The following is a 49,227-nucleotide window of genomic DNA, read 5'->3' as shown; positions in this document are numbered from 1 at the left end:
GGGTGGGTCAGGTTGCGGGGGACGCCGTAAACCCGTCCTTGGGGGCTTGGCCGCGGCATCCATGCCGCGGACACCCCCGCAACCGGACCCACCCCGCCTTCGACAGATTCCTGTGATCTGTCGGAATGGCATGGCTGTTGCCTGATGGGTGTCGACCTTGGTCGACACGGTAGATCCACGCCATGCGTGGATGAACGAAGGAGTGATCGGGATGATCTTCTGTAGCCGAGCCATGCTCGGCTCAGAGGCTTCGCGTATGGCAGCCGAGCATGCGCTCGGCGCTACAACGAGAGCCTGCCTTTGCTTTTGATCTTTTGATTCTCTTCCGTGGCTGGCACACGCGGGAAACTGTCAGGGGCCGGGCGGGGGGGGGGGCCGGGGGGGGGGGGGTCCGGGGCTGGGAGGCCGGGCCAAACCCCCCTGGTGTGGGTACAGGGCGTCCCCCGCGCCGCCCACCCGCACGGGCCAGCCCGGGATCTGCGATTTGCGCCCGGCCACGAGGGGCCCCGCCGTTGGCTGGAACCCATCATTCCACCGTGGAATTGGCGCGCCGGCCCCGCTGGGCCTACCATCGGCGCTCCCCACCCCCATCGCCCCTTCCATGTCCGCTCCCGCTTCCGCCGCACCGCGTCGCTGGTTCGTCGCCGGTGACTTCAATGGCTTCTTCGGCCTGGTCGTCGACAACCTCTCCATCCTCGGCTTCATCGCCATGGCGTTGGTCGGCATCTTCCAGTTTCCCGCCGACGTGGTGTTCGGCCGCATGTTTCCCGGTACCGCCTTCGGCGTGCTGATCGGCAATCTGCTGTACACGTTGATGGCGCGCCGGTTGGCGGCACGCACAGGGCGTGATGACGTCACGGCGATGCCGCTGGGGCTGGATGCACCCACCAGCATCGGCATGGCGTTGCTGGTACTCGGTCCGGCGTTCGTCGCGTTCAAGCAGCAGGGCATGGACCCGCATGCCGCCGGCATTGCGACCTGGCAGCTGGGCATGGCGGCGCTGGTCATCATGGGCGCGCTCAAGCTGGTGCTCTCCTTCTTCGGGGAAGCCGTCACCCGCGCGCTGCCGCGTGCAGCGTTGCTCGGCTCCATCGCCGGCATCGCACTGGTACTGATGGGCCTGCTGCCGTTGCTGGAAACCCTGCGTTCGCCACTGGTCGGCTTCACCACGTTGGGTTTGCTGCTGTATGTGCTGATCGCCAAGGGCCGGCTGCCGGTGCGTGGCCCCGGTGTGCTGCTGGCGTTCGTGTTCGGCACCGTCCTGTACTACGGCCTCGGTCTGGCGGGACTGGGGGCCCCCGGCTTCCACGTGCCGGCGTGGACGCCGCCGCAGGTGGTGCTGCCGCTGCCGACGCTGGGCTTCCTGGACGGCCTGCCCACGGCAATGACCTACCTGCCGCTGCTGTTGCCGTTCGGCCTGCTGATGGTGGTCGGTGGCATCAACGTGTCCGAGAGCGCGCGCGCGGCCGGAGATGATTACCGCACCCGCGATATCCTGCTGGTGGAAGCGGTGGCCACGCTGGTGGCCGGTGTCTGCGGCGGTGTCGCGCAGACCACCCCCTACATCGGCCAGCCTGCATACAAGCACATGGGCGCACGCAGCGGGTACACGCTGCTGACGGGCCTGTTCGTCGGCATCGGCGGCATGCTGGGCATCATTTCCGGGCTGGTGCAGTGGCTGCCGCTGGCGGTGCTGGCGCCGATCATCGTGTACGTCGCCATCGACATCACCACCCAGGCCTTCCAGGCCACACCGCGACAGCACGCCGGAGCGATGGTGTTCGGCTTCCTGCCTTCGGTGGCCTACCTGCTGGCGATCAAAGCGCCGGGCTGGATCGCACCGGACCAGCTGCCGCAGCTGCTGACCAAGCTCGATGGACACGGCCTGCCGGAACTGGCCGTGATCTTCACTCTGGGCAACGGCTTCATCATCACCTCGATGCTGTGGATTTCCGCCGTGGCCGCGATGGTTGACGGCCGTCTGCGCCGTGCCTGCGGCTTCCTGCTGGTGGCGACTGTGCTGACCCTGTTCGGCCTGATCCACTCGGTGGATCCGCGCGGCGGCATCTACCTGCCGTGGGACCTTGAAGGCCTGGCGCGTACCATCAGCTGGCAGTTTGCAGGGGCTTACGTGGCGCTGGCACTGCTGCTGGGGCTGTTGTCGCTGCAGAAGCAGGCGGTGAAGCCGCTGGGTGATCGCGCCGATCATTGACCGGGAACGCCGGGCATGGCCCGGCGCTACCGCTCTCCGTCCAGCTCGGGGTAGTGGCGGAAGATGCCGTTGGTGTTGAACGCCAATCGCCGCTCCGACGCGAGATAGGCAGCGATGTTCGGTCGCTTCGCCACCCGCTCCTGCAGTGCCCGCAGCAGGGGCAGGCGCGGCGTGAGTGCCTGCATCCGGCGCGGGAACATGTAGTCCAGCCCGCTCATCAGCTGGAACAGCGACAGATCCACGTAGGAGTGCTCGCGCAGTGCATGGCGGCCACCGTTGGCCGCCAGCACCTGCTCGAAATAGCCGAGGAACTTCGGCAGCCGCTCGCTGCGCAATGACGCCGCACGTGCGTTGGCTTCGGTCTTCTGTTCCTCGTAGTACTTCGACGCGGCAATCGGATGGTGGGTGTCGTGTACTTCAGCCACCAGGTCGGCAATGGTCAGCTGCAACTGCAGCGCCTGCATGCGCCGCGCCGCGGCCTGCGGCACCAGATCCAGGGTCGGGCCGAGAAAATCCAGGATCGCTGCGACCTGCGCGATGACCTGTCGCCCCGCCTTGAGGAACGGGGGGGCGAACGGTTGCGCGCCCTCACTGTGGCCATCGAGAAAGGGCTGCATCACGGCGTCGCCATGTATCCGCGCCATGTCGATGTAGTCGGCGCCAGCGTCTTCCAAGGCCAATCGTACGAATTCGCCACGTCCCTGGATGCCGGTCCAGTAGTACAATGCGTAGTGCATGACACGGTCTCTCCACGACAAGATGCACAGCCTCGCGCAGCGCGCGCAAAGCAGGCGTGAGCGTGCCCTGCGTGCGGCGCCAACCCCAACGGCAGCGGAACACGCGGGGAACCCTCGGGAATCGAGAGGGTCACACCTTGTCCATGCAGATGGAAAACGAGGGACTGCATCATGCAGAGTGGAAAGGCGGTATGGCCCTGGGTGCTGGGTGTGGTGGTGATCGGTGGCGCGGGCGGTTGGCTGTTCCGCGATCAGCTCAAGAGCCTGGCGGACGGTGTCCCGGTGCCGGTGCAGTCGCCCCCCGCCAGTGCTGGCGCACCGCCACAACCGAAGGCGGCCGCAGAAACCGCACCGGCGCCGCCCGCCATCCAGCATCCGCTGGACACCGAAGCCGCGGCCGATCCCGCGCTGCCGAAACTGGCCGACAGCGATATCGCGGCCTGGAGCGCATTGAGCCAGCTGTTCCAGGGGGAGGGGCCGCTCACCCTGCTGCTGCGCGATCACCTGATCCAGCGCCTGGTGACCCAGGTCGACAATCTGGACAAGCCCAGTGTTCCGCCGACCGCATTGGCCGCGCGGCCTCTGCCGGGGAGCCTGCAGGTCGAGCCGGGCGAGGGCGGGGAACGCATCGCCGCCAGCAACGCCGCGCGCTATGCGCCCTATGTGCAGGCATTCACCGCGCTGGACCCGGCGGCAACGGCTACGGCGTACAAGCGCTTCTACCCGTTGATCCAGCAGGCCTATGTCGATCTTGGGCGGCCAGAGGGCTACTTCAATGATCGCCTGGTGGCGGTGATCGACCATCTGCTGGAGACCCCGGAGCCGCAGCAGGCGCCCCTCGTTCAACGCGATGAACGGGGCCGCTACCGCTTCGTGGATCCGGATCTGCAGGCGCGCTCGATTGGCCAGAAGGCCCTGCTGCGCATGGATGTGGCGCAATCGCGGGCGGTCAAGCAGCAGCTCCGGGCGATCCGCAGCGCGATCACGCGCTGAGCGATCGTGGGCGCGGCCTGCCATGCGTAACTGATCCGGATCAACGCGCCGACCACACCCGCTCCGGCATGCTGGCCCCAGGCTGACTGGCCCCGGGGTGCAGTCGCAGCCACCCTTGAAACCGGGTGGTGCAACCGCATCTTTCCAGCATCGCCGGCACGGGCCGGCACTGACGACCGATGAGGATTCGCAATGCGGATGGACAAGCTCACTTCGCGTTTCCAGCAGGCGCTGGCGGACGCGCAGTCGTTGGCCGTGGGCCGCGACAACAGCATGATCGAACCGGTCCACGTGTTCAGCGCACTGCTGGACCAGCAGGGCGGCAGCACGCGCCCGCTGCTGGCGCAGGCCGGTGTCAATGTACCGGTGCTGCGCGAGCGCCTGGACGAGGCGCTGGACGCGCTGCCGAAGGTGTCCGGGCAGGCCGGCAACCTGTCGATCGGCAATGATCTCAACCGCCTGCTCAACCACACCGACAAGCTGGCCCAGCAGCACGGCGATGCCTTCATCGCCAGCGAGTGGTTCGTGCTGGCGGCGCTGGAGGATGGCGGCACGCTCGGCATGGCGCTGCGCGCCGCCGGTGCCGACAAGGCGCGTCTGCAGTCGGCGATCGACAAGCTGCGCGGCGGCGAGAACGTGCAGTCGGAGAACGCCGAAGAGCAGCGCCAGGCGCTGGAGAAGTACACCATCGACCTGACCGCGCGCGCCGAGAGCGGCAAGCTGGACCCGGTGATCGGCCGTGACGAGGAAATCCGCCGCACCATCCAGGTACTGCAGCGCCGGACCAAGAACAACCCCGTGCTGATCGGCGAACCCGGCGTGGGCAAGACCGCGATCGTGGAAGGGCTGGCCCAGCGCATCATCAACGACGAAGTGCCCGAGGGCCTGCGCGGCAAGCGCGTGCTGTCACTGGACATGGGCGCGTTGATCGCCGGCGCCAAGTTCCGCGGTGAATTCGAGGAGCGACTGAAGGGCGTATTGAACGACCTGGCCAAGAACGAAGGGCAGATCATCCTGTTCATCGATGAGCTGCACACCATGGTCGGGGCCGGCAAGGCCGACGGTGCGATGGACGCCGGCAACATGCTGAAGCCGGCGCTGGCGCGCGGCGAGCTGCACTGCATCGGTGCCACCACGCTGGACGAGTACCGCAAGTACATCGAGAAGGATGCCGCACTGGAACGCCGCTTCCAGAAGGTATTCGTGGGCGAGCCTTCGGTGGAGGACACCATTGCCATCCTGCGTGGGCTGAAGGAGAAGTACGCCCTGCACCACGGCGTTGAGATCACCGACCCGGCGATCGTTGCTGCGGCCACGCTGTCCAACCGCTACATCACCGACCGCCAGCTGCCGGACAAGGCCATCGATCTGATGGACGAAGCCGCCTCGCGCCTGCGCATGGAGATCGACTCCAAGCCCGAGGAACTGGATCGGCTGGAGCGGCGCGTGATCCAGCTTAAGATCCAGCGCGAAATGCTGAAGAAGGAGAAGGACGACGCCTCGCGGCAGCGCCTTGCCGATCTGGAGAATGACATCGAGGTGCTGGAGCGCGAATTCTCCGACCTCAATGAAATCTGGAAGTCGGAGAAGGCCGCGCTGCAGGGCGCAACGAAGATCAAGGAGCAGGTGGAGCAGGCCAAGCTGGAGCTGGAAGCCGCGCAGCGCCGGCAGGATTTCGCCAGGATGAGCGAGATCCAGTATGGGCTGCTGCCCCAACTGGAAAAGCAGCTGGCGGCTGCCCAGGAAGCCGAGCACAAGGACTTCAAGCTGGTGCAGGACCGGGTGACCGATGAGGAGATCGCCGAGGTCGTGTCGCGCTGGACCGGCATCCCGGTGAACAAGATGCTCGAAGGCGAGCGCGACAAGCTGTTGCGGATGGAAGAGGTGCTGCACAACCGCGTGGTCGGCCAGGAAGAGGCGATCAAGGTGGTGTCCGACGCGGTGCGTCGCTCACGCGCGGGCCTGTCCGACCCGAACCGGCCTGCCGGCTCGTTCCTGTTCCTGGGCCCGACCGGCGTCGGCAAGACCGAACTGTGCAAGTCCCTGGCCGAATTCCTGTTCGACAGCGCCGACGCGATGATCCGCATCGACATGAGCGAGTTCATGGAGAAGCACAGCGTCGCCCGCCTGATCGGTGCACCTCCGGGCTACGTCGGCTATGAGGAAGGGGGCTACCTGACCGAAGCCGTGCGTCGCCGTCCGTACTCGCTGATCCTGCTCGACGAGGTCGAGAAGGCGCATCCGGACGTGTTCAACATCCTGCTGCAGGTGCTGGACGATGGCCGCCTGACCGATGGCCAGGGCCGCACGGTGGACTTCCGCAATACCGTCATCGTGATGACCTCGAACCTGGGCTCGCACCAGATCCAGGACATGAGCGGTGACGACAGCCCGGAGGCCTACATGCAGATGAAGGCCGCAGTGATGGGGGTGGTGCAGGCGCACTTCCGTCCGGAGTTCATCAACCGCCTCGACGATATCGTGGTGTTTCACCCGCTGGACAAGCAGCAGATCAAGCAGATCGCGCGCATCCAGATGCGCGGGCTGGAGAAGCGGCTGGCCGAGCGCGGCCTGAAGCTGGTGGTGTCCGATGCCGCGTTCGACCTGCTGGGCAATGTGGGCTTCGATCCGGTATACGGCGCACGCCCGCTGAAGCGCGCGATCCAGTCGCAGCTGGAGAATCCGCTGGCACAGAAGATCCTGTCGGGCGCCTTCGCCAACGGTGACACCATCGAGGTCGGCAACGACGGCGGTCACCTGGTGTTCGCCAAGGCCTGATGTCGGCCGGGTTCCCGCCCATGGGGGCGGGAACCTGCGGGCTGCCGGGCAGGTCCTGATAACCACAGGTTACGGGCTCATCGCCAGCGGCTCTCAGCGTGCGCGGTGGGGTCGCCTATCGTGCAGGTTTCCCCGGATGGAACCTGACGCGATGAGTGATCCGCAGTGGCAACTGGAAACCCTGGCCGTGCACGGCGGCTACCGGCCCGACCCGACCACGCGCGCAGTGGCGGTGCCCATCTACCAGACCGTGGCCTACGCCTTCGATGACACCCAGCACGGCGCCGATCTGTTCGATCTGAAGGTGCAGGGCAACATCTATACCCGCATCATGAATCCCACCACCGACGTGCTGGAGCAACGTCTGGCCGCGCTGGAAGGCGGGATCGGTGCGCTGGCGCTGGCATCCGGGCAGGCTGCGATCACCTATGCGATCCAGACCATCGCCGAAGCAGGCGACAACATCGTCGCCGCCAGTGCGCTGTATGGCGGCAGCCTCAATCTGCTGGCGCATACGCTGCCGCAGTACGGCATCCAGGCGCGGTTCGCCGACCCGGCCGATCCGTCAGCCTTTGCTCCCCTCATCGACAGCCGTACCAAGGCGGTGTTCGTGGAGTCGATCGGCAATCCACGCGGGAATGTCACCGACATCGCCGCGATTGCCGAAGTCGCCCATGCCGCCGGCGTGCCCTTGATTGTCGACAACACGGTTGCCACGCCTTTCCTGCTGCGCCCGTTCGAGCATGGCGCGGATATCGTGGTGCACTCGCTGACCAAGTACCTCGGCGGCCATGGCAACAGTCTGGGGGGAGCGATCATCGATTCGGGCCGCTTCGACTGGACGGCGCAGCCACAGCGTTTCGCCCGTCTCAACCAGCCGGACCCGAGCTATCACGGTGTGGTCTACACCGACGCCCTCGGCCCGGCCGCCTACATCGGCCGTGCGCGGGTGGTACCGCTGCGCAATACCGGCGCGGCACTGTCGCCGTTCAATGCGTTTCTCATCCTCCAGGGCATCGAGACCCTGGCCCTGCGCATGGAACGGATCAACGCCAACGCGCTGGCCGTGGCGCAGTATCTGAAGCAGCATCCCAAGGTGGCGTGGGTGCGCTATGCCGGCCTGCCGGATGACCCTGAGCATGCGGGCGCACAGCGTTACCTGCGTGGGCAGGGCTCAGGCGTGCTGACCTTTGGCCTTCCTGGCGGACGTGAGGCCGGTGCCCGCTTCCTGGACGCACTGAAGCTGTTCACGCGGCTGGTCAACCTGGGTGACGCCAAGTCGCTGGCCACCCATCCGGCATCCACCACCCATCGCCAGCTGGATGCCGATGAACTGGCCCGTGCCGGGGTCAGCGAAGACACGGTGCGGCTGTCGATCGGCATCGAGCACATCGGCGACCTGCAGGCCGACCTGCAGCAGGCGCTGGCCGGCGCCTGATAGCCAGGCGCTTGGTCGTAATCGCCAGTGGCGATCACCACCGCCGCCGCGATGCGCTACGGTGGAGCTGCCTCTCCAAGGCGTGGCACTGGTGTTACCTATCCCCGGTCGATGCGGGTCGACCGGGGATTTTTCATGGCAGCCGCCGGGCGTGGCCCGGCGCTACGCCGTCCGCCCTGCCTCACACCACCGGAATGCTGTGCTGGCCGAGATTCCGGTAGGGCGGGGTGGACATGATCATCTCCGCCAGCGAATAGGCCAGCTCGCGCTCGGCCATCACCGTGCCATCGGCGCCATGTTCCAGCAGGTGCTTCACTTCAGCATCGCTGTGTGCCCGTGCCAGCAGGGTCAGCTCGGGATTGATCGCGCGCAGTTTGGCCAGCGCTTCGCCGGCTTCCAATGGCTGCGGAATGGCCAGGACGGCGATCTTGGCGCGCTCCGGGTGGGCCTCGGCCAGCACCCGGTCGGCCGCGGCGCTGCCACGGATCGCCGCGAGGCCACTGGCATGTGCACGCTCGACATGGTCCTTGTTGTCATCGATCACCAGCACCGGTACGCCGCGGTCGCGCAGCACCTGCGCCAGCTCGCTGCCAACCCGGCCGTAGCCGATCACGATGGCGTGGTCATGCAGGTCGCGCGAGGGCCCGGTGGCTTCTTCCGGCTCCGGCGCCTGCGGCAGCTGCTCCTGCTTCGCCTGCCAGCGGTCGAGCAGGCCGAACACCAGCGGATTGAGCATGATCGACACCAGTGCACCGGCCAGCACCAGCGACTGTCCTTCCTTCGGCAGGATCTGCAGCGAGACACCGAGGCCGGCGATGATGAAGGCGAACTCACCGATCTGCGCCAGGCTGGCCGAGATGGTCAGCGCGGTGCTGCTCGGGTGGCCGAACGCACGCACGATGAAGAAGGCGGCGGCGGACTTGCCGAACATGATGATCAGCACCGTGGCCAGTACCTGCCACGGATGCTGCACGACGATGTTGGGGTCGAACAGCATGCCCACCGAAACGAAGAACAGCACCGCGAACGCATCGCGCAGCGGCAGCGAATCATGCGCCGCCTTGTGGCTCAGTTCCGATTCGTTGAGCAGCATCCCGGCGAAGAACGCGCCCAGCGCGAAGGACACGCCGAACAGCATGGCCGAACCGAATGCCACGCCCAGTGCGATCGCCAGCACTGACAGGGTGAACAGCTCGCGCGAGCCGGTGCCGGCGATGCGTTCGAGGATCCAGGGAATGACCCGCCGACCGACCACCAGCATCACGGCCACGAACAGGCCAAGCTGCACGAACGTCCAGCCCAGATCGGCCAGCACGCTGCCGACGGTGTGGGTTTCCTTGGCCGCATCGGGGCCGAACACGCCGGCGAGCACCGGCATCATCACCAGTGCCAGTACGCAGGCCAGATCCTCCACGATCAGCCAGCCCACTGCGATCTTGCCGCGCATGGTCTCCAGCAGGCGGCGCTCTTCCATCGCCCGCAGCAGGACCACGGTACTGGCGGTGGCCAGCGAGAAGCCGAAGATCACCCCATGCAGCGTCGGCCAGCCCATCAACCACGCCACGCCCCAGCCGAGCAGGGTGGCCACTGCGATCTGGCCGATGGCACCCGGGATGGCGATGGCCTTGACCGCCATCAGGTCCTTCAGCGAGAAGTGCAGGCCGACGCCGAACATCAGCAGCATCACGCCCAGTTCGGCCAGCTGGTTGGCCAGCGCCTGGTCGGCGACGAACCCCGGGGTGAATGGCCCCACGCAGATGCCAGCAACCAGATACCCGACCAGGGGAGACAAGCGCAGCTTGTTGGCCAGCGCGCCGAAGATGAAGGCGAGCCCGAGGCCAACGGCGACGATGTTGATCAGGTCGGTGTCATGGTGCATCGGCACTCGCAGGGTTCGGGGAGGGGGATGTCCCGATTTTCACCCAAGCGGCCAGATGCAGCAAACCCGGCAGGTGGAACGGATGGTTTGAGCAGTACAGGGCCGATCCCTTCTGCCGGAACAGAAGGGATGCAGGTTCCACCGCGCCGCCGGGCGCGGCCCGGCGTTACCGGTGCCGCTTACCAGGTGTACCGGATACGCCCGTACACATACGCGCCGTTGAAGCCGAACGGCGAGTAGTTGCTGTACGGCAGCATGCCGAAGGTCGAGTTCTGCAGGTCCGCCGTCCGGTCCGGATACTTGTCCAGCAGATTGTCCGCGCCGACGGTCAGGGTCCAGTTGCTGCTCGGCTTGTAGCTGGCCGAGGCATCCACTACCCAGGCATCACCGTAGGTCTGGTCACGCAGCGCGGTGGCCGAATTGCGCACGGTGAACTTGCCGTAGCGTGTGGTTGCCAGGCCCAGCTCCCAATGATCCGAGCGCCAGGTGCCGCTGAGGATCGCCTTGTCGCGCGGATAGCTGTCCTCGATGCGGCCGATCTCATCGCGGCCGATCAGCGACTGCGAGATACCCAGCGTCGGGAACACCGACGGCGACCCGTTCACCCGCTTCACTTCGGTTTCGTTGTAGCTGTAGGCCGCCGTCAGCTCCAGGCTGCTGGCACTGAAGGGCACGGTATAGCTGGAGACGAAGTCCACGCCGCGCGTGCGCGTGTCCAGTGCGTTGGTGAAGTACGAGAAGGCCGTCACCTGCGGCAGGCCCAGCCCGCCCAGCAGCGCGGCGGCAGCCGGCGTGGTGGTGATGTTGGAGGACAGCGCGATGCGATCGTCAATGTCGATCTGGTATGCATCGACGGTCACGTACAGGCGGTCCACCGGCTGCAGCACCAGGCCCAGGCTGTAGCTGGTGGAGGTCTCGGCCTTCAGTGGCGAGGCGCCCAGCGCTTGTGCGGCCGGGCTGGTGGTGGGGAAAGTGCCGCGTTCGAAGAAGTCACCGTTGATGATGGTGCTGGTCACCGCCTGGTAGCCCTGCTGGCCCAGCGATGGCGCGCGGAAGCCACTGGACGCGGTGGCCCGCAGCGCGACCTTGTCGGTGAACGCGTAGCGTGCCGATAGCTTGCCGGAGAAGCGGTCACCGAAGTCCGAATAGTCTTCGTAGCGCCCGGTGAGGCCGGCGGAGAACTTCTCGGTCAGGTCCGCTTCCAGGCCGGCGTAGACCGCATAGTTGTGGCGGTCGGTATGCACTTCATTGGTCGGGGTGAAGCCGGCGAAGCCCTGTGCGCCGCTGCCGGTGTACGAATTCAGCTCGCCCGGGTTCTGGTCCCACTTCTCCTTGCGGTACTCACCACCGAAGGACAGCGTCACCGGATAGGCCAGGCCCCAGTCCAGCGACTTGGTCAGGTCGGCATTGAAGATGTCCTGCTGGTACTTCAACGTGCCGTCGTAGAACGAGCTCGGGCTGTCCGTGCCCAGACTGTAGTTGATGGTGTTGCGGGTGTGGAAATCCAGGGTGTTCTCGCCGTGGTTCAGGCTCAGGTCCCAGGTCCAGCCGCTGTCGGTGCTGCCCTTGACGCCGGCCACCAGCGAGCGGTCCTTGGAGTACTGGTTGATCTGCGGCACGAAGCCGTCGGGGTAGACCTGGGCCAGCAGGGCGCCCTGCCCACTGTGGTTGCGCGAGCGGTAGAACGCGAACGAGGTGATGTCGCGGTTGCTGAGCAACGCGCTGGCGTAGCCGGTAACGCGGTCGCTGAAGTCGAAGCTGGCGTTGGCCGAGGCGGCGGTCGCATCCACGCGCGGATCGCCGACCACGAAGGTCGTCTCGCCGATGCCAGGGAAATTGCCGGTGTTCGGTGTGCTGCCCTGGTAAGGACCGGCGCGGTTGCTTTCATCCTGCTGGCTGATCTGCCCGGCCACGTGCAGGCGGCCACGGCCGCTGCCGAACTCCACGCCGGTATCGCCGGAGAGCTGGTACTTGTTGCCATCGCCGGCCGAATACTGGCCGTAGTCGACGGCCAGGCTGCCGCCGCTGCCGCTGCCCTTGAGCACGATGTTGATGACGCCGGCGATGGCGTCCGAGCCGTACTGCGCCGAAGCGCCGTCGCGCAGCACTTCAACGCGCTCGATGGCGGCGATCGGAATCGCATTGATGTCCACCGCCGACGAGCCGCGGCCGATGCTGCCGTTGACGTTGATCATGGCGGAGGTGTGGCGGCGCTTGCCGTTGACCAGCACCAGCACCTGGTCCGGTGACAGGCCACGCAGCTGCGCCGGTCGCACGCCGCTGGTGCCGTCGGTCAGGGCCGGGCGCGGGAAGTTCAGCGAGGGCAGGGCACGCGACAGCGCGGTGGCCAGTTCGCTGGTGCCGGTGGACTGCAGAACCTCGGGGGTGATGATGTCGATCGGGGACTGCGATTCGGCGACCGTGCGGTCGGCCACGCGGGTACCGGTGACGATCACGGTGTCCAGTGTGTTGGCGGCAGTACCGCTCTGCTGGGCGGCGGCGAGGAACGGAGAGCCACCGAGTGCGACAGCGACGGCGGCGGCGATCAGGCTGGTCTTGCGGGTCATCGGGACGGAACTCCGGTTGGCGGGGACGGCACCGGTATCGACATCACGAGGTGAAGCGGACGACGGTTGTTGCGGTGCGCAAAATAGGAATTAACGGGATATTCAGTGCCTGTCAAATGCCGGCCATCGGAAAAAACGTTGCAGCAGCAACCATTTAGCCGCGATGGGCAGCATCATGAGAGGGCCCGGGACGCGTGCGGTGAGGACATGGGAGAGAGCAAACGCCAGCCGCTGCGCATCCCGGGGCGCGTCAAGTATTCGTTAACGCTAGAATTGCGTCGCAGGAACAGTGCTTACCAGCACATTCCATCCGGTTATATGGACCCCTCCCCCGATGATTTCGCTTCGTAATTTCGCCTTGCGCCGCGGCGAGCGGCTGCTGTTGTCCAACGTCGACCTGACCCTGCATGCCGGTTACCGGGTGGGCGTGGTCGGCCGCAACGGTGCCGGCAAGTCCAGCCTGTTCGCGGCGGTGAAGGGCGAACTGGAGGCCGACAAGGGCGACGTCGACCTGCCCGGCAAGGTCCGCATTGCCAGCGTGGCCCAGGAAACCCCGTCGCTGCCGGATCCGGCGTTGAGCTTCGTGCTCGGTGGCGATACGGAAGTGGCCGCCGTGCTGGCCGAAGAGGCCGATGCGACCGCCCGTGAAGACTGGGAGGCGGTGGCCAATGCCCATACCCGGATGGCCGAGATGGGCGCCTATGACGCCGAAGCACGTGCCGGCAAGCTGCTGCACGGCCTCGGATTCCCGGCCGAGACCCACCACCGCGCGGTGTCCTCCTTCTCCGGTGGCTGGCGCGTGCGCCTGAACCTGGCCCGCGCGCTGATGATGCCCAGCGACCTGCTGCTGCTCGACGAACCGACCAACCACCTCGATCTGGATGCGGTGTACTGGCTGGAACAGTGGCTGCTGAAGTACCCCGGCACGCTGCTGCTGATTTCGCATGACCGCGAGTTCCTCGACAACGTCGCCACCCACACCCTGCACCTGCATGGGGGCGGCGCCAAGCTGTACCCGGGCGGCTACACCGATTTCGAGCGCCAACGTGCCGAGCAGCTGCGCCAGCAGCAGATCGCGCACGAGAAGGAACAGGCCGAGCGGGCCCACCTGCAGAGCTTCATCGACCGCTTCAAGGCGCAGGCCAGCAAGGCCGCGCAGGCGCAGAGCCGCATGAAGCGTCTGGCCAAGCTGGCCGGTACCGAGGCCGTGCGAGCCGAGCGCGAGTTCCGTATCGAGTTCGCGCCGCCCGCCAAGCTGCCGTTCTCGCTGATCCGCCTGAATCATGTCGAGGCGGGCTATGGCCAGGACGCCGTGATCCTGCACAACGTCGGCTTTGGTCTGGAAGCGGGACAGCGTATCGGCCTGCTCGGCCCCAACGGCGCCGGCAAGACCACCCTGGTGAAGACCCTGGTGGGCGAGCTGGCACCGATTGCCGGAGAGCGCATGGCCCATCCGGACCTGAAGATCGGCTACTTCGCACAGCACACGGTCGAGTCGCTGCACGAAGGCCAGTCGCCGATGGAGCATTTCCGCGAGATCGCGCCGGATGCGCCGAACCAGTCGTTCCGCGATTTTCTCGGCAAGTGGAATTTCCCGGGTGATCGTGCATTCGAGCCGGTCGATGGCTTCTCCGGTGGTGAGCGTGCGCGCCTGGCGCTGGCGCTGATCGCCTGGCAGCAGCCGAACGTGCTGCTGCTGGACGAACCGACCAACCACCTGGACCTGGAAATGCGCGAGGCGCTGGCCGAAGCGCTGGCAACCTTCGAAGGCGCGATCGTGATGGTCTCCCATGATCGCCACCTGATCGGCCTGGTCTGCGATACGTACTGGCGCGTGGCCGATGGCGTGGTCGAGCCGTTCGACGGAGATCTCGACGCCTACGCTGCGTGGCTGCGCACCCGTCCGCAGGCGCAGGGCACCAAGGCGCGCATGGAGCAGGTGGAAGAGCCGGTGGTGGTCAAGACCGCACCGGTGGCGCAGGTCGTGCAGAAGAAGCCGGTGAATCCGCACAAGCTGGCCGCGGCGGAAGCCAAGGTGGCCGAGCTGGAAGCCGGCCTGGCCGAACTGGACCGTCAACTGGCGGACCCGGCCAACTATGCCGACAGCACCCGCATGGCCGTGCTGGGCCGTGATCGCGAAACGGCCGCTGCGCAGCTGGAAAAGGCTGAAGCTGCCTGGATGGAACTGCTGGAGTCCTGATGGAGGGCGCCGGGCCATGCCCGGTGGTGTTCCCGATGCACTGCGCTCGCCGGGCATGGACCGGCGCTACCGCTCGCGCGCATCAGCCCTGCGCCTGCAACCATTCCCGGAAGCGTCGTGCAGGCTCACGCTCGGCGCGTGAGCGCAGCCTCGTCAGCCAGTAGCGGCCCAGTTCCAGCGTCGTGGCGAACGGCTGCAGCAGCCGTCCTTCCGCCAGTTCCTGTTCGAACATGCGCAGCGGCAGCAGGGCCACGCCGGCCCCTCCGGCAGCGGCCATGGCCAAGGTCAGCGACGAATCGAATACCGGCCCGCGCGCCTCCACGCCGCTGACCCCGGCCGCCTGCAGCCAGCGCGGCCATTCGTCATTGCGATAGGAGCGCAGCAGCGGCAGCGTGCCCAGATCACGCGGCTGTTTCAGCCGGCGTGCCAGGGCGGGGGCGCACAGCGGTGCGAACGGCGCATCCAGGATCGCCGTGCAGGCCTGCCCCTGCCAGTCGCCCTCACCGAAGCGGATGGCCAGGTCCAGGCCTTCGCCGGCAAGATCGATGCGGTTGTTGTGCGTCTGCACGCGAAGCTCGATATCCGGATGCGTGGCCTCGAACGCGGCCAGGCGTGGCAGCAGCCAGCCGGTGGCGAAGGTGCCCACCACGCCCAGCGTCAGCACTTCGCGGGCCGCTCCCCCCGTGTAGCGCGCGATGCTGGCCGAGATGCGCTCGAACGCTTCGTTGAGCACCGGGAACAGCGCGGCGCCTTCATCGGTCAGGGCGACGCCGCGAGGCAGGCGATGGAACAGGCGGATCCCCAGCCGGTCCTCCAGGCCCCGGATCTGATGGCTCAACGCGGCCTGGCTGACGCACAGCTCAAGCGCGGCGCGGGTGAAGTTCTGGTGGCGGGCCGCTGCTTCGAAGGCGCGCAGGGCGTTGAGCGGCAGAGTCGGATGCAGCATCGGAAAGCCGTGAGCTGAAATGATGACTGATCGTAGCGGGATCCGGATGGTTCGTGGAATCTCCGTTGAATGCCCTTCTTAGGCATGAATGAAATTGATGGCACGTGCTGAAAAAACGCGCTGGTCAGGCGCGGCGGGGGCTTTCGATAATCGGGTTCACTTCCCGGAGGTCCTGCATGTTGCCCCGTCGACGATTCCTTCAGTTCAGTACTTCAGCAGTGGTGTCTTCACTGGCTCTGCCGCTGATCGCCCGTGCTGCCGGCAGGGGCGTTGGCACGTCGGCGGCGGCCGGCGCGATCGCCGCCGCCACGGACTTTGCCGCCCTGGAAAAGGCCTGCGCGGGCCGGCTTGGCGTGACCGTGCTGGATACCGCCAGCGGTCGCCGCATCGGCCATCGCCAGGATGAGCGGTTCCCGCTGTGCAGCACGTTCAAGACGGTGCTGGCGGCCACGGTGCTGGACCAGTCACGGCGCGTGCCCGGGCTGCTGGACAGGCGCGTGCCGGTGCGCGAGGCCGACCTGCTTTCGCATGCGCCGGTGGCGCGCCGCCACGCCGGCAAGGATCTGACCGTACGCGACCTGTGCCGGGCAACGATCATCACCAGCGACAACACGGCGGCCAATCTGTTGTTCGACGTGGTGGGCGGGCCGCCCGCCGTGACGGCCTTCCTGCGCGCTCAGGGCGACAGCGTGACCCGCAGCGATCGTCTCGAGCCGGAACTGAACAGCTTCGCCGAGGGTGATCCACGTGACACCACGACGCCGGCGGCGATGGCCGCGACCCTGCAGCGGCTGGTGCTGGGCGATGCGCTGGCGCCGGGCGCGCGCCAGCAACTGGCCGACTGGCTGATCGACAACGAAACCGGCGATGCGTGCCTGCGCGCAGGGCTGGGCGCGCGCTGGCGGGTGGGCGACAAGACCGGCAGCAATGGCGAGGATGCACGCAATGACACCGCCGTGTTGTGGCCCATGGGGGGAGGGGCACCCTGGGTGATTACGGCCTACCTGCAGGCTGCGGACATCAGCAACGATCAACGCGCCAGCGTCCTGGCGCAGGTTGGACGCATCGCGGACAGGCTGATCGGCTGACGCCCGCCCGTCTCCGGGCCGGGCTTGCTCCGAGGGTCGTGCGCGCGCATCCTGCGCGCGTTCGAAACCACACGGAAGTCCCCCATGAGTCATGAGTTGATCTACCTGCTGCTGATCTTCGCGCTGCTGGTGATCCCGCGCGCGCTGCAGCGCTTCAGCCTGCCCGCACCGCTCACCTGCCTGCTGTTCGGGATCATCGGCATGCTCTGGCTCGGGGACCAGGCGCACGACGCGGTGATCGGGCTGCTGGCCACGCTCGGCATCTCGTCCCTGTTCCTGTTCGCAGGTCTGGAGGTCGATCTGCAGGCGTTGCGCCGTGGCATGTGGCCCCTGCTGGCGCATCTTGTGGTGCGCAGCGCCACCCTGTTCGGCGTCGGCTGGCTGGCCTGGCGCTACGCCGGCCTGCCGTGGCAGGCCGCGGGCCTGCTGGCCCTGGCGCTGCTGACGCCCTCCACGGGTTTCATCATGGATTCGCTGTCGCGGCTGGGTCTGAGCGAGGACGAGCGGTTCTGGGTGACCAGCAAGGCCATCGCCGGTGAGCTGCTGGCGCTGGCGGCACTGTTCATCGTGCTGCAGGCCGGCGATCCCGGTCACATGGCCCTGTCCAGCCTGGCCCTGCTGGCGATGATGGTCGGCCTGCCGCTGCTGTTCATCGCGCTGGGTCGCTGGGTGGCGCCGCACGCGCCCGGTTCGGAGTTCTCGCTGCTGGTCATGGTCGGCATGGTCGCTGCCTACATCACCTACCTGCTGGGGGTGTATTACCTGGTGGGCGCCTTCATCGCAGGCCTGGTCGCACGGCTTCTGCACCAGCGCATGCCGCTGCTGGCCTCGCACGAGAACCTGCATGCACTGCGGCTGTTCGCATCGTTCTTCGTGCCGTTCTACTTCTTCAATGCCGGCACCAAGGTTCCCGCCGAGGCATTGAGCTTCGAAGCGCTGGGGCTGGGCATCGTGATCACCCTGGTGGTGCTGCCGCTGCGTATCGGCGTGGTCTGGCTGCAGCGCCGGCTGATGTTCGGTGAGAGTTTCCGCAGCAGTCTGCGCGTGTCGCTGGCGCTGGCGCCGACGCTGATCTTCACCCTGGTCCTGGCCGCGATCATGCGTGAGCGGTTCCAGATTCCGGCGGTGCTGTTCGGCGCATTGCTGCTGTACGCGGCGCTGACCACCCTGCTGCCCTCGCTGGTGTTCCGCACGCCCTTCGATGTCGACCCGGTCGAGCAGGAGCCGGACGGGGCGGGCGAGGCCGCACCCGTGGCGGCAACCGAGACCCTGGCGGAGGGCGTGGACACGGGGCGTTGAACGGATGAGTGGTTTGCGCAGGCCGGCCATGGTCGTTAGGGTTGGGGTATGAAACTGCCTGCCCTCGTCACTGCTTCTGCCGCCCTGCTCACGCTCGCAGCCTGCTCACAGCCCTCGCATACGGTCGCCCACGACGTGGCGACGGCCCCGGCCGACGCCTTCATGGCTGCGATCGCCGCCCACTGCGGCCAGGCGTACGAGGGCAAAGTGGTGGAGGACACGCCGGCACCGACCGGCAAGGACCCCTTCGCCGGGCAGCGGCTGGTCATGCACGTGCGGGGCTGTGCCGATCCCGGGCATGAGCTGCGCATCCCCTTCCATGTCGGCGATGATCATTCGCGGACCTGGGTCCTGACCCGCACCGAGAGCGGGCTGCGGCTCAAGCACGATCACCGGCATGCCGACGGCAGCCCTGATGCGATCACCCTGTATGGCGGCGACAGCCGTCCGCCGGGTACCGCCGAACGCCAGCAGTTCCCGGCCGATGCCGATTCGGTGGCCATGTTCCGCCGCGCCGACATGCTGGCGTCCACCCACAACGTGTGGGCGATGGAGATCGAGCCGGACCAGCGCTTCGTCTACGAGCTGACCCGTCCCGAAGGCCGCCGCTTCCGCGTGCAGTTCGACCTGAGCAAGCCGGTGGCGTTGCCGCCGGCACCGTGGGGCGACGAGGCCCCGCCGGCAACCGCACCGTAGCGCTCGAATCGGGCCTGACAGTGCCGGGCGATCCCCGGCGAGCGCGGCGGCGGCGATGCCGCCGCACGCCCGCAGGTTCGTTCGCTCAGCGCGTGCCGAAGCGGGCCCGGCAGCCGTTGCTCACCCAGACCTGGCCCCGCGAATAGCCCCAGCTGCGGCCCTCCTGACAGGCGCTGCCCGACAGCTGCTGCTGCAGCACGGGCCGGCCCTGGCGCTCGTCCCAGTCACAGTTCTGGGTGCGGTTGTTGTTGCTGCTGCAGGTAATGGAGTAATTGCTGTTGCCGCCGCCGCCCCAGCCGCCGTTGCCGCCGCCCCAGCCTCCGCGGGCTTCAGCGAACTCGGCGCGGCAGCCATTGCTGACCCACACCGCGCCATTGCGCACGCCCCAGGTGCGGCCTTCCTGGCAGGGACTGCCGGACAACTGGCGGACTAGGCGGGCATTGCGCCATCCGACCGGACAGCTGCGTTCACGGTTGTTCTGGCTTTCGCAGCGGATGGTGTCGCCGTTGTTGCCCCCCCAGCCGCCATTGCCACCGCCCCAACCGCCGCGACCCTCGACGAATTCGGCACGGCAGCCGTTGTTGACCCAGATGCTGCCGTTGCGGCTGCCCCAGGTACGGCCTTCCTGGCAGGCCGAGCCGGACAGCTGGCGTACCAGCTGCGCGCTGCGCCAGCCGGTAGTGCAGACCCGTTCGCGGTTGTTCTGGCTTTCGCAGCGGATGACGCCGTTCTGCGCGGCGGCGGGGGCGGGGGAGAGGGTGAGCCCGGCGAGGGCGCCCAGGCTGAGGGTGACGGCCAGGCTGGCCAGGGACAGCGTTTTCATGGCGAATCCCCATACGGTGTGTGGTGCGCGACTATAAGGACGGAACGGATAAAGCCCGTGTGACTGCCCCGCATTTGCCCCGGCCGGGGCCTCGGCCGCAGAATACGGGGCTTTCCGGCCCCATCGGGTGCCGGCGTTCTCCAGCGGAGCTTTCCCCCATGCGTACCCACTTCTGCGGCCTGGTCGACGAGACCCTGATTGGCCAGACTGTCACCCTCGCCGGCTGGACCGACGTGGCCCGTAACCAGGGCGGCGTCTGCTTCATCGATCTGCGCGATCATGAAGGCATCGTGCAGGTGACGGTCGAGGTCGACAACGCCGAAGTGTTCGCGGTCGCGGCCAGCCTGGGCTACGAGGATGTGCTGCAGGTGGAAGGCGTGGTGCGTGCCCGCCACGCGGTGAACGACAAGATGGCGACCGGCAGAGTGGAAGTGATCGCCACGGCCATTACCGTGCTGAACAAGGCGGCGCCGCTGCCGTTCCACGCTCACGAGAATCCGGGCGAAGATACCCGCCTGAAGTACCGCTACCTGGACCTGCGCCGCCCGGAAATGCAGCGCATGCAGCGCACCCGCATCAAGCTGGTGCAGGCGCTGCGCCGTCACCTGGATGCGCGTGGCTTCCAGGACATCGAAACCCCGATCCTGACCAAGGCCACCCCGGAGGGCGCGCGCGACTTCCTGGTGCCGGCGCGCATGCATCCGGGCGAGTTCTACGCTCTGCCGCAAAGCCCGCAGCTGTTCAAGCAGATTCTGATGGTGGCCGGCTTCGACCGTTACTACCAGATCGCGCGCTGCTTCCGCGATGAAGCGCTGCGTGCCGACCGCCAGCTGGAATTCACCCAGCTGGACATGGAGTTCGCCTTCGTGCGCGAGCGCGACGTGCAGGATTTCGTCGAAGAGATGATCCGCGCCATCTTCAAGGAAGTGGTGGACGTCGACCTGGATGCCAGCTTCCCGCGCATGACCTGGGCCGAAGCGATGCGCCGCTATGGGTCGGACAAGCCGGACCTGCGCATCGCGCTGGAACTGGTGGACGTGGCCGAGCTGGTCAAGGGCAGTGAGTTCCCGGTGTTCACCGGCCCGGCCAACGACGCCGATGGCCGCGTCGCCGCGCTGCGCATCCCCGGTGGCGCAGCGTTGAGCCGCAAGCAGATCGATGAGTACGCTGCGCACGCCGCCAAGTACGGCGCCAAGGGCCTGGCCTACATCAAGATCGCCGACAACGGCGAGGTCAGCTCGCCGATCCAGAAGTTCTTCAGCGAAGACGCCTTCGCCGCGCTGGTTGCCCACGTCGGCGCCGGGAAGGGTGACATCGTGTTCTTCGGTGCCGGTGGCTATAACAAGGTCTCCGACTTCATGGGCGCACTGCGCCTGAAGGCCGGCAAGGACTTCGGGTTGGTCGCCGATGGCTGGCGCCCGTTGTGGGTCACCGATTTCCCGATGTTCGAATGGGACGACGAGGCGCAGCGCTATGTCGCCCTGCATCACCCCTTCACCGCACCGGCCGTGGACGATATCGCCGACCTGCGCGCCAATGCCCGTACTGCGGTCTCGCGCGGCTACGACATGGTGCTCAACGGCAATGAAATCGGCGGCGGCTCGATCCGTATCCATCGCCCGGACATGCAGAGCGCGGTATTCGAGCTGCTCGGCATCGGCGCCGAAGAAGCGCGTGCGAAGTTCGGTTTCCTGCTCGACGCGCTGAACTACGGCGCGCCGCCGCACGGCGGCATCGCATTCGGCATCGACCGCATCGCCGCGCTGATGGCCGGTACCGAGTCGATCCGCGACGTCATCCCGTTCCCGAAGACCACCGGTGCACAGGATCTGATGACCGACGCGCCGTCGCCGATCGTCGACGAGCAGCTGGCCGAAGTGCACATCCAGGTTCGCCCCAAGAAAAACTGATCAGGAGATCCAGGCAATGACCGAGTTTGCGTTTTCGCTGGAGTGGGAAAAGCTGGGCAATGAAGGCTCCGAGGCCAACCTGGTCACCGAGCGGGCACGCGTGTTCGGTGGTTGGCTGGTCCGCGTCGGTACCAACCCGGCGGCGATGGCCCTGACCTTCGTCGCCGACGGCGAAGGCCGCTGGGACGGTGAAGACTTCGGCGTCGAGGATTACGAAGACGACGAAGAGGAAGAAGAGTACGACGAGGACGAGGAAGGCGAAGAAGAGGACGAGGACGAAGAGGAGTACGAGGAAGAGGACGAGGAAGACGAAGACGCGGAATCGCCTGAAAAGGCTTGACCCGCCCTTCGCGCTGACGTCAACTTCCTGCATGTACTCGATTCGCCGCGCCACCGTGGACGACGCGCCGACCTTGTCGGCGCTGGCCGCACGCACGTTCACCGAGACTTTCGGCCACCTGTATCCGCCGCAGGACCTGCAGGCTTTCCTGCAGGAGTCCTACACGGTCGAGCGCCAGCGCACGATCCTGGCTCACCCGGATTACGCCGTGTGGTTGCTGGAGCGGGAAGGGGAGGCGGTCGGTCATGCCGCCGCCGGCCCCTGTGGCCTGCCCCATCCGGACGTGAAAGCGGGGGATGGCGAGCTCAAGCGCCTGTATCTGATCAAGTCGCAGCAGAGTTGTGGCTGGGGCAGCCGCCTGCTGGAAACCGCTCTGGCGTGGCTGGAGCGCGACGGCCCGAGGACACTGTGGCTGGGCGTGTGGTCGGAGAACTTCGGCGCACAGCGCTTCTACGCCCGTTACGGCTTCGAGAAGGCCGGGCAGTACCTGTTCCCGGTCGGCCAGACCAACGATCTGGAGTTCATCCTGCGCCGCGCGCCGCGAACGGCCTGAGCGCGTTCACCGCCGCTTTCTGCCGGCCTGTGTTCAATCACCTCACGTTTTCGCCCCGCTGATCGCCAGGCTGTTGCACATGACACCCCCCGTACTGCTGCTCCATGGCATCTGGAACGCCCGCGCCTGGGTAGGGCCGCTGGCGTGGCGCCTGCGCGCGCGCGGGTTCCGGGTGCAGACCTTTGGCTATTCCTCCGTGTTCGGCGGCCCGGATGTAGCGGTCCCTCAGCTGTTGGAGCGTCTGGCCGATGCCGGACCGCTGTCGCTGGTCGGCCACAGCCTTGGCGGGCTGCTGGCGCTGGAGGCACTGCGCCGGCAACCGCAGCTGCAGGTACAGCGCGTGGTCTGCCTTGGCTCGCCGCTGCGCGGCAGCGGTACCGCGCGTTCGCTGTCCGAGCATGGCTGGGGCCTGGCCTTGGGCCGCAGCAGCGAACTGCTGCTTGACGGCCTGCCCGACTGGCAGGGCACGGCCGCGGTCGGCCTGATCGCCGGTTCGGTGCCGCATGGGCTGGGCAGCCTGCTCGGCGCGATCGACGATGCCTCCGACGGCACGGTGGCGCTGGCGGAAACCCGCCTGCCGGGTCTGGCCGATCATTGCGTAGTGCGTACCAGCCACAGTGGCCTGGTGGTTTCGCCCGATGCGGCACGGCAGACCGCGCACTTCCTGCGCCACGGCCGGTTCGATCACAGCCGCGACGCTGCGGCCGCGTAGGCGCCCGGTCGATGCGCACCGTCCGCCGGGCATGGCCCGGCGCTACCCCGGCAACGATCCTGCGGCGCTTTCCCCGGTAGCGCCGTGCCATGCCCGGCGAGCGCAGCGGCGTCCATCCGCCCTAGACACGGTTGCAGCGCCCGATCAGGTAGAATCCGCGCCTTGATCCTGAAGCAGCCAGACGGTAGCACCCATGGGTAGAGGCCCCTCCATCGAAGCCCGCAAGAACGCGTCCGACGCGAAGCGCGGCAAGATTTTCACCAAGATCATCCGCGAGATCGGCGTGGCCGCGCGCGGCGGTGGAGGCGACCCCAACAACAACCCGCGCCTGCGCGTGGCGATGGACAAGGGCCTCGCCGTGAACATGTCCAAGGACGTGATCGAACGTGCGATCAAGAAGGCCACCGGTGAGCTGGAAGGCGTCGACTACGAGGAAGTGCGCTACGAGGGCTATGCGCCCGGCGGTGTGGCGGTGATCGTCGATTGCCTGACGGACAACCGCGTGCGCACCGTGGCCGATGTCCGCCACGCGTTCAGCAAATGCGGCGGCAACATGGGTACCGAGGGCTCGGTGGCCTTCATGTTCAAGCGCCTGGGCGTGCTCAGCTTTGCCCCGGGTGCCGACGAGGAGGCGATCACCGAAGCGGCCATCGAGGCGGGCGCCGATGACATCGTCGTCTATCCGGACGATGGCTCGATCGACGTGGTCACCAGCCCTGACGCATTCAACGCCGTAAAGGAGGCGATGACTGCCGCAGGGCATCTCGCCGACCACGCCGAGATCACCTTCCGCGCCGACAACGACATCAAGGTCGAGGGCGAGGTCGCCCTGCAGGTCCGCAAGCTGCTGGACATGCTTGAAGACCTGGACGACGTGCAGGACGTGTATTCGAACGCCGAACTCGGCGCCGACGCCTACGCCTGAGCCGTCACCGACGGCCTGGGCGCGGGCCGTTGAACGGTCACCGCGGACAGTCATGAGCCCATACGCCTGCCAGCGCTTCCCGTTCCGCCCCGCCAGGAGCGCGGCATGACCCGCATCCTCGGCATCGACCCCGGTTCACAGCGGACCGGGGTGGGCATCATCGATGTCGATGCCGCAGGGCGCGTCATCCACGTCCATCACCAGCCCCTGGTACTGCTGGGCGCCGACGATTTCCCGCAGCGGATGAAGCTGCTGGTGCTGGGCCTGGCCGACCTGTGCCGCGAGTACCAGCCGCAGGAAGTGGCGATCGAGCGCGTGTTCATGGCGCGCAACCCCGATTCGGCGCTGAAGCTGGGCCAGGCCCGCGGCGCAGCCATTTCGGCCGTGGTGCTGCGCGACCTGCCGGTGCACGAATACGCCGCCAGCGAGATCAAGCTGGCCGTGGTCGGCCGTGGTGGCGCGGAAAAGCAACAGGTTCAACACATGGTCGGGCTCATGCTCAACCTGAAAACCAAGCTGCAGGCCGACGCGGCCGACGCGTTGGCGGTAGCGATCACCCACGCCCACGTAAGGGCGACGGCCAACCGCCTGGGGCTCAGCGCCCGCCAGGCGTGGGGTCGCAAATGAGGAGCTGCACGCAATGATCGGTCGACTGCGCGGCATCGTCGCCTACAAGGCGCCGCCGTGGCTGGTGGTGGACGTGAATGGAGTGGGCTACGAACTGGAGGCGCCGATGAGCACCTTCTACGACCTGCCCGAGCTCGGACGCGAGGTCACGCTGTACACCCATTACGCGCAGAAGGAAGACAGCGTCTCGCTGTACGGCTTCCTGCGCGAAGGCGAGCGTCGTCTGTTCCGCGATGTGCAGAAGGTCAGCGGCATCGGCGCGAAGATCGCGCTGGCCGTGCTGTCCGCTGTCAGCGTCGAGGAATTCGCGCGCATGGTGCAGGCGGGCGACATCACCGCACTGACCCGCATCCCGGGCATCGGCAAGAAGACCGCCGAGCGCATGGTGCTGGAGCTGCGCGACCGTGCGGCCCAGTTCGGTGCCGGCGGGGCGCTGCCGACCGGCAGCGGTCCGGCCCCGGCCGACCCGCTGTCCGATGCCACCGTGGCGCTGCAGCAGCTGGGCTACAAGCCGGCTGAAGCGGCCCGCATGGCCCGTGATGCCTTCAACGAAGGCGACGAAGTGGCCACGGTCATCCGCAAGGCCCTGCAGTCGGCGCTGCGCTGAGCCGCGTCCTTTCCCTCCCCCCATCGCCTGAGCTTCGCCAGGAGTCCCATGTCCAGCAGTCAAACCCCGCACGCAGCCGCCCCTGGCGGACACGGTCACGCGCCCCCGGCCGGGGGACTGGCGCTGGTCATCGGTGCGATCGGTGTGGTCTTCGGTGACATCGGTACCAGCCCGCTGTACACCCTGAAGGAGGCGTTCTCGCCGCACTACGGGCTCAACAGCGACCACGACACCGTGCTCGGCGTGCTGTCGCTGGCGTTCTGGGCGCTGAACATCGTGGTCACCCTGAAGTACGTGACCATCATCATGCGCGCCGACAACGATGGCGAGGGCGGCATCATGGCGTTGATGGCGCTGACCCAGCGTACGCTGCGCAACGGCTCACGCTCGGCCTACGTGGTGGGCATCCTGGGCATCTTCGGTGCGTCGCTGTTCTTCGGTGATGGCGTGATCACCCCTGCGATCTCGGTGCTTGGTGCCGTCGAGGGCCTGGAGGTGGCCGCACCAGGCCTGCACGCGTTCATCGTGCCGATCACCGTGGTGGTCCTGCTGATGGTGTTCGCCGCGCAGCGTTTCGGCACAGAGAAGATCGGTAAGGCGTTCGGCCCGATCACCTCGGTGTGGTTCATTTCGCTGGCGGCGATCGGCATCTACAACATCATCGATTCGCCGGAAGTGCTGAAGGCGTTCAACCCGTGGTGGGCGATCCGCTTCTTCATGGAGCACAGCTGGCACGGCATCTTCATCCTTGGCGCCGTGGTGCTGGCGGTCACCGGTGGCGAGGCCCTGTATGCCGACATGGGCCACTTCGGTGCCAAGCCCATCCGCCATGCCTGGTACTTCTTCGTGCTGCCGTGCCTGGTGCTGAACTATCTGGGGCAGGGCGCGCTGGTGCTGAACCACCCCGAAGCGGTGAAGAATCCCTTCTTCGAAGCGGTCCCCGACTGGGCCCTGTATCCGATGATCATCCTGGCCACGATGGCGGCGGTGATCGCCTCGCAGTCGGTGATCACCGGCGCGTTCTCGGTCTCGCGCCAGGCCATGCAGCTCGGCTACATCCCGCGCATGCGCATCAAGCACACTTCGCACGACACCATCGGCCAGATCTACATCCCGGGCATCAACTGGGGCATCGCGGTGATGGTCATCGGCCTGGTGCTGGCCTTCCGCAGCTCGTCGAACCTGGCTGTGGCCTATGGCATCTCGGTCTCGGCCACCATGCTGATCGATACGCTGCTGCTGGCCCTGGTCGCGCGCTCGCTGTGGCCCAAGGCGCGCCATTGGATCCTGCCGCTGTGCGTGGTGTTCTTCATCATCGACGTCGGCTTCGTCATCGCCAATGGCGCCAAGCTGCTGCAGGGCGCCTGGTTCCCGGTCGTGCTGGGCATCTTCCTGTTCACCATGATGCGCACCTGGCGCCGTGGCCGCGAGCTGCTGCGCGACGAGATCCGCAAGGACGGCATCCGCATCGACACCTTCCTGCCGGGCCTGATGCTGGCGCCGCCGGTGCGCGTGCCGGGTACCGCGGTGTTCCTCACCGCTGACCCGACCGTGGCTCCGCATGCACTGATGCACAACCTCAAGCACAACAAGGTGCTGCACGAGCGCAACGTCTTCCTGCATGTGGAAACCCTGCCCATTCCCTATGCGATGGAGGGGCAGCGGCTGAAGATCGAATCGGTGGGCGACGAGTTCTACCGGGTCTATGTCCGCTTCGGTTTCATGGAGACGCCGGACGTACCGTTGGCGTTGATGCGCTCCTGCGACCACGGCGGGATCTATTTCGATCCGATGGACACCACCTTCTTCGCCAGCCGCGAGACCATCGTCGCCACCGCCAACCGCGGCATGCCGATCTGGCGCGACAAGCTGTTCGCACTGATGCATCGCAATGCTGCGCCGGCCACGGGCTTCTTCCGGATTCCGGGCAATCGTCTGGTTGAGTTGGGCGCACAGGTCGAGATCTGACTGCCGGGGTCGGAGCCCTTTTCCGCAGGAATGGGCTCCGACCCCATGTCGTGAGTCATCCACACTCCCATTCACGCATGGCGTGGATCTACTGTGTCGACCCAGGTCGACACCCACTAGGAACCGGACCCACCCCGCCATTTGCCAGGACGCCCGCTTCGGCTGCTGCTCTGGATGTTGCCGTAGCGTCTGCGGGCGCCGGGCACAGCCCGGCCGAAACCCGCGCTTTTGCCGCATAATCAGCACATGACCGACGACCGCATCATCGGCGCCGGCGCCACCCGCGAGGATGACGCCGCCGACGCCAGCATCCGCCCCAAGCGACTGGCCGATTACCTGGGCCAGGCGCCGGTGCGCGAGCAGCTGGAGATCTACATCGAAGCGGCCAAGGCCCGCGGCGACGCGCTCGACCATGTGCTGATCTTCGGTCCGCCGGGGCTGGGCAAGACCACGCTCAGCCACGTCATCGCCAACGAACTGGGGGTGGCGCTGCGGGTGACGTCCGGTCCGGTGATCGAAAAGGCCGGTGATCTGGCCGCGCTGTTGACCAACCTGCAGCCACACGACGTACTGTTCGTGGACGAGATCCACCGCCTGTCGCCGGTGGTCGAGGAAGTGCTGTACCCGGCGATGGAGGATTTCCAGATCGACATCATGATCGGCGAGGGCCCTGCGGCCCGCTCGATCAAGATCGACCTGCCACCGTTCACGCTGATCGGGGCCACCACCCGCGCCGGCCTGCTGACCGCGCCGCTGCGTGACCGCTTCGGCATCGTCCAGCGGCTGGAGTTCTACAGTGTCGAGGAGTTGACCCGGATCGTACGCCGCTCGGCCACCATCCTGGGGATCGACTGCACCGCCGACGGCGCAGGGGAGATCGCGCGCCGTGCGCGTGGCACCCCGCGCATCGCCAACCGCCTGCTGCGGCGGGTGCGCGACTACGCCCAGGTGAAGGCGGGTGGCCACATCGACGTGGCGGTCGCCCAAGCGGCCATGCAGATGCTCAAGGTCGACCCGGAGGGCTTTGACGAGCTCGACCGGCGCCTGCTCAGGACCCTGGTGGACTACTTCGACGGCGGCCCGGTCGGTATCGAATCGTTGGCCGCCGCGCTGTCCGAAGAGCGCGGAACGCTGGAAGACGTGGTCGAACCCTACCTGATCCAGCAGGGCTTCCTGGTGCGCACCGCGCGCGGCCGCATGGCCACCCACAAGGCGTACCGGCACATGGGGCTGAAGCCGAAGAACCCGCCGCAGGACCTGTTCGCGGAGGTTCCCGATGTCGGTTGAGCCACTATTCAGTTGGCCGACACGCATTTACTGGGAAGATACGGACGCAGGCGGGGTGGTCTACCACGCCCGCTACGTGGCCTTCATGGAACGGGCCCGGACCGAATGGATGCGCGCGCTGGGCTATGGCCAGGAGCGCATGCGCAGCGAGCACGGCATGGTCTTCGCGGTACGTGCCATGCAGATGGACTTCATCCGGCCGGCGCGGCTGGATGACCTCCTGCAGGTGAGTGCCACGCTGGTCCAGCTGAAGAAGGCCAGCATGGTCTTCGATCAGCGGATCGAGCGCGACGGCGAACTGCTGCTGTCGGCGCAGGTCCGCATCGCCGCACTGGACGCGGCCAGTTTCCGCCCGCGTGGCATGGACGACGCCGTCCTTGCCGTGCTGCAACCCTACCTCCACCCCGAATCCGAACACTGAGGAACAACGGATGATCGCAACGCTCCTGGCCCTGCAGGCCACGGTCACCGAGGCACTGCCGGCTGACGTCAGCAACGCCGCGACCCAGACCCTTGCCCAGGCCACCACCGGCGGCGGCATCAACTACCTCGAACTGATGGCCAAGGCCAGCCTGCCGGTGAAGATCATCGTGCTGCTGCTGCTGGTCGGCTCGTTCGTCAGCTGGGTGATCATTTTCCGCAAGGCCCGCGTGTTCAAGCAGGCCACCCGCGAGGCGGACGAGTTCGAGAACCGCTTCTGGTCCGGCGCCGACCTGGGCAAGCTGTACAGCTCGGCCACCGACCGCAGCCGCAACGTGGGCGGCCTGGAGGCGATCTTCGAGGCGGGCTTCCGCGAGTTCACCCGCCTGCGCGACAAGCGCCGGCTGGATGGCCGTGCGCAGCTGGAAGGCGCGCAACGTGCGATGCGCACCACCTACACCCGCGAAGTCGACCAGCTCGAGCGCAATCTGGAACTGCTGGCCAATATCGGCTCGACCGCGCCTTACGTGGGCCTGGTCGGCACCGTGTTCGGCATCATGGTGACCATGCACGACATGATCAGCAGCGGCGCCCAGGCCGGCATCGCCTCGGTCGCCCCGGGCATCTCCGAAGCGCTGTTCGCCACCGCCATCGGCCTGTTCGTGGCAATCCCGGCGGTGTGGGCCTACAACCGCTTCACCACCCGTGTGGAGCGCATGTCGGTGCGTTTCGAGACCTTCGCCGACGAGTTCAGCTCCATCCTGCAGCGCCAGAGCGCTGGCGACGAGTAAGCGCCTGACCCGGGAGTCCAAGCCATGTCCGCTGCCATCGGTCGCCGCAAGCGCCGCAAGCTGAAATCGGAAATCAACGTCGTTCCCTATATCGACGTCATGCTGGTGCTGCTGATCATCTTCATGGTCACCGCGCCGCTGCTCACCCTGAGTTTCGACGTGGACCTGCCGAACTCCAATGCCAAGGCACTGGAGAGCAAGCAGGATCCGGTGATCGTTTCGGTGCGCCAGGACGGCCAGCTGAGCCTGAAGCTGCCCGACGCCAAGGAGCCCACGGCCGTGTCTGCCGAGGAGCTGGAAGGGCGCCTGGCCGGCATCGCCGCACAGGACAAGGGCCTGCGCGTGATCGTCGCCGCCGACCGTGCCGTGGCCTATGAGAAGGTCATCGCGGCGATGGACGTGATCAAGCGCGCGAAAGTGGACAAGGTAGGCCTGGCCACCGATGCACGCTGAGACCCTGCCGCCTCCGCGACAGCAGGAACCGGGCTGGGGCCTGCCCCTGGCGCTGGCCGTGCTGGTGCACCTGCTGGTCGCGCTGGTGTTCATCCTGGCGTGGCTGTGGTCGCCCACGCGCAATACCGATGCCGCTGCCGGTGATCCCTCGGTCGAGGCCAGCCTGGCGCTGTCCGCGTCGGAGGCGGCCGCTGCGCGCCAGGCCCTGCGCCAGTCGGAGAAGCTGGAAGATCTGCCGCCGCCGGTTGCCGAGCCGATTCCGGTGCCCGAGGACACCATTCCACCGCCGCAGCCGATTCCCGAGCCACGTCCGCAGGATGCTCCCACGCCGCAGCAGCAACAGGCGCAGGAGCGTGTCGCCCAGCCCGATACGCAGGACCAGGAGGCGGTGAGCGCACTGGCCATCTCGCAGGAGAAGGCCCGGCAGGAACAGGAAGCCAAGCGCCGCCAGGAGCAGATCGACCTGACCGAGCGCAAGCGCCAGGAAGAAGCCGAGCAGAAGCTGCGCCTGGCCAAGCAGCAGGAAGAAGACGCCAAGAAGAAGCGTGCCGAGCAGGAGCGGCAGGCCGCCGACCAGGCCGAGGCCGAACGGCAGAAGAAGATCGCCGAGATCCGTGCCAGGCGCGAACAGGCGGAGAAGGAAGCCAAGCTGGCCGAGCAGAAGCTGCGCCAGGTCGCCGCCGCACGCAACGCCGCCGGCAGCGCGCCGGCCGGCAACACCGGTGCGGCACAGCCGGCCGCTGGGGGCGGTGGCAACAGCGATGATCTTTCGGCGAAGTACGTCGCGGCGATCCAGGCGAAGGTGCGTGACACCTGGACCCGCCCGGACAGTGTGCCGCTGGGCCAGAAGTGCCAGGTAACCATCACCCAGATTCCGGGTGGCCAGGTATTGCGGGCTGCCGTCAGCGCCAACTGTGCCTACGACGAGGCCGGCAGGCGCTCGATCGAGGCGGCGGTGCTCAATGCGCAGCCCTTGCCGTACCGCGGCTTCGAGTCGGTGTTCAATCGCACGCTCAACCTGACCTTCACTGCTCAGGACTGATCGGCCGCGCGGGCCGGCCTGCGGGTCGCCCCGTCGCGCGGCAGCCGACCGATACGTTAATGGGGCGTGAGAGGACGGGCTGGAACTGACCCGGAATTCACGTACCCTTGGTTCATGATTGCGAAGCGGTTCACCGCCGCTTTGCTATCCCTCGTTCCGGTTTCCCCCTATTGAGCGCTCCATGAAGAAGATGCCTCGTTGGCTTGCCGTGTTTGCGGCCCTGTTGCTGCCCTTCGCTGCCGTCGCGCAGCAGAGGGGACTGGATATCGACATCATCGGTGGCAACGCGTCCGCGCTGCCGATCACCATCGTGCCGATGCCCTACCAGGGCTCGTCGGCCGCACCGCAGACCGATGTCGCCGGTGTGGTCCGCGCCGACCTGGAACGTTCGGGCCAGTTCCGCACCCTGCCCGAAGCGCAGATCGTGGAAAAGCCCGTCCGTGGCGGCGAGATCCAGTTCGCCACCTGGCGCGCGCTGAAGCAGAACTACATCGTCGTCGGCCGCGTGCTGGACGCCGGTGCCGGTGCCTACCGCGTCGAGTACGAACTGTTCGACGTGCCGAAGGGCGAGCGCCTGCTCGGCCTGGCGATGACCGCCCGCGGCAATGCCATGCGCGACGTCGCCCACCAGATGGCCGATGCCATCTACGAGAAGATCACCGGTGTCCGGGGTGCCTTCTGGACGCGCATCGCCTACGTGACCGCCAGCGGCAAGGGCGATGCCATGCGCTATGCGCTGATGGTGGCCGACTCCGATGGCTACAACCCGCAGACCATTGTGCGTTCGGCCGAGCCGCTGCTGTCGCCGTCGTGGAGCCCGGATGGTGGCAAGCTGGCCTACGTCAGCTTCGAGCGCGGCAACTCGGCCATCTACATCCAGAACATCGCCACCGGTGCCCGTGAGCTGGTCACCAGCTTCCGCGGCATCAACAGCGCGCCTGCGTTCTCGCCGGACGGCCGCAAGCTGGCCCTGACCCTGTCGCGCTCCGGCAACCCGGAAATCTACGTGATGGACCTGGGCAGCAAGCAGCTGACCCAGCTGACCAACCACTTCGCCATCGATACCGAGCCGACCTGGGCACCGGACGGCAGCGCGGTGTACTTCACCTCCGACCGCGGCGGCCGTCCGCAGGTCTACAAGGTCGGTGCCGGCGGCGGCAGCGCCGAGCGCGTGACCTTCCAGGGCAACTACAACGCCAAGCCTTCGGTGTCCTACGACGGCAAGAAGATCGCCGTGGCCCAGGGCTCGGGCAACAGCTACAAGATCGCGATGATGGACAGCTCGCTGGGCTCGCCGCGCTGGAGCACCCTGTCCCCGGGTTCGCTGGATGAATCGCCGAGCTTTGCGCCCAACGCAAGCATGGTGCTGTACGCCGCCCGCGAAGGTGGCCGTGGTGTGTTGTATGCCGTTTCGGCCGATGCGCGGGTTCGCCAGCGCCTGGTTCTGGCCGATGGTGATGTGCGCGAGCCGGCATGGTCCCCATACCGTACCCAGCGCTAAAAGAGTGTTAATATTTTCGCTGTCTTGAACCCCTCATCGGCCTAGGAGCCACAAAGGTATCGCCATGAACAAGTCCACCCGTGTTCTGCTTGTTTCCCTGCTGTCTGTGGCCGTCCTGGCCGGTTGCTCGAAGAAGGTGAAGGAAGAGCCGGCAGCCCCGGTCGACACCGGCACCTCGACCACCACCCCGACCGGTCCGTCGACCTCCGGCCTGTACGGCCCGGGCGACCTGGATACCGATGCCTGCCTGCGCCAGCGCGTTGTCTACTTCGACCTGGACAAGGAAGACGTGAAGCCGGAATTCCAGGCCATCATGGCTTGCCACGCCAAGTACCTGCGTGACCGTCCGTCCTCGCGCATCACCCTGCAGGGCCACACCGACGAGCGCGGTTCGCGCGCGTACAACCAGGCCCTGGGCGAGCGTCGTGGCAACGGCGTCAGCTCGGCGCTGCAGGCCAACGGTGGCTCGGCTTCGCAGCTGACCGTCGTGTCCTACGGTGAAGAGCGTCCGGTCTGCACCGAGTCGAACGAGTCCTGCTGGTCGCAGAACCGTCGCGTCGAAATCGTCTACACCGCGCAGTAATCCATGCGCATTGGCATCAAACTGATGCTGGTCGTTGCGGCAGCCCTCGTGGCTGCAGCACCGGCGCATGCACAGCGACAGAGTCTGGCCGATCGTGTCGGCGCGCTCGAGCAGCAGATGTACAACAACAGTGCCAACCAGGACCTGTTGAACCAGATCAACCAGCTGCGGCAGCAGGTGACCAGCCTGCAGGCCTCGATCGAGCAGTTGCAGCACGACAACGCCCAGCTCAAGCAGTCCGCCCAGGATCAGTACCTGGACCTGGACAGCCGCCTGAACCGGTTGGAAGGGGGCAATGCCCCGGTCCTGCCCCCCGTTCCGGCGAACGCGCCGCAGGCCGCACCGGCCCCGGCCAAACCGGCAGCGGCGGCCACTTCCGAGCGGCCGCCGTCCATCCATGGCGATCCCGGCAGTCTGGCCGCCACGGGCGACGAGCGCACCGCCTACAACGTCGCCTTCGATTCGCTCAAGGCCGGCAAGTACGATGATTCGGCGCAGCTGTTCCTGAGCTTCCTGCAGTTGTATCCGAACGGCGTGTACGCGCCGAATGCGCTGTACTGGCTGGGCGAGAGCTACTACGCCACCCGCAATTTCCCGATGGCCGAGACCCAGTTCCGCGAGCTGCTCTCACGCTATCCGACCCATGACAAGGCCGCGGGCGGCCTGCTCAAGGTCGGCCTCTCGCAGTATGGCGAGGGCAAGGTCGATCAGGCCCAGCAGACGCTGGAGACCGTCGTGGCGCAGTACCCCGGCTCGGACGCCGCGCGCACCGCGCAGGACCGCCTGCAGTCGATCCGCCTGGGCCAGCAGATCCGCTGACCGGGCGTACAATACGTGTCCCGTAGCGCCGAGCTCATGCTCGGCTGCTTTCGTTTCCGGATCGGCCAACCCGCCCGGATCCGGTAGCGCCGGGCCATGCCCGGCGGCTCGCATCACCGGCTGGGCCATGCCCGTCCGGTTGCTGTTGTAGAGCCGAGCCATGCTCTGCTGCTTTCGTTACCGGCCACGGTAGCCCACCCGCCACGTGTCCCACAAAGAAGTTCCCGCCATGACCGCCGTTACCCCGTCCAACGCCGTCGCCACCCCCAGCGACATCGTGCAGTCGCCCCTGCCGCGCCTGAAGATCACCGAGATCTTCACGTCGCTGCAGGGCGAAGCCGATACCGCCGGCTGGCCGACCGTGTTCGTGCGCCTGACCGGCTGCCCGCTGCGCTGCCAGTACTGCGACACCGCGTACGCCTTCCACGGCGGCACCTGGTGGGATATCGACGACATCGTGGCCGAAGTGCTGGCCCAGGGCGTGCGTCACGTCTGCGTGACCGGCGGCGAGCCGTTGGCGCAGAAGCGCTGCCTGGTGCTGCTGCAGAAGCTGTGTGACGCCGGCCTGGACGTCTCGCTGGAAACGTCCGGTGCGCTGGACGTCAGCGCGGTGGACCCGCGCGTATCACGCGTGGTCGACATCAAGACCCCGGGTTCGGCCGAGGTGGCGCGCAACCGCTGGGAGAACCTGCCGCTGCTGACTGCACGCGACCAGATCAAGTTCGTCATCTGCAGCCGCGAGGACTACGACTGGGCCAAGGCCCTGCTGGCCGAGCACGAGCTGGTGAAGCGTTGCACGGTGTTCTTCTCGCCCAGCAAGGGGGAGATCACCGCGCGCCAGCTGGCCGACTGGATTGTTGAAGACCGGCTTCCGGTACGCTTCCAGATGCAGCTGCACAAGATTCTGTGGAACGATGAGCCGGGCCGCTGAGGCCACCCTTGTTTCCTGATGCAACTCCGGCGCGGGACAGCGTGCTGGCTTTCCTCCCCCAACCGGAAGATTTTCCATGAAGAAGGCAGTCGTGCTTCTCTCCGGCGGCATGGATTCAGCCGCCGTCATCGCCATGGCCCAGGAACAGGGCTTTGCCGTGCATGCCCTGAGCGTACGCTATGGCCAGCGCCACACCTCCGAACTGGACGCCGCCGCACGCGTGGCCAAGGCCCAGGGCGTGGTCGCGCACAAGACCGTGGATGTGGACCTGCGCAGCATCGGCGGCTCGGCACTGACCGATGACATCGACGTGCCCGAGGCCGGCGGTGCCGGCATTCCGGTCACCTACGTGCCGGCACGCAACACCATCATGCTGTCGCTGGCCCTGGGCTGGGCCGAAGTGCTGGGCGCCAACGACATCTTCTGTGGCGTCAATGCCGTGGATTACTCCGGCTACCCGGACTGCCGCCCCGAATTCATCGCCGCCTTCCAGACCCTGGCCAACCTGGCGACGAAGTCCGGCGTGGAAGGCGCGGGCATCAAGGTGCACGCGCCGCTGCAGTTCCTGAGCAAGGGCCAGATCGTCAGCGAGGGCGTGCGCCTGGGCGTGGACTTCGGCCTGACCGTGTCCTGCTACAACGCCGATGCCAACGGTGCCGCGTGCGGCCACTGCGATGCCTGCCGCCTGCGTGCACAGGGCTTCGCCGACGCCGGCGTGGCCGACCCGACGCTGTACGCCTGAGGTGATGGGGGCTGATGCCTCAATGGTGGGTGCCAACCTTGGTTGGCACTGTGCGCCGGGCATGGCCCGGCGCTACCGCTGCTGCAACCAACCCGAAGCTTCGATGAAGGCCCGCACCCCCTTGGGATCGGCGTAGTCCAGCTCGATCATCCGCGCGATCCCCGCCTTCTCATCGGCCTGCCGGCGCACGTACTCCTGCGCGATGCGATAGCCGGCGTAGTAGCCCACGTCGCTCACGCCGAACGGATTGCGGGCACTGTTGTACAGCCAGTTGTCCAGGTCATCGCCGTCCATCTCGGCGATGAACCGGGTACGTATCTCCGCCTCGTGCAGCGGGCCGTAGTCATAGAGCGGCAGGGCAGGGCGCCTGCCGCTGATGCGCTCGGCGATGTACTCGGCCACACCCTCGCGTACCGCGTACTGCGCCAGATTGCCGGTGGTCTCGCGTTGCTGGGTGTGCACATACTCATGCAGGTTGTTCTGCGCGTTGTTCGCGCCGGGGCGGCTGTCATAGAAGATGCGCAGGCGGCTGCGCATCGGCTCCGGCAGTTCGCTGACATCCACGCGCTCGTCGCCCAGTGCCATCTCCGCACCGATCAGCACCTGGTCGCCCAGCGTGGTGCCGCCGGTACGCAGCACGCCCACCGCATAGGTGATCGTGGCCGGGCGCAGGGCGGAGTAGAGCGTGCGGAAGGCCATGAGATCCTGTTCCAGCGTCGCGCTGGCACTGCGGGCGTTGGCTGTCAGTGGCCTTACCGAGTTCCAGAAGCGCGGCCACGCGCGCATGGCCTCGGCATACTCGCGCGCGGTGTAATTGCGGACCTGCATCAGCGCATGCAGGCCGGGACTGCCCGGGTCGACGTAGCGCTGCTGCACGAGCGCCACCCGGCGCTCGGCATCGGGTTCGGCGCGCACCGCATCGTAGGTGGCCCAGAAGCGGGCGATGTCGTCGCTACGCACCGGGGACGGCGCTGCCAGCGCGGCGCCGGGCAACAGCAGTGCGGCGATCAGGGGCAGGCAGCGGCGCATCCAGGCTCTCCAGTGGGGATCAGGGATGGGATGCGCGGTGCGGGCGGAAGGTTTAAGCCGGTTCAAGCCGGCTGCCCGGGCGCTTGATTGCCCGGGCTGCGGGTATGGGGTTTCGCGTCGCGTGGCAAAGTGGGGTAGAATGCCCACCCCCGCCACGCGGCTGGGGCAGTGCACCGGGCCGTTAGCTCAGTCGGTAGAGCAGAAGACTTTTAATCTTTTGGTCGTAGGTTCGAATCCTACACGGCCCACCATTGCACTCAGAGACTTAGGCGTCCTTCGGGGCGCCTTTTCTTTGGATCGTCCTCCGCCTCAAGGCCAAGGGCAACGCGCTTCATTCTCCATCTGCGCCCCATTCTGCGGCTGCGCGCAGACGTTGCATGGGGCTGACGATTGCGTGTCGCTCACGACTTCACTTTCTGGCTTCGGAACAGCACATAGGCAAGGACAGCGGCGATCCCGGCCGGGATCAGCACGGCCGCAAGCACGATCATCCAATGCCAGAAGCTGAAGCTGCTCATACGGTTGGACCCTGGACTGGTGGCTTGAATCCTAGCACCGCGCAGTCAACGCTGCGGCGGCCTGTTTTGATGCATGTGCGGCATGGAGCGGAGATGCTGGACGAAAATCCGACGCAGATCGCGGAGCATTCCAGGGCCGTACAGGAGTGCAAAGCGGAACTGGACTAGTTCATGCTCTCGGGGCTGAAGCCGCGCTTGAAGTGATACTCAACCAGCATCCACCCGCTGTCGATCCCTGTATGGGCCCAGGTTTCGATGGAGCCATCTGCCTGGCGATTCGTGATCGTGATCGCCTCGCCCTGCCGCCCTGAGGCGGGCAGCTCCACAGTTGAGCCGCTGGATGTTCGAGTCAGCGGCTGCGGCTCAATCTGCCTGCGGACAATCGAAATCTCTCCCCCAGAGGTGACGGGCGCGTATCCGGGAGACCGTGCCTTGACCCACGCCAGAATGGACGCGGCCTCGACGGAGCCTGCTGGCCAGGTCGTCCGCGATTCCACGGTGGTGCGCGCCTTCACGGGTGTGGCCTCGGCAACGGCCAGTGCCGGGCCGACAGACACACTCGTCAACAACGCGATGCCGAAAGCAAGCGACGTCATCTGCATGGGAATTCCTTTCCTTGGACAGCGATCAATGGGTGCGTTCCCCACCTCCTGTGGAGGCTACTTCGCCGTCGCAGCCTTGGCCTCTGCTGCCTCGCGTTCCGCCGCCACGGTGGCAGCCACATTCGCAGCGCGGGCGGCGGCGTTCGCGGCCCGCTCCGCCGTGGCACGATCCGCATCGAACTGCGCCAGCCGTTGGATGCTGTATCTGCGCTCCAGTTCCACTGATGCAGCGAAGCTGTCGGGATGCTTCGCGGCGCAGGCCTGCTGCACCAGTTGCACTGCACGGTCGGACAGCCCGGGCTGGAGGTTAGCGAGCAGGCAGTCGCCATACGGTGCGGATGCGGTTGGGCCTGCGGCCAGTGCGACGACGATCATTGCATTCAACATTTGTACCTCCTTGTAAGTTTGAACATGACGATGGACCGGTTCGGCCCGAGTATGGACCGCTTTGCGGCAGCGGGCTACTCGGCCCGCACATCCCGGCACACCAGTTCCGCCAGGCTGCGGCAGGCGAAGAACAGCCCTTCCACCACCCCGGCGTCCAGATGCCGGTCCGGCGTGGCCATTTCCCGGCAGCGGTCGGCGGCGTGCAGCATTTCCGCCACGGTCAGCATGCCGATGGCAGCCCGTTCCACCCGCGACAGGGCAACCCCACGCCCCGGGGAAACGTCGGCCTCAGGCCAGGGCAGACCATCGGCACCTTCACCCGCGCGGATGCGTTTCAGGCAGCCCAGGAAGGTGCTCAGTTCGGGCGATGGGTTGTCGTCGTCATCATCGATGCTGGTGGCGTGTGAAGCATAGTGCGGACGTTCGGTCATCTCGGCTTCCTCGGCTCTTGCGTGGACGTGCCACCGCGCAGAGCGGGTGGCGGGCGATGCGTGGCTGCAAGCCGGGATGACATCAAGCAATTGACCGGCGGGTCCGGAGACCCCCACGCACCGCCCGCCATGAAGGCCGATGGATCACCCGCCGGCACCATCCAGTGATGATGCCGACGGGGGAGCGCAAACAACATGCTTGAAAGTAATCACGGGCTTGCAGGCCCGGTGCCACCTGTTGTCGGTGGCGCTGCATGGTGATTACGCACGCGCTTGGATTTCAATGAGGATAGTCCGAAGGAGAATGCGGAATCCGTACGCGCGACGATGGTGGCGCAGGCCACGCTGGTGCAGCAAGCGACAGTGCGCGCCGCATGTACTCATGCGCTTGGTCAAACGCGTTGGAAGTTGTCGAGGACAGCTGGTGGCGGCGAGCGTGCTGTGACGCGGCACGTGGAATGTAGACTCCACTTTCACCTGCAATGGTGGCAAGGCCTGCGAGTCGTACCCTCGAAAATCGGTGCATTTGCGACGACCGAGATGTTGGCGTCCGCGCCAGAGCGATGTGTTGTAGAGCCGAGCCATGCTCGGCTGCAGTTCGCGTCAGGGCCAAGCCGAGCGTGGGCTCGGCTCTACAGTGATCCATCCACGCTTGGCGTGGATCTACAGCGACCTCGCGCTATGCTCGGCCTCTTTCCCAGAACGGGTTCCCCATGCGCCCCATCGTGCTGTCGCTGTTGTTGTCCGCCGTCTCCGCCGCGCCACTGATGGCCGCCGAACCCGCGCCGTCCGCGCAGACAACGCCGGCCGCGCCGCTCGTCATCGGCGAGACCTTCACCCTCGAATCGAAGGCGCTGGGCGAGACCCGCCGCATCAATGTCTACCGCCCGCAGCCCTGGGGGCTGGACCCGAACACGCCGCTGCCGGTGCTCTACATGCCCGACGGCGGCATCGGCGAGGATTTCCTGCATGTGGCGGGGCTGGTGCAGGTGCTGACCGGTAACGGCAGCATGCGCCCGTTCCTGCTGGTCGGCATCGAGAACACCGAGCGGCGCCGCGACATGACCGGCCCCAGCAAGGACCCGCAGGACCAGAAGATCGCGCCGCGCATCGGCGGTTCGGCGGCCTACCGCACCTTCCTGCGCGATGAACTGATGCCGCAGGTGCGCCAGCGCTATCCGACCACCGACGAGCGTGCGTTGATCGGCGAGTCGCTGGCCGGCCTGTTCGTGGTCGAGACGTTGCTGCAGGAACCGTCGCTGTTCAACAGCTACATCGCGCTCGATCCTAGCCTGTGGTGGAACCGTGGCACCTTGCTGGCCGGCGCAGCCACGCAGCTGCCGGCGGTGACGCAGGCAAAGCCACGCGTATTCCTGGCCAGCAGTGGGCAACCGGAACTGGCCAGTTCCGCGGCGCAGTTGGCCACGCTGCTGCAACAGCCGTCGCCGTCGCCGCTGGTGAAGTACCTGCCGCTGCCGGAAGAAACCCACGCCACGATCTATCACCCGGCCGCATTGCAGGCACTGCGCACGCTGTTCCCGGCGCCGCCAGCGGCTTCGCCCTGACCGCACTGGCACCGGCGTGCACCGCATGCAAGGATGCGGCAGCGGCGCCATCCGGTGCGCCGCCCGTAACGGGAGCGTGTGGATGCAGCGTGTGCGTGGATGGAGTGTGGCGGCCTGTCTGGCCGTAAGTGGCTGTGCGATGTCGGTGGCGCCACCGGCGGCGCAGAGTGAGGCAAAGCAAAGCGCGTTTACCGTCGCGCCGGGTGTGGTGCTGCCGGATACCGAGGCGCTGCGCGTGCACGATCCGGTCGGCCGCGATTACCCGGTGTGGGTGGCGTTGCCGGCCGACTACGCCGCGCATCCGGAAAAGCGCTATCCGGTCCTGTACGTGACCGACGCGCTGTACAGCTTCCCGCTGGTGCGCAGCGTGCGACACATGGTGGGGCAGCAGGGCGTCAACATTGAAAACTTCATCCTGGTGGGGCTGCCGCCGCAGGAGGGGCTGACCTCCAGGCAGAGCCGCTCGCGCGACTACACGCCCAGCGACCCGGCACGTACCGATCCGCGGGACTACAGTGATGACGTCAGCTACGGCGGTGCCGCGCACTATCGCGACTTTCTTGCCGAGCAGGTGCTGCCGATGATCGATGCGCGCTACCGCACCGATCCGGCGCGGCGCGCCTATGCAGGCCATTCCTATGGTGGCCTGTTCGGTGCCTATGTGCTGACCACGCGCCCGGACATGTTCCGTAGCTACATCCTGTCCAGTCCGTCGCTGTGGTTCGATGATCATCGCGTGCCGCGCATGCAGGCGGAGGCCAAGGCGCCGACGCAGCCGACCACGGTGGTGCTGTCGGTAGGCAGCTTTGAAACGGTCAAGCCCGAGCCGCGTTATTTCACCCGCAACGACATGCTGCGCGACAACGCCGAGTTCGCCGAGCAGCTGCGCAGCAGCGGGCGTTCGTTGAAGGTGGAGAACATGGTGATCGATGACGAGGACCACTTCACGGTCTACCCGGACGTGATCACGCGCGCGCTGCTGAGGGTGTTTCCGGGCACCGGGCCGTACAGCAGCGGTTGACGGCGGAGGTCATCCACGCAGGGCGTGGATGGATGCTTCACGCCGCCTGTGCATCCGGCCCGGTCAATACGCCCACATCCGCGTGGCGGAAGCACAGGCGGATCGCATCGAGCAACTCGCTCATGTTGTACGGCTTGGGCAGGAAATGGATGCCGTCGCGCAACTGCGGCAGGACGGCGTGCTGGTCCATGCCCGATGTCACCAGGATCGGCAGCTGGGGATGCAGGCCGCGGACCCGGTTGGCGGCTTCGATGCCGCTGATCGGGCCCAGATTGACGTCGGTGAACAGCAGGTCGAACCGCTCGCCGGCGGCCAGCAGGCCCAGTGCCGCTTCGGCAGAGCTCACCCCCACCACGTGGCAGGCCTGGCTTTCCAGCGCCATGCGGCTCAGTTCGCGGGTCTCCTCCGCGTCCTCGATCAGCAGGACGCGCGGTTCAACGTGGCGCTTGGACAGCAACATGACGCGACAACTCCGGACAGCGGCGGTGAAAAGGCGCGCAAGTATGCGCAATCCGGTAGTGATCCCGGCGTGCACGGCAAGCCACGTGGATGTTACAGGCGGCGGCGCCGGCGCATGTCCCAGGCCAGGACCGCGACCGCCAGCAGAGCCGTGCCGATGCGCAGGCTGGTGGCCTGCCAACCGAGCGCCACGGCGTCATCCAGGCTGAACACGTTCCAGGCCAGGTTCATCGACACGTGCAGCGCCAGGCCGCACCACAGGGTGTTGCCATCCAGGCGGTCCAGCCAGGCGAAGACGAAGCCCCCCAAGGCGATCACTGCGCCGACGAACAGCGCCACCCCACCGCCATCGAAACCGCCGAATCCAAGCCAGTGCACCATGCCGAACAACAGGGCCTGCGGCAGTGCGAGCAAGGGCCACGGGCCGCGCACGATCTTCACCAGCAGAATGAAGCCCAGGCCGCGGAACAGAATCTCTTCGGCCAGCGGGAACAGAACGGCCAGCATCGTCGCATCGAGGGCGGTCAGCGCCGTGTTGGGTCGGCCGAGCACGGCCAGGCCCACCCAGCAGGGCAGGCTGGCCAGCAGCACCCATAGCGGTCCGCGCATCCCGTTGCCGCGCAGGCCGAGGCTTTCGGCCAACCCCATGTGGCGCGGACGCAGCAGCAGGGCCAGCAGCACGGCCACCAGCACCGCCAGGGCGTTGTCGAGCAGGCTGCCGCCATAGGGGATCGGCAGGCCGGGGATGGGCCGCCCCAACGCCGCCGCGATGTCGCGTACGTTCAGGCCGAGGCCCGTTCCCAGCAGGACCAGCAGGATCCGGGCGGCAGTCGGCAGGCGGGACAGGACACTCATCAGCGCATTCCATGCGGGACCAGACCGCAGTGTGCGAGGCGGCGCGATGCAGGGCACGCGCCGGAAGTCCCCCTGCCATCGGTCATGCGTTGCCGGACAGTCATCGCAGGGCAGGTAGAGTCCAGATCAGACCTGACAGGAGCAATGCCGATGCTGTGCCCCGTGTGCAAGACCCAGACCCTGCAGATGACCGAGCGCCATGGCATCGAGATCGACTACTGCCCGAATTGCCGCGGCGTGTGGCTGGATCGTGGCGAACTGGACAAGATCATCGAGCGCGCCAATGCTGGTGCGGCGGTGCCGCCACCGCCGCCAGCACAGGCACAACCGGCGGCAGTGCCACCGCCGGTGATGCACCGCGATACCCGCCACCTTGGCCAGCGTCACGACGAAAACCGTGGCCAGCACGGTTACGGCTACAAGAAAAAGAAGAAGGAAAGCTTCCTGTCCGACCTGTTCGACTTCTGACAGGCCCACGGGGCAGCGGCGATCCCGGGGGCGTCAGGCCCGGCGCAGGATGAACTCGCGATCGCGGCTGTCGCCGACGATGAAGTCGTATTCGCCGGCCTTGCTGCAACCGTAGCGCGCGTAGAAGCGCTGTGCGCCGAGGTTCTCCTCCCAGACGCCGACCCACAGGGTGCGGCGCTGCGGCGTATCCAGCCAATGCAGGAACGCCTCCATCAGGCGCGCCCCGTGGCCGCCGTTCTGGTACGCCGCCAGCACATACAGGCGCTTGAGTTCGATGTCGCCGTCGCGGGCGTCGACATGCGGCAGGGTGTTGGCTCCTGCGGCCAGATAGCCAACCACCGTATCGCCATCGAGCAGCAGCCAGACCGCGCTGCGTGGATCGGACAGCTCGATGCGCTGCGGCTGCGTGCTGTAGTGTACGTGCAGGAACGCATGCAGATCCTGCGGCGGATAGGAGTCGCCCCAGGTTTCGGTGTAGGTGGCGATGGCGATCGCTGAGAGCGCTTCAGCGTCGGCGAAGGTGGCGCGGCGGATCTGCAAGGCCATGATGCAAGCTGCGAAAGAACGTGCCGCAGTGTAGCCGGCCCCGGTCTGAACCGGGGCCGGCTGCTGCACGCATTGTGCCGACTAGAACCACATGCGCACGCCCGCTACCCAGCGCGTGTCGCGCGCGTGGTCGCCGGCATAGTCGGCGGTATCGCCGAAACTGCGCTCATGGGTGATACCGATGTAAGGCGCGAAGCGGCGGCTGAACTCGTAGCGCAGGCGCAGTCCGGCCTCGACCTTGTTCAGGCCGCGCCCGATGCCGTACTCCGGTTCGTCCTTGCTGGCCACGGTGGCCTCCACCAGCGGCTGCAGGATCAGCCGGTTGGTCAGCAGCACGTCGTACTCCACTTCGGCCTTGGCCAGCAGCTGTCCGCCGGAGCCGGCATAGAGCGTGGCCGAACTCTCGAACTTGTACGGCGCCAGGCCCTGGATGCCGATGGCCGCCCAGGTTCGGGAATCGGCGGGGCGGAAGTCCTGGCGGACACCCACCAGCACATCCCACCAGGGCGACACGCTGCGCCCGTACAGTGCTTCCACCGCCGAGGATTCGGTGCGGCCCTCACTGCGCTCGCCATCGGTGCGCAGCCACAGGCGGTTGATGTTGCCGCCGATCCAGCCGGTGGCCTCCCAGGCCTGGCCGTTGCTGTTTTTGCCGTCCCAATGCTCCAGGCGGTCGATCAGCAGCAGGCTGTTGATCTCCGGCGCATGCTCCATCGCGCCATGGGCGATGGGCGGGAACGCGGCGGCACGATCGGCGTCGGTGGGCACTGGAATCGGCTCGCGCGGCTCGGTCGGCGTGGACGTGCCGTGACCCATCGCCGCGTGATCCATCGTCGAATGATCCATCTTCGAATGATCCATCTTCGAATGATCCATCTTCGAATGATCCATCTTCGAGTGATCAACCGCGTCTTCGGCAGTGGGCTGCTGGATCTTCGGTGCTGGTGCCGGTGCGGGCGTGGGCCTGTCATGGCCTGCGTGCGACTGTGCGAAGGCAGGCAGTGCGACGGTCAGGGCCATTGCCAGCAGGCTGGGGGAGAAAAGGGAGCGCTTCATTCTTCGATCCTCACTTCGCGCATCATCCCCGCTTCCATGTGGTAGAGCAGGTGGCAGTGATAGGCCCAGCGGCCGAGCGCATCGGCGCGCACGCGGTAGCTGCGGCGGGTGCCCGGCGGCATATCCACCGTGTGCTTGCGCAGCTGGAAGTTGCCCTGCGCGTCCTCCACATCGCTCCAGACGCCATGCAGGTGGATCGGATGCTGCATCATCGTGTCGTTGACCAGCACGATGCGCATGCGCTCGCCGTAGTTCAGCCGCAGTGGCTCGGCGCTGGCGAATGGAATGCCGTCGAACGACCAGGAGAACTTCTCCATGTGGCCGGTCAGGTGCAGCTCGATCTCACGGCTGGGCTCGCGGCCATCGGGGTCCTCGAACAGGCTGCGCATCGCGCCGTAGGTCAGCACCTGGCGGCCGTTGTCGCGCAGGCCGATGCCGGGATCGTCCAGCTTGGGATCGGTGGCCGAGCTCTGCATGTCCACCAGCGGATTGTTGCGTTCGCTGGCCGGGTGCTGCGGTGCCTTGCCGGTGGTCGTCGCGCCGCCATGCGCGCCGTGCCCCATGCTGGCGCCGCAGCCGCCTTCCATGCCTTTCATCGCGGCCATGTCATGACCGCCGTGACCGCCGCCCATGTCGTGACCCATATCGCTCATCGTCAGCAGCGGGCGCGGGTCGCGGGCGGGAACCGGCGCCTGCAGGCCGTGGCGCACGGCCAGGGTGCCGGCCGCGTAGCCGGTGCGGCCCATGTCCTGGCAGAAGATGGTGAACGCATCCTGCCCGCTGGGTTCGACCAGCACGTCGTAGGTCTCGGCGGGGGCGATGCGGAACTCATCGATGCTGACCGGATGGATGTACTGGCCATCGGCAGCGACCACGGTCATCTTCAGGCCGGGAATGCGCACGTCGAAGTAGGTCATCGAGGCGCCGTTGATGAAGCGCAGCAGCACCTTCTCGCCAGTGCGGAACAGCCCGGTCCAGTTGCCGGCCGGCGCGGTGCCGTTCATCAGGTAGGTGTACGTATGCGCGTTGATGTCGGAGATGTCGGTGGGTGTCATCCGCATCCGTCCCCACATGCCGCGGTCGGACAGCGCCGCAGACCAGCCATCGCGGCGCACATCGCGCACGAAGTCGGGCAGGGTGCGCTTGTAGTAGTTGTCGTGCTCGGCGAGCTTCTTCATGCGCCGGAACAGTGCACCCGGGTCCATGTCGGTCCAGTCCGACAGCATGATCACGTGCTCGCGGTCGTGCCGGTACGGGGCCGGCTCGGCCGGGTCGATGATCAGTGCGCCATACAGGCCGGCCTGCTCCTGGAACATCGAATGGCTGTGATACCAGTACGTGCCCGACTGCTTGAGCTGGAAGTGGTAGTGGTAGGTCTCGCCGGGACCGATGCCGTTGAAGCTCAGGCCCGGGACGCCGTCCATGTTGGCCGGCAGCAGGATGCCGTGCCAGTGGATCGAGGTCGGGTGGCGGTCCAGCGTATTGCGTACGAACAGATCCACGGTCTGGCCCTCGCGCCAGCGCAGGATCGGTGCCGGCAGTGAGCCGTTGACGGTGATCGCCGGCCGGGTGCGACCGGTGAAGTTGGCCAGCGATTCGCCGATGGCCAGTTCCAGGCGGGTATCGGTCAGCACGGCCGGTGCGCCGGCCAGGCGCGGGGCGGCACTGGCCGCAGCGAGCGCGCGCTGCGGCACGCCGACCGCGGCGATGCCGGCAACCACGCCGCCAGCGGCGAGACCCTGAACGAACAGGCGGCGCGACGGCATGGGCAGGGCGCCCGGGCCGGGGGGAATGCGGGTATTCATGGTGGTGACTCCAGACACGGTAGGACGCCGGCAGCGGGCCGGCTTGAGTGCGCGTGGCGCACGACGCGTGTGGATCAGGCGATGGGAGGGCGGGAAAGTGGCGGCAACGGCGGCGCCGGGCGGCCGTTGGCCGGCATCGGCTGCGGTGTCAGCGACAGGCCGGGACCGGCCATGAAGGGCAGCGCCTGCACCGCCAGCAGGGGATGCTGGGCACAGCTGCGCAGGCAGTCCTTGATCTGGCAATGCGCATCGTGGGCCGCCGGTTGGGCCTGCGGCGCCTCGTTGGCGGACATGGCGGCGTGGTGATGGCAGTCGGCGTCGCCCGCCATCGTCGCCATCATCACGTGGGCCATGCGGCCCATCTCCTCATGACCGCTGGCCATGGCCGCGTTCAGCCCGTTGAGCAACAGGCTGAGCATGAGCACGACGCGGAGCAGGGTCGAGGCCAGGGACATGGCGCTAATCTAGCCGCAAGCGGGCCCGGATGCACTTCCGGCTGAATGGCCGGTTCAAGATTGGAGCGGCACCAATGTAGAGCCGAGCCCGCGCTTGGCTGCTTCTGCGGCAACAGCCGAGCGTGGGCTCGGCTCTACAGGAGGCCCGGCGCTACCCCTCTTCGCGCACGATTTCCACCAGGCGCGGACCATAGCGGCTCAGCTTGGTGCCACCGATGCCGCCGACCCGGGCCAGCTCGTCCAGGCTGGTGGGGCGCTGTTCGGCGATGTTGCGCAGGGTACTGTCGTGGAAGATCACGAAGGCCGGCACGTTCTGCTCGCGGGCCAGTTCGGCACGCAGGCCGCGCAGGGCATTGAACAGGGCCAGATCCTGCGGGGGGACAGACAGGCCGGTGCGCTGCGCGCTGCGTTCGCGGCCGGCGCTGGTCGCAGCCTCGCGGCGCATGTTCACCGTGCGGCGGCCCTTCAGTACGTCGCGGCTGGCATCGGTCAGGCGCAGGCCGCCGTGGCCTTCGCTGTCCACTTCGAGCAGGCTGGCGGCCACCAGCTGGCGGAACACGCTGCGCCAGGTCCTTGCATCCAGGTCGCGGCCGATGGCGTAGGTGCTGAGCTGGTCATGACCTTGCTGGCGCACCTTCTCGTTCTCGCTGCCGCGCAGGATGTCGATCAGATGGCCGACGCCGTAGCGCTGGCCGCTGCGGTAGACGCAGCTCAGTGCCTTCTGCGCGGGAACTGTCGCGTCCCATGCCGCTGGCGGGGTCAGGCAGTTGTCGCAGTTGCCGCAGGGGCGGGGATAGGTCTCCCCGAAGCCGGCCAGCAGCACCTGGCGGCGGCATTGCATGGATTCGCAATAGCCGAGCAGGTGGTCGAGCTTGGACCGCTCCAGCTGCTTGCGTTCCTCGCCGGCTTCGGACTGCTCGATCATCTGCTTGAGCAGCACGACGTCGCCCAGGCCGTAGCACAGCCATGCTTCGGCCGCTTCGCCATCGCGGCCGGCGCGGCCGGTTTCCTGGTAGTAGCCTTCCATCGACTTGGGCAGGTCGGTATGCGCAACGAAGCGCACGTCCGGCTTGTCGATGCCCATGCCGAAGGCGATGGTGGCGCACATGACGATGCCGTCCTCGCGCAGGAAGCGGCGCTGGTTGTCCGCGCGGACGTCGGCGGGCAGGCCGGCGTGGTAGGGCAGGGCGTTGAAGCCCTGTCCGCGCAGGTACTCGGCGGTTTCCTCGACCTTGCGCCGCGACATGCAGTAGACGATGCCCGCCTCGCCGCGATGGCCGCGCAGGAAATCGGTCAGCTGCTTGCGTGCGTTGTCCTTCTGCACCACGGTGTAGCGGATGTTGGGGCGGTCGAAGGAGCTGACGAAATGGCGGGCATCCTGCAGGTCCAGGCGCTCGGCGATCTCGCGCTGGGTCGGCGGATCGGCGGTGGCTGTCAGGGCAATCCGGGGAATCTGCGGCCAGCGCTCGTGCAGCACCGTCAGCTGGCGGTACTCGGGGCGGAAGTCATGGCCCCATTGCGACACGCAATGGGCTTCGTCGATCGCGAACAGGGCGATCCGGCTGCGCGAGAGCAGGGACAGGAAGCGACCCGTCAGCAGGCGCTCGGGTGCGACATAGAGCATGTCCAGCTCACCGGCCAGCAGTTCGCGTTCGACGCGGCCGGCAGTGTCCGCGTCCAGCGTCGAGTTCAGGTATTCGGCGCGCACGCCCAGCTGGCGCAGGGCTTCGACCTGGTCCTGCATCAGTGCGATCAGCGGTGAGATGACAATGCCGCATCCGTCGCGCAGCAGGGCGGGCACCTGGTAGCACAGCGACTTGCCACCACCGGTGGGCATCAACACCAGTGCGTCGTGACCGGCAGCCACGTGCTCCACGATGTCCTGCTGCGGACCACGGAAATCGTCGTAACCAAAGACGCGGTTGAGCAGGTCGTGCGCGGGACGGGAAGCCATCGCGCTAGTTTACCCCGGAGGGAGGGGTAGGGGTTCGGCAGGGCTGCGCCCTGCACCTGCTGCAAGCCAGTGCAACGTCAAAGGCAACAACCGGCTCTGGGCTGATCCGCGGTCTGGTGGGGCGGTGTCGGAGTGCGGGGACGCCGCAAGTACGTCCGTGTAGGCTTGGCAGCCGCATCCATGCGGCTGACACCCCGCACTCCGACACC

45 protein-coding genes and 1 tRNA gene are annotated in these 49,227 nt (G+C 66.9%); 30 read left to right on the top strand and 16 right to left on the bottom strand.

Annotated elements, in window-relative coordinates:
* The first annotated feature begins 601 nt into the window (after nt 1–601).
* Complete coding sequence (locus ABE543_RS16340) at nt 602–2,212, top strand: hypothetical protein (RefSeq protein ID WP_346475902.1); 1,611 nt, start codon at nt 602–604, stop codon at nt 2,210–2,212.
* Between the two features lie 26 nt (nt 2,213–2,238).
* Here the strand turns inward: ABE543_RS16340 and ABE543_RS16335 are convergent, their stop codons facing one another.
* Nucleotides 2,239–2,949, bottom strand: a complete 711-nt coding sequence (locus tag ABE543_RS16335; RefSeq protein ID WP_065174750.1) for a glutathione S-transferase — start codon at nt 2,947–2,949, stop codon at nt 2,239–2,241.
* 171 nt (nt 2,950–3,120) lie between these two features.
* On the opposite strand from ABE543_RS16335, the gene ABE543_RS16330 reads away from it, so the two are divergent.
* The 3 genes from ABE543_RS16330 to ABE543_RS16320 all read left to right on the top strand — a co-directional run bounded on the left by ABE543_RS16330 (nt 3,121) and on the right by ABE543_RS16320 (nt 8,158).
* Entirely contained in the window at nt 3,121–3,942 is an 822-nt protein-coding gene (locus ABE543_RS16330; protein WP_346475901.1) for a DUF3014 domain-containing protein, read from the top strand.
* 192 nt (nt 3,943–4,134) lie between these two features.
* Entirely contained in the window at nt 4,135–6,720 is a 2,586-nt protein-coding gene (gene clpB, locus ABE543_RS16325) for an ATP-dependent chaperone ClpB (RefSeq protein WP_065182585.1), read from the top strand.
* 151 nt (nt 6,721–6,871) lie between these two features.
* The gene (locus tag ABE543_RS16320) at nt 6,872–8,158 is read left to right on the top strand and encodes an aminotransferase class V-fold PLP-dependent enzyme (RefSeq protein WP_053519387.1); all 1,287 of its coding nucleotides are present in this window, start codon (nt 6,872–6,874) and stop codon (nt 8,156–8,158) included.
* 181 nt (nt 8,159–8,339) lie between these two features.
* Here the strand turns inward: ABE543_RS16320 and ybaL are convergent, their stop codons facing one another.
* Together ybaL and ABE543_RS16310 are read right to left on the bottom strand one after the other, a co-directional pair.
* The gene (gene ybaL, locus ABE543_RS16315) at nt 8,340–10,037 is read right to left on the bottom strand and encodes a YbaL family putative K(+) efflux transporter (protein WP_053519386.1); all 1,698 of its coding nucleotides are present in this window, start codon (nt 10,035–10,037) and stop codon (nt 8,340–8,342) included.
* A 179-nt stretch (nt 10,038–10,216) separates the two neighbouring features.
* The gene (locus ABE543_RS16310) at nt 10,217–12,604 is read right to left on the bottom strand and encodes a TonB-dependent receptor (protein WP_346475900.1); all 2,388 of its coding nucleotides are present in this window, start codon (nt 12,602–12,604) and stop codon (nt 10,217–10,219) included.
* Nucleotides 12,605–12,938: 334 nt separating this feature from the next.
* On the opposite strand from ABE543_RS16310, the gene ABE543_RS16305 reads away from it, so the two are divergent.
* Nucleotides 12,939–14,804 (top strand): ABC-F family ATP-binding cassette domain-containing protein, encoded by a 1,866-nt coding sequence (locus tag ABE543_RS16305; protein WP_053519381.1) that lies wholly within the window; start codon nt 12,939–12,941, stop codon nt 14,802–14,804.
* A gap of 82 nt (nt 14,805–14,886) precedes the next feature.
* Here the strand turns inward: ABE543_RS16305 and ampR are convergent, their stop codons facing one another.
* Nucleotides 14,887–15,750, bottom strand: a complete 864-nt coding sequence (gene ampR / locus ABE543_RS16300) for a LysR family transcriptional regulator AmpR (RefSeq protein ID WP_053519379.1) — start codon at nt 15,748–15,750, stop codon at nt 14,887–14,889.
* 176 nt (nt 15,751–15,926) lie between these two features.
* Between ampR and blaL2 the strand changes: the two genes are divergently transcribed.
* From blaL2 to ABE543_RS16285, 3 genes are all read left to right on the top strand, one after another.
* Nucleotides 15,927–16,838, top strand: a complete 912-nt coding sequence (gene blaL2 / locus ABE543_RS16295) for a L2 family extended-spectrum class A beta-lactamase (RefSeq protein ID WP_193396486.1) — start codon at nt 15,927–15,929, stop codon at nt 16,836–16,838.
* An 84-nt stretch (nt 16,839–16,922) separates the two neighbouring features.
* Nucleotides 16,923–18,137: a cation:proton antiporter gene (locus ABE543_RS16290; RefSeq protein WP_053519375.1), complete on the top strand. Its 1,215-nt coding sequence runs from the start codon at nt 16,923–16,925 to the stop codon at nt 18,135–18,137.
* Between the two features lie 48 nt (nt 18,138–18,185).
* Nucleotides 18,186–18,833 (top strand): hypothetical protein, encoded by a 648-nt coding sequence (locus ABE543_RS16285; protein WP_053519373.1) that lies wholly within the window; start codon nt 18,186–18,188, stop codon nt 18,831–18,833.
* Nucleotides 18,834–18,918: 85 nt separating this feature from the next.
* On the opposite strand, the gene ABE543_RS16280 is transcribed toward ABE543_RS16285, so the two are convergent.
* The gene (locus tag ABE543_RS16280; protein WP_065174757.1) at nt 18,919–19,656 is read right to left on the bottom strand and encodes a DUF3011 domain-containing protein; all 738 of its coding nucleotides are present in this window, start codon (nt 19,654–19,656) and stop codon (nt 18,919–18,921) included.
* Between the two features lie 158 nt (nt 19,657–19,814).
* Here ABE543_RS16280 and aspS point away from each other — a divergent pair, with 158 nt between their 5' ends.
* The 18 genes from aspS to queC all read left to right on the top strand — a co-directional run bounded on the left by aspS (nt 19,815) and on the right by queC (nt 35,867).
* Complete coding sequence (gene aspS, locus ABE543_RS16275) at nt 19,815–21,566, top strand: aspartate--tRNA ligase (RefSeq protein WP_053519369.1); 1,752 nt, start codon at nt 19,815–19,817, stop codon at nt 21,564–21,566.
* 16 nt (nt 21,567–21,582) lie between these two features.
* Complete coding sequence (locus tag ABE543_RS16270) at nt 21,583–21,906, top strand: hypothetical protein (RefSeq protein WP_053519367.1); 324 nt, start codon at nt 21,583–21,585, stop codon at nt 21,904–21,906.
* Between the two features lie 31 nt (nt 21,907–21,937).
* Nucleotides 21,938–22,459 (top strand): GNAT family N-acetyltransferase, encoded by a 522-nt coding sequence (locus ABE543_RS16265; RefSeq protein ID WP_065174759.1) that lies wholly within the window; start codon nt 21,938–21,940, stop codon nt 22,457–22,459.
* A gap of 79 nt (nt 22,460–22,538) precedes the next feature.
* Nucleotides 22,539–23,171 carry a thioesterase domain-containing protein gene (locus ABE543_RS16260; protein ID WP_053519363.1) on the top strand — a complete coding sequence of 211 codons (633 nt, stop codon included), beginning with the start codon at nt 22,539–22,541 and terminating at the stop codon, nt 23,169–23,171.
* Nucleotides 23,172–23,364: 193 nt separating this feature from the next.
* Complete coding sequence (locus tag ABE543_RS16255; protein ID WP_053519361.1) at nt 23,365–24,096, top strand: YebC/PmpR family DNA-binding transcriptional regulator; 732 nt, start codon at nt 23,365–23,367, stop codon at nt 24,094–24,096.
* A 105-nt stretch (nt 24,097–24,201) separates the two neighbouring features.
* Nucleotides 24,202–24,723: a crossover junction endodeoxyribonuclease RuvC gene (gene ruvC, locus ABE543_RS16250; protein ID WP_053519359.1), complete on the top strand. Its 522-nt coding sequence runs from the start codon at nt 24,202–24,204 to the stop codon at nt 24,721–24,723.
* A gap of 13 nt (nt 24,724–24,736) precedes the next feature.
* The gene (ruvA, locus tag ABE543_RS16245) at nt 24,737–25,330 is read left to right on the top strand and encodes a Holliday junction branch migration protein RuvA (RefSeq protein WP_053519357.1); all 594 of its coding nucleotides are present in this window, start codon (nt 24,737–24,739) and stop codon (nt 25,328–25,330) included.
* Between the two features lie 48 nt (nt 25,331–25,378).
* Nucleotides 25,379–27,298: a potassium transporter Kup gene (locus tag ABE543_RS16240; RefSeq protein ID WP_053519356.1), complete on the top strand. Its 1,920-nt coding sequence runs from the start codon at nt 25,379–25,381 to the stop codon at nt 27,296–27,298.
* Nucleotides 27,299–27,544: 246 nt separating this feature from the next.
* The gene (ruvB, locus tag ABE543_RS16235) at nt 27,545–28,585 is read left to right on the top strand and encodes a Holliday junction branch migration DNA helicase RuvB (RefSeq protein WP_065174760.1); all 1,041 of its coding nucleotides are present in this window, start codon (nt 27,545–27,547) and stop codon (nt 28,583–28,585) included.
* Nucleotides 28,575–29,006 (top strand): tol-pal system-associated acyl-CoA thioesterase, encoded by a 432-nt coding sequence (ybgC, locus tag ABE543_RS16230; RefSeq protein WP_053520250.1) that lies wholly within the window; start codon nt 28,575–28,577, stop codon nt 29,004–29,006. Before ruvB ends, ybgC begins: the two co-directional genes overlap by 11 nt.
* A 10-nt stretch (nt 29,007–29,016) precedes the next feature.
* Nucleotides 29,017–29,796 (top strand): protein TolQ, encoded by a 780-nt coding sequence (gene tolQ, locus ABE543_RS16225; protein WP_053520249.1) that lies wholly within the window; start codon nt 29,017–29,019, stop codon nt 29,794–29,796.
* 24 nt (nt 29,797–29,820) lie between these two features.
* On the top strand, nt 29,821–30,249 hold the full coding sequence (gene tolR, locus ABE543_RS16220; RefSeq protein ID WP_053520248.1) for a protein TolR: 429 nt from the start codon (nt 29,821–29,823) through the stop codon (nt 30,247–30,249).
* The gene (gene tolA / locus ABE543_RS16215; protein WP_346475899.1) at nt 30,239–31,291 is read left to right on the top strand and encodes a cell envelope integrity protein TolA; all 1,053 of its coding nucleotides are present in this window, start codon (nt 30,239–30,241) and stop codon (nt 31,289–31,291) included. The genes tolR and tolA overlap by 11 nt, the downstream gene beginning before the upstream one ends.
* A 181-nt stretch (nt 31,292–31,472) precedes the next feature.
* Nucleotides 31,473–32,792, top strand: a complete 1,320-nt coding sequence (gene tolB, locus ABE543_RS16210) for a Tol-Pal system beta propeller repeat protein TolB (RefSeq protein ID WP_053520246.1) — start codon at nt 31,473–31,475, stop codon at nt 32,790–32,792.
* A gap of 64 nt (nt 32,793–32,856) precedes the next feature.
* Nucleotides 32,857–33,375, top strand: a complete 519-nt coding sequence (pal, locus tag ABE543_RS16205) for a peptidoglycan-associated lipoprotein Pal (protein WP_005418510.1) — start codon at nt 32,857–32,859, stop codon at nt 33,373–33,375.
* A gap of 3 nt (nt 33,376–33,378) precedes the next feature.
* Nucleotides 33,379–34,194 carry a tol-pal system protein YbgF gene (gene ybgF / locus ABE543_RS16200; RefSeq protein WP_053520245.1) on the top strand — a complete coding sequence of 272 codons (816 nt, stop codon included), beginning with the start codon at nt 33,379–33,381 and terminating at the stop codon, nt 34,192–34,194.
* Between the two features lie 229 nt (nt 34,195–34,423).
* Nucleotides 34,424–35,125, top strand: coding sequence for a 7-carboxy-7-deazaguanine synthase QueE (gene queE / locus ABE543_RS16195; protein WP_053520244.1), 702 nt, complete (start codon nt 34,424–34,426; stop codon nt 35,123–35,125).
* Between the two features lie 76 nt (nt 35,126–35,201).
* Nucleotides 35,202–35,867: a 7-cyano-7-deazaguanine synthase QueC gene (gene queC / locus ABE543_RS16190; protein ID WP_053520243.1), complete on the top strand. Its 666-nt coding sequence runs from the start codon at nt 35,202–35,204 to the stop codon at nt 35,865–35,867.
* Nucleotides 35,868–35,939: 72 nt separating this feature from the next.
* On the opposite strand, the gene ABE543_RS16185 is transcribed toward queC, so the two are convergent.
* Nucleotides 35,940–36,896 carry a hypothetical protein gene (locus tag ABE543_RS16185; protein WP_346475898.1) on the bottom strand — a complete coding sequence of 319 codons (957 nt, stop codon included), beginning with the start codon at nt 36,894–36,896 and terminating at the stop codon, nt 35,940–35,942.
* Between the two features lie 175 nt (nt 36,897–37,071).
* On the opposite strand from ABE543_RS16185, the gene ABE543_RS16180 reads away from it, so the two are divergent.
* Nucleotides 37,072–37,147, top strand: a tRNA-Lys gene (locus ABE543_RS16180).
* Nucleotides 37,148–37,578: 431 nt separating this feature from the next.
* Here ABE543_RS16180 and ABE543_RS16175 read toward each other — a convergent pair.
* From ABE543_RS16175 to ABE543_RS16165, 3 genes are all read right to left on the bottom strand, one after another.
* Nucleotides 37,579–38,016, bottom strand: coding sequence for a hypothetical protein (locus tag ABE543_RS16175; RefSeq protein ID WP_197572211.1), 438 nt, complete (start codon nt 38,014–38,016; stop codon nt 37,579–37,581).
* A gap of 57 nt (nt 38,017–38,073) precedes the next feature.
* Complete coding sequence (locus ABE543_RS16170) at nt 38,074–38,403, bottom strand: hypothetical protein (RefSeq protein WP_346475897.1); 330 nt, start codon at nt 38,401–38,403, stop codon at nt 38,074–38,076.
* A 74-nt stretch (nt 38,404–38,477) separates the two neighbouring features.
* Nucleotides 38,478–38,834 carry a hypothetical protein gene (locus tag ABE543_RS16165; RefSeq protein WP_053520167.1) on the bottom strand — a complete coding sequence of 119 codons (357 nt, stop codon included), beginning with the start codon at nt 38,832–38,834 and terminating at the stop codon, nt 38,478–38,480.
* Between the two features lie 713 nt (nt 38,835–39,547).
* Here ABE543_RS16165 and ABE543_RS16160 point away from each other — a divergent pair.
* Together ABE543_RS16160 and ABE543_RS16155 are read left to right on the top strand one after the other, a co-directional pair.
* Nucleotides 39,548–40,399 (top strand): alpha/beta hydrolase-fold protein, encoded by an 852-nt coding sequence (locus ABE543_RS16160; RefSeq protein ID WP_346475896.1) that lies wholly within the window; start codon nt 39,548–39,550, stop codon nt 40,397–40,399.
* Between the two features lie 82 nt (nt 40,400–40,481).
* Entirely contained in the window at nt 40,482–41,420 is a 939-nt protein-coding gene (locus tag ABE543_RS16155) for an alpha/beta hydrolase-fold protein (protein ID WP_346475895.1), read from the top strand.
* Nucleotides 41,421–41,457: 37 nt separating this feature from the next.
* Here ABE543_RS16155 and ABE543_RS16150 read toward each other — a convergent pair whose 3' ends face one another.
* Together ABE543_RS16150 and ABE543_RS16145 are read right to left on the bottom strand one after the other, a co-directional pair.
* Nucleotides 41,458–41,880, bottom strand: a complete 423-nt coding sequence (locus ABE543_RS16150) for a response regulator (RefSeq protein WP_065174769.1) — start codon at nt 41,878–41,880, stop codon at nt 41,458–41,460.
* A 92-nt stretch (nt 41,881–41,972) separates the two neighbouring features.
* The gene (locus tag ABE543_RS16145) at nt 41,973–42,734 is read right to left on the bottom strand and encodes a CPBP family glutamic-type intramembrane protease (RefSeq protein ID WP_111186736.1); all 762 of its coding nucleotides are present in this window, start codon (nt 42,732–42,734) and stop codon (nt 41,973–41,975) included.
* Between the two features lie 150 nt (nt 42,735–42,884).
* Here ABE543_RS16145 and ABE543_RS16140 point away from each other — a divergent pair, with 150 nt between their 5' ends.
* Nucleotides 42,885–43,202 carry a zf-TFIIB domain-containing protein gene (locus ABE543_RS16140; RefSeq protein WP_111186735.1) on the top strand — a complete coding sequence of 106 codons (318 nt, stop codon included), beginning with the start codon at nt 42,885–42,887 and terminating at the stop codon, nt 43,200–43,202.
* Nucleotides 43,203–43,235: 33 nt separating this feature from the next.
* Here the strand turns inward: ABE543_RS16140 and ABE543_RS16135 are convergent, their stop codons facing one another.
* From ABE543_RS16135 to recQ, 5 genes are all read right to left on the bottom strand, one after another.
* Nucleotides 43,236–43,748 carry a GNAT family N-acetyltransferase gene (locus tag ABE543_RS16135; protein ID WP_111186734.1) on the bottom strand — a complete coding sequence of 171 codons (513 nt, stop codon included), beginning with the start codon at nt 43,746–43,748 and terminating at the stop codon, nt 43,236–43,238.
* An 81-nt stretch (nt 43,749–43,829) separates the two neighbouring features.
* Complete coding sequence (locus ABE543_RS16130) at nt 43,830–44,804, bottom strand: copper resistance protein B (protein WP_346475894.1); 975 nt, start codon at nt 44,802–44,804, stop codon at nt 43,830–43,832.
* A complete protein-coding gene (locus tag ABE543_RS16125) occupies nt 44,801–46,609 on the bottom strand; it encodes a copper resistance system multicopper oxidase (protein ID WP_065182602.1) in 1,809 nt (602 codons plus the stop codon). Before ABE543_RS16125 ends, ABE543_RS16130 begins: the two co-directional genes overlap by 4 nt.
* 74 nt (nt 46,610–46,683) lie before the next feature.
* Nucleotides 46,684–47,064, bottom strand: coding sequence for a CopL family metal-binding regulatory protein (locus ABE543_RS16120; RefSeq protein WP_111186732.1), 381 nt, complete (start codon nt 47,062–47,064; stop codon nt 46,684–46,686).
* Between the two features lie 151 nt (nt 47,065–47,215).
* Complete coding sequence (gene recQ, locus ABE543_RS16115; RefSeq protein ID WP_053520157.1) at nt 47,216–49,018, bottom strand: DNA helicase RecQ; 1,803 nt, start codon at nt 49,016–49,018, stop codon at nt 47,216–47,218.
* Between the last annotated feature and the right edge of the window lie 209 nt (nt 49,019–49,227).

It is taken from the genome of Stenotrophomonas sp. TWI169 (assembly GCF_039674705.1).
GTDB classification, from domain to species: domain Bacteria; phylum Pseudomonadota; class Gammaproteobacteria; order Xanthomonadales; family Xanthomonadaceae; genus Stenotrophomonas; species Stenotrophomonas maltophilia_P.
The sequence above is the reverse complement of the archived record's forward strand: the minus strand, read 5'-3'. Positions and strand labels throughout refer to the sequence as shown.

Bases quoted from the DNA above. Each gene is read 5' to 3' on its own strand.
- ABE543_RS16340 (WP_346475902.1), top strand. From the start codon at position 602: ATGTCCGCTCCCGCTTCCGCCGCACCGCGTCGCTGGTTCGTCGCCGGT.
- ABE543_RS16335 (WP_065174750.1), bottom strand. From the start codon at position 2,949: ATGCACTACGCATTGTACTACTGGACCGGCATCCAGGGACGTGGCGAA.
- ABE543_RS16330 (WP_346475901.1), top strand. From the start codon at position 3,121: ATGCAGAGTGGAAAGGCGGTATGGCCCTGGGTGCTGGGTGTGGTGGTG.
- clpB (WP_065182585.1), top strand. From the start codon at position 4,135: ATGCGGATGGACAAGCTCACTTCGCGTTTCCAGCAGGCGCTGGCGGAC.
- ABE543_RS16320 (WP_053519387.1), top strand. From the start codon at position 6,872: ATGAGTGATCCGCAGTGGCAACTGGAAACCCTGGCCGTGCACGGCGGC.
- ybaL (WP_053519386.1), bottom strand. From the start codon at position 10,037: ATGCACCATGACACCGACCTGATCAACATCGTCGCCGTTGGCCTCGGG.
- ABE543_RS16310 (WP_346475900.1), bottom strand. From the start codon at position 12,604: ATGACCCGCAAGACCAGCCTGATCGCCGCCGCCGTCGCTGTCGCACTC.
- ABE543_RS16305 (WP_053519381.1), top strand. From the start codon at position 12,939: ATGATTTCGCTTCGTAATTTCGCCTTGCGCCGCGGCGAGCGGCTGCTG.
- ampR (WP_053519379.1), bottom strand. From the start codon at position 15,750: ATGCTGCATCCGACTCTGCCGCTCAACGCCCTGCGCGCCTTCGAAGCA.
- blaL2 (WP_193396486.1), top strand. From the start codon at position 15,927: ATGTTGCCCCGTCGACGATTCCTTCAGTTCAGTACTTCAGCAGTGGTG.
- ABE543_RS16290 (WP_053519375.1), top strand. From the start codon at position 16,923: ATGAGTCATGAGTTGATCTACCTGCTGCTGATCTTCGCGCTGCTGGTG.
- ABE543_RS16285 (WP_053519373.1), top strand. From the start codon at position 18,186: ATGAAACTGCCTGCCCTCGTCACTGCTTCTGCCGCCCTGCTCACGCTC.
- ABE543_RS16280 (WP_065174757.1), bottom strand. From the start codon at position 19,656: ATGAAAACGCTGTCCCTGGCCAGCCTGGCCGTCACCCTCAGCCTGGGC.
- aspS (WP_053519369.1), top strand. From the start codon at position 19,815: ATGCGTACCCACTTCTGCGGCCTGGTCGACGAGACCCTGATTGGCCAG.
- ABE543_RS16270 (WP_053519367.1), top strand. From the start codon at position 21,583: ATGACCGAGTTTGCGTTTTCGCTGGAGTGGGAAAAGCTGGGCAATGAA.
- ABE543_RS16265 (WP_065174759.1), top strand. From the start codon at position 21,938: ATGTACTCGATTCGCCGCGCCACCGTGGACGACGCGCCGACCTTGTCG.
- ABE543_RS16260 (WP_053519363.1), top strand. From the start codon at position 22,539: ATGACACCCCCCGTACTGCTGCTCCATGGCATCTGGAACGCCCGCGCC.
- ABE543_RS16255 (WP_053519361.1), top strand. From the start codon at position 23,365: ATGGGTAGAGGCCCCTCCATCGAAGCCCGCAAGAACGCGTCCGACGCG.
- ruvC (WP_053519359.1), top strand. From the start codon at position 24,202: ATGACCCGCATCCTCGGCATCGACCCCGGTTCACAGCGGACCGGGGTG.
- ruvA (WP_053519357.1), top strand. From the start codon at position 24,737: ATGATCGGTCGACTGCGCGGCATCGTCGCCTACAAGGCGCCGCCGTGG.
- ABE543_RS16240 (WP_053519356.1), top strand. From the start codon at position 25,379: ATGTCCAGCAGTCAAACCCCGCACGCAGCCGCCCCTGGCGGACACGGT.
- ruvB (WP_065174760.1), top strand. From the start codon at position 27,545: ATGACCGACGACCGCATCATCGGCGCCGGCGCCACCCGCGAGGATGAC.
- ybgC (WP_053520250.1), top strand. From the start codon at position 28,575: ATGTCGGTTGAGCCACTATTCAGTTGGCCGACACGCATTTACTGGGAA.
- tolQ (WP_053520249.1), top strand. From the start codon at position 29,017: ATGATCGCAACGCTCCTGGCCCTGCAGGCCACGGTCACCGAGGCACTG.
- tolR (WP_053520248.1), top strand. From the start codon at position 29,821: ATGTCCGCTGCCATCGGTCGCCGCAAGCGCCGCAAGCTGAAATCGGAA.
- tolA (WP_346475899.1), top strand. From the start codon at position 30,239: ATGCACGCTGAGACCCTGCCGCCTCCGCGACAGCAGGAACCGGGCTGG.
- tolB (WP_053520246.1), top strand. From the start codon at position 31,473: ATGAAGAAGATGCCTCGTTGGCTTGCCGTGTTTGCGGCCCTGTTGCTG.
- pal (WP_005418510.1), top strand. From the start codon at position 32,857: ATGAACAAGTCCACCCGTGTTCTGCTTGTTTCCCTGCTGTCTGTGGCC.
- ybgF (WP_053520245.1), top strand. From the start codon at position 33,379: ATGCGCATTGGCATCAAACTGATGCTGGTCGTTGCGGCAGCCCTCGTG.
- queE (WP_053520244.1), top strand. From the start codon at position 34,424: ATGACCGCCGTTACCCCGTCCAACGCCGTCGCCACCCCCAGCGACATC.
- queC (WP_053520243.1), top strand. From the start codon at position 35,202: ATGAAGAAGGCAGTCGTGCTTCTCTCCGGCGGCATGGATTCAGCCGCC.
- ABE543_RS16185 (WP_346475898.1), bottom strand. From the start codon at position 36,896: ATGCGCCGCTGCCTGCCCCTGATCGCCGCACTGCTGTTGCCCGGCGCC.
- ABE543_RS16175 (WP_197572211.1), bottom strand. From the start codon at position 38,016: ATGCAGATGACGTCGCTTGCTTTCGGCATCGCGTTGTTGACGAGTGTG.
- ABE543_RS16170 (WP_346475897.1), bottom strand. From the start codon at position 38,403: ATGTTGAATGCAATGATCGTCGTCGCACTGGCCGCAGGCCCAACCGCA.
- ABE543_RS16165 (WP_053520167.1), bottom strand. From the start codon at position 38,834: ATGACCGAACGTCCGCACTATGCTTCACACGCCACCAGCATCGATGAT.
- ABE543_RS16160 (WP_346475896.1), top strand. From the start codon at position 39,548: ATGCGCCCCATCGTGCTGTCGCTGTTGTTGTCCGCCGTCTCCGCCGCG.
- ABE543_RS16155 (WP_346475895.1), top strand. From the start codon at position 40,482: ATGCAGCGTGTGCGTGGATGGAGTGTGGCGGCCTGTCTGGCCGTAAGT.
- ABE543_RS16150 (WP_065174769.1), bottom strand. From the start codon at position 41,880: ATGTTGCTGTCCAAGCGCCACGTTGAACCGCGCGTCCTGCTGATCGAG.
- ABE543_RS16145 (WP_111186736.1), bottom strand. From the start codon at position 42,734: ATGAGTGTCCTGTCCCGCCTGCCGACTGCCGCCCGGATCCTGCTGGTC.
- ABE543_RS16140 (WP_111186735.1), top strand. From the start codon at position 42,885: ATGCTGTGCCCCGTGTGCAAGACCCAGACCCTGCAGATGACCGAGCGC.
- ABE543_RS16135 (WP_111186734.1), bottom strand. From the start codon at position 43,748: ATGGCCTTGCAGATCCGCCGCGCCACCTTCGCCGACGCTGAAGCGCTC.
- ABE543_RS16130 (WP_346475894.1), bottom strand. From the start codon at position 44,804: ATGAAGCGCTCCCTTTTCTCCCCCAGCCTGCTGGCAATGGCCCTGACC.
- ABE543_RS16125 (WP_065182602.1), bottom strand. From the start codon at position 46,609: ATGAATACCCGCATTCCCCCCGGCCCGGGCGCCCTGCCCATGCCGTCG.
- ABE543_RS16120 (WP_111186732.1), bottom strand. From the start codon at position 47,064: ATGTCCCTGGCCTCGACCCTGCTCCGCGTCGTGCTCATGCTCAGCCTG.
- recQ (WP_053520157.1), bottom strand. From the start codon at position 49,018: ATGGCTTCCCGTCCCGCGCACGACCTGCTCAACCGCGTCTTTGGTTAC.